Source organism: Halobacteriovoraceae bacterium (genome assembly GCA_020635115.1).
Taxonomy (GTDB): domain Bacteria; phylum Bdellovibrionota; class Bacteriovoracia; order Bacteriovoracales; family Bacteriovoracaceae; genus JACKAK01.
In genome coordinates, this window is sequence record JACKAK010000006.1 from 1 (window position 1) to 57,671 (window position 57,671).

General features: G+C 32.7%; 57 protein-coding genes and 1 pseudogene (1 of these 58 running past the window's edge). 28 read left to right on the forward strand and 30 right to left on the reverse strand.

Translation table 11 applies throughout. The features are described 5' to 3' along the window. The first annotated feature begins 64 nt into the window (after positions 1–64). A pseudogene (locus H6622_10115) lies at positions 65–1,084 on the forward strand (IS66 family transposase). A gap of 19 nt (positions 1,085–1,103) precedes the next feature. Further along, positions 1,104–1,337, forward strand: a complete 234-nt coding sequence (locus H6622_10120) for a hypothetical protein (protein MCB9061866.1) — start codon at positions 1,104–1,106, stop codon at positions 1,335–1,337. A gap of 1 nt (position 1,338) precedes the next feature. Here H6622_10120 and H6622_10125 read toward each other — a convergent pair whose 3' ends face one another. The 6 genes from H6622_10125 to H6622_10150 form a co-directional block, all read right to left on the reverse strand. After that, positions 1,339–3,225: a HAMP domain-containing histidine kinase gene (locus H6622_10125; GenBank protein ID MCB9061867.1), complete on the reverse strand. Its 1,887-nt coding sequence runs from the start codon at positions 3,223–3,225 to the stop codon at positions 1,339–1,341. 121 nt (positions 3,226–3,346) lie between these two features. After that, positions 3,347–4,762, reverse strand: a complete 1,416-nt coding sequence (locus H6622_10130) for a hypothetical protein (protein MCB9061868.1) — start codon at positions 4,760–4,762, stop codon at positions 3,347–3,349. A gap of 8 nt (positions 4,763–4,770) precedes the next feature. Continuing rightward, a complete protein-coding gene (locus H6622_10135) occupies positions 4,771–5,646 on the reverse strand; it encodes a radical SAM protein (GenBank protein MCB9061869.1) in 876 nt (291 codons plus the stop codon). After that, positions 5,639–5,887, reverse strand: coding sequence for a hypothetical protein (locus H6622_10140; protein MCB9061870.1), 249 nt, complete (start codon positions 5,885–5,887; stop codon positions 5,639–5,641). The genes H6622_10135 and H6622_10140 overlap by 8 nt, the downstream gene beginning before the upstream one ends. Next, positions 5,884–6,651: a GNAT family N-acetyltransferase gene (locus H6622_10145; GenBank protein ID MCB9061871.1), complete on the reverse strand. Its 768-nt coding sequence runs from the start codon at positions 6,649–6,651 to the stop codon at positions 5,884–5,886. Before H6622_10145 ends, H6622_10140 begins: the two co-directional genes overlap by 4 nt. Before the next feature lie 353 nt (positions 6,652–7,004). Next, the gene (locus H6622_10150) at positions 7,005–9,698 is read right to left on the reverse strand and encodes a hypothetical protein (GenBank protein MCB9061872.1); all 2,694 of its coding nucleotides are present in this window, start codon (positions 9,696–9,698) and stop codon (positions 7,005–7,007) included. A gap of 311 nt (positions 9,699–10,009) precedes the next feature. On the opposite strand from H6622_10150, the gene H6622_10155 reads away from it, so the two are divergent. From H6622_10155 to H6622_10165, 3 genes are all read left to right on the forward strand, one after another. Continuing rightward, positions 10,010–10,537 (forward strand): hypothetical protein, encoded by a 528-nt coding sequence (locus H6622_10155; GenBank protein MCB9061873.1) that lies wholly within the window; start codon positions 10,010–10,012, stop codon positions 10,535–10,537. Between the two features lie 276 nt (positions 10,538–10,813). Then, complete coding sequence (locus tag H6622_10160) at positions 10,814–11,809, forward strand: LysM peptidoglycan-binding domain-containing protein (protein ID MCB9061874.1); 996 nt, start codon at positions 10,814–10,816, stop codon at positions 11,807–11,809. Further along, positions 11,806–12,330 carry a hypothetical protein gene (locus H6622_10165; GenBank protein ID MCB9061875.1) on the forward strand — a complete coding sequence of 175 codons (525 nt, stop codon included), beginning with the start codon at positions 11,806–11,808 and terminating at the stop codon, positions 12,328–12,330. The genes H6622_10160 and H6622_10165 overlap by 4 nt, the downstream gene beginning before the upstream one ends. Before the next feature lie 5 nt (positions 12,331–12,335). Here the strand turns inward: H6622_10165 and H6622_10170 are convergent, their stop codons facing one another. The 7 genes from H6622_10170 to H6622_10200 all read right to left on the reverse strand — a co-directional run bounded on the left by H6622_10170 (position 12,336) and on the right by H6622_10200 (position 16,805). Beyond that, positions 12,336–12,515 (reverse strand): hypothetical protein, encoded by a 180-nt coding sequence (locus H6622_10170; protein MCB9061876.1) that lies wholly within the window; start codon positions 12,513–12,515, stop codon positions 12,336–12,338. Positions 12,516–12,709: 194 nt separating this feature from the next. Then, positions 12,710–13,651, reverse strand: coding sequence for a tyrosine-type recombinase/integrase (locus tag H6622_10175; GenBank protein MCB9061877.1), 942 nt, complete (start codon positions 13,649–13,651; stop codon positions 12,710–12,712). 111 nt (positions 13,652–13,762) lie between these two features. Continuing rightward, positions 13,763–14,296, reverse strand: a complete 534-nt coding sequence (locus H6622_10180; protein ID MCB9061878.1) for a hypothetical protein — start codon at positions 14,294–14,296, stop codon at positions 13,763–13,765. Next, positions 14,293–15,354 carry a hypothetical protein gene (locus H6622_10185; GenBank protein ID MCB9061879.1) on the reverse strand — a complete coding sequence of 354 codons (1,062 nt, stop codon included), beginning with the start codon at positions 15,352–15,354 and terminating at the stop codon, positions 14,293–14,295. The genes H6622_10180 and H6622_10185 overlap by 4 nt, the downstream gene beginning before the upstream one ends. Positions 15,355–15,615: 261 nt before the next feature. Further along, entirely contained in the window at positions 15,616–15,927 is a 312-nt protein-coding gene (locus tag H6622_10190) for a helix-turn-helix transcriptional regulator (GenBank protein MCB9061880.1), read from the reverse strand. Positions 15,928–15,930: 3 nt separating this feature from the next. Next, positions 15,931–16,236: a hypothetical protein gene (locus H6622_10195; GenBank protein ID MCB9061881.1), complete on the reverse strand. Its 306-nt coding sequence runs from the start codon at positions 16,234–16,236 to the stop codon at positions 15,931–15,933. A 215-nt stretch (positions 16,237–16,451) separates the two neighbouring features. After that, entirely contained in the window at positions 16,452–16,805 is a 354-nt protein-coding gene (locus tag H6622_10200) for a hypothetical protein (GenBank protein ID MCB9061882.1), read from the reverse strand. 126 nt (positions 16,806–16,931) lie between these two features. Here H6622_10200 and H6622_10205 point away from each other — a divergent pair, with 126 nt between their 5' ends. Continuing rightward, positions 16,932–17,105, forward strand: coding sequence for a hypothetical protein (locus H6622_10205; protein MCB9061883.1), 174 nt, complete (start codon positions 16,932–16,934; stop codon positions 17,103–17,105). 110 nt (positions 17,106–17,215) lie between these two features. On the opposite strand, the gene H6622_10210 is transcribed toward H6622_10205, so the two are convergent. The 4 genes from H6622_10210 to H6622_10225 form a co-directional block, all read right to left on the reverse strand. Further along, positions 17,216–17,635 carry a helix-turn-helix transcriptional regulator gene (locus H6622_10210; protein ID MCB9061884.1) on the reverse strand — a complete coding sequence of 140 codons (420 nt, stop codon included), beginning with the start codon at positions 17,633–17,635 and terminating at the stop codon, positions 17,216–17,218. After that, on the reverse strand, positions 17,632–17,979 hold the full coding sequence (locus H6622_10215) for a hypothetical protein (GenBank protein ID MCB9061885.1): 348 nt from the start codon (positions 17,977–17,979) through the stop codon (positions 17,632–17,634). Before H6622_10215 ends, H6622_10210 begins: the two co-directional genes overlap by 4 nt. A 220-nt stretch (positions 17,980–18,199) precedes the next feature. Continuing rightward, positions 18,200–18,610: a hypothetical protein gene (locus H6622_10220; GenBank protein MCB9061886.1), complete on the reverse strand. Its 411-nt coding sequence runs from the start codon at positions 18,608–18,610 to the stop codon at positions 18,200–18,202. 64 nt (positions 18,611–18,674) lie between these two features. Further along, positions 18,675–19,118 carry a hypothetical protein gene (locus tag H6622_10225; protein ID MCB9061887.1) on the reverse strand — a complete coding sequence of 148 codons (444 nt, stop codon included), beginning with the start codon at positions 19,116–19,118 and terminating at the stop codon, positions 18,675–18,677. A 1,088-nt stretch (positions 19,119–20,206) separates the two neighbouring features. Here H6622_10225 and H6622_10230 point away from each other — a divergent pair. The 6 genes from H6622_10230 (at position 20,207) to H6622_10255 (ending at position 23,776) form a co-directional block, all read left to right on the forward strand. Then, positions 20,207–20,665 carry a DUF1778 domain-containing protein gene (locus tag H6622_10230; GenBank protein MCB9061888.1) on the forward strand — a complete coding sequence of 153 codons (459 nt, stop codon included), beginning with the start codon at positions 20,207–20,209 and terminating at the stop codon, positions 20,663–20,665. After that, entirely contained in the window at positions 20,665–21,549 is an 885-nt protein-coding gene (locus H6622_10235) for a type IV secretion system DNA-binding domain-containing protein (protein ID MCB9061889.1), read from the forward strand. Before H6622_10230 ends, H6622_10235 begins: the two co-directional genes overlap by 1 nt. A 224-nt stretch (positions 21,550–21,773) precedes the next feature. Beyond that, complete coding sequence (locus tag H6622_10240) at positions 21,774–22,040, forward strand: transposase (protein MCB9061890.1); 267 nt, start codon at positions 21,774–21,776, stop codon at positions 22,038–22,040. Then, positions 22,037–22,894, forward strand: coding sequence for an IS3 family transposase (locus tag H6622_10245; protein MCB9061891.1), 858 nt, complete (start codon positions 22,037–22,039; stop codon positions 22,892–22,894). The genes H6622_10240 and H6622_10245 overlap by 4 nt, the downstream gene beginning before the upstream one ends. A 254-nt stretch (positions 22,895–23,148) precedes the next feature. Next, positions 23,149–23,391 carry a nucleotidyltransferase domain-containing protein gene (locus tag H6622_10250; GenBank protein ID MCB9061892.1) on the forward strand — a complete coding sequence of 81 codons (243 nt, stop codon included), beginning with the start codon at positions 23,149–23,151 and terminating at the stop codon, positions 23,389–23,391. Continuing rightward, positions 23,381–23,776: a nucleotidyltransferase substrate binding protein gene (locus H6622_10255; protein ID MCB9061893.1), complete on the forward strand. Its 396-nt coding sequence runs from the start codon at positions 23,381–23,383 to the stop codon at positions 23,774–23,776. Before H6622_10250 ends, H6622_10255 begins: the two co-directional genes overlap by 11 nt. Before the next feature lie 240 nt (positions 23,777–24,016). On the opposite strand, the gene H6622_10260 is transcribed toward H6622_10255, so the two are convergent. Next, positions 24,017–24,367 (reverse strand): transposase, encoded by a 351-nt coding sequence (locus H6622_10260; protein MCB9061894.1) that lies wholly within the window; start codon positions 24,365–24,367, stop codon positions 24,017–24,019. Positions 24,368–24,462: 95 nt separating this feature from the next. On the opposite strand from H6622_10260, the gene H6622_10265 reads away from it, so the two are divergent. The 3 genes from H6622_10265 to H6622_10275 all read left to right on the forward strand — a co-directional run bounded on the left by H6622_10265 (position 24,463) and on the right by H6622_10275 (position 27,469). Beyond that, positions 24,463–24,729, forward strand: a complete 267-nt coding sequence (locus tag H6622_10265; GenBank protein ID MCB9061895.1) for a transposase — start codon at positions 24,463–24,465, stop codon at positions 24,727–24,729. 29 nt (positions 24,730–24,758) lie between these two features. Next, positions 24,759–25,583, forward strand: a complete 825-nt coding sequence (locus H6622_10270; GenBank protein MCB9061896.1) for an IS3 family transposase — start codon at positions 24,759–24,761, stop codon at positions 25,581–25,583. Positions 25,584–25,681: 98 nt separating this feature from the next. After that, a complete protein-coding gene (locus tag H6622_10275; GenBank protein ID MCB9061897.1) occupies positions 25,682–27,469 on the forward strand; it encodes an AAA family ATPase in 1,788 nt (595 codons plus the stop codon). Here H6622_10275 and H6622_10280 read toward each other — a convergent pair. Next, on the reverse strand, positions 27,459–27,983 hold the full coding sequence (locus H6622_10280; protein ID MCB9061898.1) for a rhomboid family intramembrane serine protease: 525 nt from the start codon (positions 27,981–27,983) through the stop codon (positions 27,459–27,461). The genes H6622_10275 and H6622_10280 overlap by 11 nt on opposite strands. A gap of 55 nt (positions 27,984–28,038) precedes the next feature. Continuing rightward, positions 28,039–31,218 (reverse strand): efflux RND transporter permease subunit, encoded by a 3,180-nt coding sequence (locus H6622_10285; GenBank protein MCB9061899.1) that lies wholly within the window; start codon positions 31,216–31,218, stop codon positions 28,039–28,041. 180 nt (positions 31,219–31,398) lie between these two features. Here H6622_10285 and H6622_10290 point away from each other — a divergent pair, with 180 nt between their 5' ends. Further along, positions 31,399–31,971 carry a hypothetical protein gene (locus H6622_10290; GenBank protein ID MCB9061900.1) on the forward strand — a complete coding sequence of 191 codons (573 nt, stop codon included), beginning with the start codon at positions 31,399–31,401 and terminating at the stop codon, positions 31,969–31,971. 150 nt (positions 31,972–32,121) lie between these two features. Continuing rightward, positions 32,122–33,018, forward strand: a complete 897-nt coding sequence (locus tag H6622_10295; protein MCB9061901.1) for a LysR family transcriptional regulator — start codon at positions 32,122–32,124, stop codon at positions 33,016–33,018. A 38-nt stretch (positions 33,019–33,056) separates the two neighbouring features. Here the strand turns inward: H6622_10295 and H6622_10300 are convergent, their stop codons facing one another. The 7 genes from H6622_10300 to H6622_10330 form a co-directional block, all read right to left on the reverse strand. After that, positions 33,057–33,398, reverse strand: a complete 342-nt coding sequence (locus tag H6622_10300) for a TraR/DksA family transcriptional regulator (GenBank protein MCB9061902.1) — start codon at positions 33,396–33,398, stop codon at positions 33,057–33,059. After that, entirely contained in the window at positions 33,395–33,688 is a 294-nt protein-coding gene (locus tag H6622_10305; GenBank protein MCB9061903.1) for a hypothetical protein, read from the reverse strand. Before H6622_10305 ends, H6622_10300 begins: the two co-directional genes overlap by 4 nt. Positions 33,689–34,051: 363 nt before the next feature. After that, entirely contained in the window at positions 34,052–35,062 is a 1,011-nt protein-coding gene (locus tag H6622_10310) for a hypothetical protein (GenBank protein ID MCB9061904.1), read from the reverse strand. Between the two features lie 120 nt (positions 35,063–35,182). Next, the gene (locus H6622_10315) at positions 35,183–38,620 is read right to left on the reverse strand and encodes an Hpt domain-containing protein (protein ID MCB9061905.1); all 3,438 of its coding nucleotides are present in this window, start codon (positions 38,618–38,620) and stop codon (positions 35,183–35,185) included. Positions 38,621–38,773: 153 nt separating this feature from the next. After that, positions 38,774–39,940 (reverse strand): porin, encoded by a 1,167-nt coding sequence (locus H6622_10320; GenBank protein MCB9061906.1) that lies wholly within the window; start codon positions 39,938–39,940, stop codon positions 38,774–38,776. Between the two features lie 26 nt (positions 39,941–39,966). Further along, on the reverse strand, positions 39,967–40,713 hold the full coding sequence (locus tag H6622_10325; protein MCB9061907.1) for a transporter substrate-binding domain-containing protein: 747 nt from the start codon (positions 40,711–40,713) through the stop codon (positions 39,967–39,969). 40 nt (positions 40,714–40,753) lie between these two features. After that, positions 40,754–42,481 carry a carbohydrate ABC transporter substrate-binding protein gene (locus tag H6622_10330; GenBank protein MCB9061908.1) on the reverse strand — a complete coding sequence of 576 codons (1,728 nt, stop codon included), beginning with the start codon at positions 42,479–42,481 and terminating at the stop codon, positions 40,754–40,756. A gap of 194 nt (positions 42,482–42,675) precedes the next feature. On the opposite strand from H6622_10330, the gene H6622_10335 reads away from it, so the two are divergent. The 9 genes from H6622_10335 to H6622_10375 all read left to right on the forward strand — a co-directional run bounded on the left by H6622_10335 (position 42,676) and on the right by H6622_10375 (position 53,115). After that, positions 42,676–43,236 carry a hypothetical protein gene (locus H6622_10335; protein MCB9061909.1) on the forward strand — a complete coding sequence of 187 codons (561 nt, stop codon included), beginning with the start codon at positions 42,676–42,678 and terminating at the stop codon, positions 43,234–43,236. Positions 43,237–43,246: 10 nt separating this feature from the next. Further along, positions 43,247–43,612, forward strand: a complete 366-nt coding sequence (locus tag H6622_10340; protein MCB9061910.1) for a response regulator — start codon at positions 43,247–43,249, stop codon at positions 43,610–43,612. A gap of 170 nt (positions 43,613–43,782) precedes the next feature. Then, positions 43,783–45,222 carry a hypothetical protein gene (locus tag H6622_10345; GenBank protein MCB9061911.1) on the forward strand — a complete coding sequence of 480 codons (1,440 nt, stop codon included), beginning with the start codon at positions 43,783–43,785 and terminating at the stop codon, positions 45,220–45,222. Between the two features lie 140 nt (positions 45,223–45,362). Beyond that, positions 45,363–45,770: a hypothetical protein gene (locus H6622_10350; protein ID MCB9061912.1), complete on the forward strand. Its 408-nt coding sequence runs from the start codon at positions 45,363–45,365 to the stop codon at positions 45,768–45,770. A gap of 55 nt (positions 45,771–45,825) precedes the next feature. Further along, positions 45,826–47,058, forward strand: a complete 1,233-nt coding sequence (locus H6622_10355) for a TolC family protein (GenBank protein MCB9061913.1) — start codon at positions 45,826–45,828, stop codon at positions 47,056–47,058. Further along, positions 47,055–48,410: an efflux RND transporter periplasmic adaptor subunit gene (locus H6622_10360; GenBank protein ID MCB9061914.1), complete on the forward strand. Its 1,356-nt coding sequence runs from the start codon at positions 47,055–47,057 to the stop codon at positions 48,408–48,410. The genes H6622_10355 and H6622_10360 overlap by 4 nt, the downstream gene beginning before the upstream one ends. Next, positions 48,407–51,523 carry an efflux RND transporter permease subunit gene (locus H6622_10365; protein MCB9061915.1) on the forward strand — a complete coding sequence of 1,039 codons (3,117 nt, stop codon included), beginning with the start codon at positions 48,407–48,409 and terminating at the stop codon, positions 51,521–51,523. Before H6622_10360 ends, H6622_10365 begins: the two co-directional genes overlap by 4 nt. Then, the gene (locus H6622_10370) at positions 51,520–51,975 is read left to right on the forward strand and encodes a DUF3347 domain-containing protein (GenBank protein ID MCB9061916.1); all 456 of its coding nucleotides are present in this window, start codon (positions 51,520–51,522) and stop codon (positions 51,973–51,975) included. Before H6622_10365 ends, H6622_10370 begins: the two co-directional genes overlap by 4 nt. Positions 51,976–52,053: 78 nt before the next feature. Beyond that, complete coding sequence (locus H6622_10375; protein MCB9061917.1) at positions 52,054–53,115, forward strand: NAD-binding protein; 1,062 nt, start codon at positions 52,054–52,056, stop codon at positions 53,113–53,115. A 76-nt stretch (positions 53,116–53,191) separates the two neighbouring features. On the opposite strand, the gene H6622_10380 is transcribed toward H6622_10375, so the two are convergent. Genes H6622_10380 through H6622_10390 form a run of 3 tightly spaced genes read right to left on the reverse strand, consistent with a single transcriptional unit; the run spans position 53,192 to position 56,979 of the window. Next, positions 53,192–55,099, reverse strand: coding sequence for a M48 family metalloprotease (locus H6622_10380; protein MCB9061918.1), 1,908 nt, complete (start codon positions 55,097–55,099; stop codon positions 53,192–53,194). Positions 55,100–55,108: 9 nt separating this feature from the next. Continuing rightward, positions 55,109–55,717, reverse strand: a complete 609-nt coding sequence (locus H6622_10385) for a LemA family protein (protein MCB9061919.1) — start codon at positions 55,715–55,717, stop codon at positions 55,109–55,111. Positions 55,718–55,731: 14 nt separating this feature from the next. Next, positions 55,732–56,979 carry an AmpG family muropeptide MFS transporter gene (locus tag H6622_10390; GenBank protein ID MCB9061920.1) on the reverse strand — a complete coding sequence of 416 codons (1,248 nt, stop codon included), beginning with the start codon at positions 56,977–56,979 and terminating at the stop codon, positions 55,732–55,734. A gap of 157 nt (positions 56,980–57,136) precedes the next feature. On the opposite strand from H6622_10390, the gene H6622_10395 reads away from it, so the two are divergent. Together H6622_10395 and H6622_10400 are read left to right on the forward strand one after the other, a co-directional pair. Continuing rightward, positions 57,137–57,619, forward strand: coding sequence for a DUF3015 family protein (locus tag H6622_10395; GenBank protein MCB9061921.1), 483 nt, complete (start codon positions 57,137–57,139; stop codon positions 57,617–57,619). After that, on the forward strand, positions 57,601–57,671 hold the 5' end (the start) of the coding sequence (locus H6622_10400) for a DUF4105 domain-containing protein (protein MCB9061922.1). 1,729 nt of this gene lie beyond the right edge of the window; only the first 71 of its 1,800 coding nucleotides appear in the window; the start codon lies at positions 57,601–57,603; its stop codon lies beyond the right edge, outside the window. Before H6622_10395 ends, H6622_10400 begins: the two co-directional genes overlap by 19 nt.

A 57,671-nucleotide genomic window follows, 5' to 3' on the forward strand; every position in this document is an offset into this window, starting at 1 on the left:
CAACACAGACTCAGTGCAACTCATCTTTAGACTGGACTAGTCAATGGTTTAAGGTCAATGTGAACTTCTTCCTAAGACTATGGCATCAGCGAGTTTATTGTCTTATATTATTACGGGTAAATACTGTGATGCTCTCCCTCTTTACCGACAAGAAAAGATTTTTAAAAGAATTGATGCTGACTTAACCCGCCAAACCATGAGTCGATGGATTATCAAGGTGAGTCATCTGATAGTTCCTCTCTATAATTTTTTAGAAGAAACTTTACTGGATTCAAATTATTTGCAAATGGATGAAACCACAACTCTAGTTTTGAAAGAAGATGGCAAGAAGGCAACGAGTAAAAGTTATATGTGGGTGAGGTACAAACCTGGGGATCATCCGATCGTTTTATATGATTACGCACCCACAAGATCTGGACAGGTCCCCCTTGAACTTTTAAGAGGGTTTAAAGGCCATTTACAAGTTGATGGATACGATGGTTATTCTTTGGCGTGTGAGGAAGGTAATCTTACTCGTTTAGGATGTTGGGATCATTGTCGTCGTAAGTTTTTTGATGCGAGTAAAAGTTCTAATGGTAAGGGGATTGGGAAGAAAGGGATCGAAAGAATTAAAAAACTGTATAAGATAGAAGAAAAAATCCAGAATTTTTCAGATGAAGAAAGATTTAAAGTAAGACAAGAAAAATCGCTTCCGATACTGAAGGAATTTAAAGAATGGATTGATGAGCTTCGCCCTAAACTGACACCAAACTCACTGGCCGGAAAAGCAGTGAACTATACTTTTAATGAGTGGAAGTATTTGATCAATTTTTTAGAAGACGGAAAACTTAATATAAGCAATAGTGCCGTTGAAAATGCCATCCGCCCCTTTTGTCTTGGGAGAAAGAACTGGTTATTTTCTGATACAGTGGATGGAGCAAAAGCAAGTGCTATGTTTTACTCCCTGATAGAAACAGCAAAATACAATGAACTTGAACCCTTTAAATATCTCAATTATATGCTAGAGAAAATCCCAGCGGCCAAAACCGCCCCTAATTTTGAAAAACTACTGCCCTTGAAGATCAACGCTCAGTATCTAAATTAAGATATTGTAGAATAATAAATTGACCTCAAGTCAATATGTGGATTATGTACCGTTTACCGTTGTCATTATTGAGTCTCCGGTAAAAGTTTTTTTAACAATTATCGACACTCAGGAAGTGTTGCCTGTTGCTAAAAAAAGAGAGTTTTCACAAGATTACAAATGTTTAATTAGTTTCACAGACGAAAATAAGCTTAAGGCGTTAAGAAGATTTGTAAATATCGCAAAACAGCAAACAATGAAGGCGAAAAAATAAATTACCAGGGAGACCCTTTTCCTTGAATTTTGATTTGTTTAGGTAGATCAGAAAAGCGCTCCTTTTCATATCCAGTTGCAATGGATACTTTTTCATATCCACAAGTAACTAAGTCTCTAGCTATATCTTCACCTTTTACACCATCTCCGAGACAAGAATCAATGTAAATAGGTGAGTCTTTGGATATATTAGGTAGCTCGTTATAAAAATCATCTTCATTTGAAAAACACTTAAATTCGATCCCCTGTTCCTTTGCTCTTGTTTTCCACACCAACCTAACGAGTGGGTCATCATCAATTAGGATTGATAAATTTCTAATCTTAGAGTCTTCTTCTATAATGATAGGGATATATGGGATCATACTCTTATCTACGAGACCGATACCACTTTTCTCACATGTTTTTTGAATTTCTGAGTTTTCGTAATGGCTGGTGCACAGAATACTTTCTTTTGTTATTCCTAATTCAAGAATGGTTTCAAGCCCATTAGTGCTTTCTTTTTTAAATTCTTGATCAAAAATATAGATATATCCACTCTCATCGTTTTCGACTTTCCACTTTTTAAATGACTCCAGCGTAAAGAAAGACTTTATTTCTCTTTTAAATCTTGATTCCCATGCTTTATGGACTGAAGGATCGTCTTCTATTAGGACAATTTTGGAATCTCTTTTAAGACTAATTTGACTAACAAAGGACTCTGGTGGAACAATTTTTGGTATTCTGATAGTTATAGTGGTTCCCTTGCCAATTTCGCTTATTACATTAATTTTACCGCCAAAAGACTCTACTAAACTTTTTGCGTGAAAAAGACCTAGTCCATTGCCGTTTTCCTTGCCAATAGATTCACCTTGAATAAAAATTTTGTCTAGATATTCATTCGGTATTCCCTTGCCAGTATCACTTACTTCAATAGTTACATTTTCTTTATCAGAGCTAAGATTGATAAATATATCATTCTGTTTTTCATTTGAAGCTTCTACGGAATTATTGATTAGATTGGATATAATTCTAGAGAATTCTTTTTTACTAAAAACACAAAATGACTCATAACCTCCGTCAAGAATCGTAAATTCAATTTTTAAATTCATGTTTTTTGAATATTCGAGCCTTTTTTCAGATGTTATGAGATTTAAAAGTCTTGCAATGGAGATTTTTTCAATCTGTTTTTCTTGATCTCCAGGTTCTTTGTTCTTGCTAAGAAGATCATTTGCCAGGTCGTGAATTCTGTTAATTGCTGAATTAAATATGGTTCTTTCAAATTTGGTTTCATCAGGTATAGACTTAATAGCGATGTCAAGCGCGGCAAGGGGAGAGCGGATATCGTGAGCTACTTGTTTTGAAAGTTGGTATAACGCCTGACTACTTTTTGCGCTTTCGGCATTTGAAATTGCTTCGAGCCTATATAAAATAAACTTATTAATTTTTAGGTAGATATCTTTAATGTCATTATCTATTTTTTCATTTTGAACATCTATGTTTCTTGTGTTGTCTATATCTAGCAAAGTTAAGCAATTTAGTAATCTTTGAATATCAAAACTTTTTCTATACAAAATTATATATACTAGTAATAGAAGTATAAAGATCGTAATACTGACTATCCCTAAAAGTATATAATCTCTATTTTTAAAATTATATTTTATTCTTTTATACCTTAAAGTAATTTTACCAACATAAGTACCACCGTAATTTATATTAACTCGGATAAATTGATCTCCAGGACTTGTTGGTAATTCTGTTTTGTATATTATCTGATCGTCTTTGTTGTATACCGTAATTGAGATATCGTTCAGTATCTCTTTGAAAATATTAACGTTTTGATAAATAGTGCTTAAATCACCTAATTTTACATGTAATGCTGATAGTTTTGATAAATTTTTAGCAGAGTACATAAGAGAATTATGTCTTTCTGAGTTTATATAATTTTCTTGAAGGATATAATAAATTGTTGAGAATCCTATAGACAATAAGAATGTAATCATAACTAATAGTAATTTAGAGTACCTCAATAGTTTATTCATTAATAAATTTAATATCTCCAAAGTTTATATAAGTAGGTGAATATATACTGTTATTTTCAACAATGATATTTTTAGAATACACTATAAATTCTTCTGCTGAGAATAATGGTCTTAATAAATAATCATCAAGTATCTCTTTCGAAATTTCTTCGCCGATTTTATATTTTGCTATAAGATCTTTTGAGGTTTTAATTTTTTTATAGAGCATACTCAATCGTTTGTTATTCTTATTTCCGACAGGAAAATCTGGAGAATAATCAAAATAGCTTATCAATTCAGAGCCATGATCACTTTCTATATACATATAAAGGATGTCGATTTTTTCAGTTGCTAACATACTTGCGGCTACAGAAGAATCTATAATTTCTGTATTTACTATTTTGGCAATTTTAGCTAATTGCATGTTGATGTAATCTTTTACACATGATTCACTTCCTGTTCCCATTAATATTCCAACATTTAATTTATTTTTTAATATGTATTTGTTTTTTTGTGTATAAGACGGTAGTAAAATATTTGGCGAATATCCTAAGAAACCAAATGGGATAAAGTTATTTGATATTCTGTATCCTTGTTTATAACAAATCTGTAGTAAGTATTCTCTGTTAATAGATGAGAGTATTTGTTTTCTGTCAAAAAGGCTTTTAACCGTATTTGATATTACATGAAGATTAAAAGATTTAGTTGTAAGTGTATCTTTCCATTTAAAATATGTATCATTTTTATATTTTAAACTTAATCGTTTTGACATAAATAATGCAATATGCTTTTTTTTATTTATTAAAGATTTAAGCAGTTCTTCGTTACTGTCTTTTATATAGTGAATTTTAGTATCACCAGTAATACTTTCAAGGACAATTTCATCTTCATTTATATTTAATATTTTAAAATTTCCTAATCCAATCTTCGGGTAAGCAGGTTTAAAGATGGAAGTTCTTATATCTGCTAACTGATGAATAAACTTATGATTTTTGCATTTCATTTTTATTCTAAATCTATTATCATCTAATTTATATATTCCAGAATATGAATTATTCTCTGATCCTTGTATGCAGGAGAATCTACTAGTACCAACAACATTTTTTTTAAAAACTTGTTTCAAGCTAATGACAACGTCTTCGGATGTTAGTTTAGAGTTATCATGAAATTTAAAATCATTCAATTCGAAGGTGTATGTAGTTCCATCTATTGAAATATCAAAATTTTTTACTATATCTGGCACTGGAATATTATGTTTATCTATTCTAAAAAGAGACTTATGTATTTGAAAATTTAAATTTATGCTATAAACATCGTTTGCTTCATCTACCTGAAAATTTTTAGGTAGACTTGGAACAGGAACATATATTGCTTTTGAGAAGATATCCGTCGAGAAAAAAATGAATATAAAGAAAGAAATTGTTTTCATTCAATTTATTAACCCCTATGGATGTATTCGCATAAAGTGCATGGAGATGAATGCTTTGCCTCTAGGTTGTTAATGTCAATATTTTTAGACCTAAGAACATCTCCAAATGTTTGTTGTGACATAGTTTTAAAAAAATCAGATTTTAGGTAAGTATCTATATCACTGTTAGCATATTTTTGATTATCAATATTATTAAATATAAGATTTGAGCAACAATTTGTGTAACCTGTATTTGGTATATAGGAGATCATATCTAAGTTTGGACATTTTTTATCCAAAACAGAAGAGTCAAAATGAAAGTATTTGTATTGGGTATTTGTTGCTTTAGCTCGTCCAGAAGACTCCACTTTTTGAAATGTAATTGGTGAGTCAATATTCAAATTAAGTTGTTTAATAATAATTAATTGTGTTGGGTCTGAAATACTTACTGATACAGAAAATTTAATTTGATGTTCTTTACAGTATCTTTCCAGTTCGACGACTCTTTCTATCGATTTGTCAGAACCGTGAAAAATATCAAATGACAGTTGTATGTAAGATATTTTTTTTATCCTCTGAAGCGTTGATTTTGTTGATAGTTTATTCTTTGCATATAATCCGTTGGTTGTTATCGCAACAAATATATCATTTAAATATTTACATCTGTTTAAAATTTTATTTATGGTTGGTATGTACAGTGTAGGCTCTCCTCCAGTAAAAAGTAACTCTTTTATCGGATTTGAATTTATTAAATCTATTAATCTATCAATTTCATCATCAGTTAATGATGTAATTTCACCTGGACCACTTAAGTTAGCACAATGAGAACAACTTAAGTTACAGTTTTTCCCAGGCATGATATGTAATTTGTAAATGTTTGAATTTTTACCTGATATGTTACGCATCGATCTTAGTTTTATTTTTTGTTTTCTTTATATCAATTGCTTCAGTCGGAGTATCTGTGTTTATTCCACTAGTGATAACCGCAACCCTTATAGCAGGATAATTGGAATCTTTTTTCAGTACTTCGATTATATCCTCGATTTGATTATTTTTTAATGAGTTGGCAAAGTTTGTTGCATTTTCAATATTGTAAAGATTCGCAGCTACCAACATTGACACAAGTATTTCTTTTTTTAATTTCATTTTTCTTCCTTTTTTATTTGGTAAATTTTGTACGTTTCTATTACCTCAAATCCTAGCGAGATTGCAACTTTTGCGGATATTTGACTTGCAGCATCCCAATGTGGCGTTATTCCAAGCTCTAAACATTCTAAAATTAAGGCTGCTGCTACAATTTTTGCTAATCCTTGTCCTCTATTCTCTGTATTTACATCAACTTGTATTTCAATTTCGGCATTAGGTATTTTCGTTGATGCAGCTGAAGATGCTGCTGCAATAATTTGATTGTTTTTTATTAATACATAACCAATTCCGTTTTTGATAAATGATCTAGCGCTTCCGTATGGGTGTATATGTGCTTTTGATTGAAAAATCTCGGTGTTAAAGAGTTGATTTGCAATATCTAAATTCATTTTTTTTATACTTATATCTGTAGGTATATTTTTTATTATTTCTTTTAATTTATTTATTTTAAGGTTTTTTCCATCAAACTCACTTCTTTCTATACTTGATATTTCAATTTCACCCGAATTTTCTTTTTGTTCTAGCGCCTGTTTCCATTTGTCATTTATAATATACGCAGTATGTTGCCCGATCTTGGAAGTTGCCTTTTCGTAAACGATTTTAGAATAATTGCCACCTAGCCAAATTAACGAAGAGTATCTTACTCCTACTGAGCTTGGATTTTTTGGATTGTCGACAAATACATCATTACCAGAATGCTGAACAATATGTCTTGCTACAATTGACAGCCTATGATTTTCAAGCATTTTAACTACTTTATTCATAGTCTTTCCTCTTAATGTTGTTTTAAAAAATCTTGCAGATTGACCTGTAAAAAGTTCAAGGCATAAGATTGTGTTTATAAATGTTTTCTTGATGTACATCATATTATGTAAATATAATGGCCTTCATATTATTAATATATATATATTTATCTTAAGAAAATTATATATAAAAAACCACTCGATATATAAATATAATTTTATTATTCCAGGCCGTGTATATTTTAGTGATTTATTGTTAATCATATTTGAGTGAGATTTTTCACGATATAAGCAAAGGAAAATACACATTTTTTTTCATACTCAAAATATCTAAAGTGAATGGCATTATTTTTTAATGATATTTGGTAATATATTTAGTTGAAATCTAAGAGTATTTTTATTTCTGGTTTTGGTTTTATAATTCTAGAGTAGGCATTTTCACTTTCTATATAAAACCCTTCTTTATTTTTATTTTTCATAAATTCGGCAGGAGTCAAACGTTCGTCAGTAAGAAAGAAGTGATACTTCTCGGTTACATTATCTAGACCATACTTGACGACTGCTTTGATGATACGGTCGCTTTTTTCTAGTAATTTTTCATTAAAAGTTACGTTATTTTTCTTTGTAATGTCGTCATAATACGCATAGGTTTTAAAGTAGTACTCCAGTTCTCCAGGTCTAAATTCCATTTCTTCGCTCTCATTTTCACCTTTAGATGCAGATTTGCCGTCCTTATTGCCAGTGTTTTTCTCTTGTTCTGGTTTACCAACAAGTCTACTTTTAGAATCTTCTTTCTTTTCATCAATAGAAGCTATTTCTCTTTTTGGGGATTTGCTAGGTTCTTCCTTTGATTCTGTGCTTTCTTTTTTATCCTGCTCTGGAGCATAACCACTATATTCAGGATTATAACCAGCTGATCCACTTCCAGAGCTTCCGCCTGAGCTAAATCCTCCTCCAGAACTTGTGTTATAAGATCTACGAGATCTTGGTGTATATCCACTATTAGAAGGTGAACTGATTGCGGTCTGTCCGCGTCCATTAGTTTTCACTCTTGGTTTAATAGCAATTTCTTTAGGTTGGGGATCTCTTTCTGGTGGATAATCTTCTTCTGGTTCCCTTGGGACAATCTCATCTTCTACTTTAGTTTGTTCATGTGAAACTATTTTTTCTAGCTCTTTCTTTTTATTTTCAATTTTTTCTAATTCTTTTTCTAGTCTTTGAATATCAGGGTCGTTTTTGTAGGCAGCAATTCTCTCTTCTTGAGTAGCGTGTTCACCTAAAGAAGTATTTATCTCTTTTTGTTTAGCAATTATGGAATCTTGAAATCTTTGTTTTTGGATTTTTGATTTGAATGATTCTGTTGCAGCTTTCATGTATCCAGAGTTTTTTGAAGGCATCGCTACTTTTTTACGTACGCTAAACATTTCTTGAAAATTCATTTTTTTGGAAACAGAATTGGATATCTCTTTTGCCATTTCTAAAGCTTTTTCATCGCTAACCTTTACGCCATATGAGTTTGCTGCAAATCTAATGTCTGAAGCAACTGTTGCTAGTCTTTCATCATCGTCTTTTATGTTAGAATAATCTCTGAAGGCACTTGGGTCTTGTTTTTCACCATTGGGCAGGTCCCATCCGTTTTTAACGACATCTTTTAAGGTTGATTCAATTTTTGTTTTTTCACCATCTGTGGTATACATCGTCATAGTTGTCTTTTCCTCTGGGTTAAATTCAGCTCTTTCCGCTTGAAGTTGTGAGTGTTTAAAGTTCATGTCCTGCATGTCTTCATCGGTTACTTTAATATGGGCGGCATCTCTTGCTAGATCGTTACATTTCGAAACAGAGTCAAGGGTACACGTTTTCTTTACATCAAGCATTTTTCTTGCTGTTTCTAAATATGTTTTTAATTTATGTTCTTCCAAAATCATTTCTTCAGTTTTTTGGGTGTTTGACTTGATCTCACTGGTCTCTTGTTTTAATTTTTCTTCTAGGCAATGTACCTGATCCTCCATATCGTCAAACGCGACCTCATCTCCTGCAATACTGTTTCTGCGACTTTGAAGGGCATTAATGTAAAATGCTATATTCAATTCATTGCTAGATGTGTTATATTTTTCGATCACTAAGTCTTTATCTTCGTTTTGAAACTTGATTGCATTAATTGGTTGTATTAGGATTTCAGGTTCTGATTCTGACGAATATGCCTTTTGGGGGAAAATAAGATTAAGCATAAAAGCGCTGGTTTTTTTAAGTTTTAAAGCATCTTCTAAACGACGCTTTCTTTGAATGTAGTCCCTTCTGGTGAAAACACATTGATCTTTACTGAATGATTTCGCTTTGTGAATTGAAGGATTTTTAATTTCAGCGAGAACAACTGCCTCTGGAGGAGTCTGTTGCTTACCACATCTCTTATTTGGAGGTTTTGTTCCGTTGTAAGCAGCATTTTCAAACAGTTCAACATAAACAGCTAGGTTCATAAAGGAATCAGGTGAAAGATATTCATCATTTGGCATAAAATCCCACAACGAGAAGTATATTTCTTCAATTGGTCGCTTAGAATCAAGTACGTAATCATACAAGCTTCCTTCCTTTATTAAAAACCTTAGAAATTCTCTAAAATTATCACGAGTAAAGAGTTCATTTGTTTCGAATAACCGCTTATGGAGTACGATTTCTGTCCCATCTTCTCGGACAGCAATATAAACAGCTCTCTTTTTTCCATCTTCTAAAATTTGCGCCCCATATTTGAATTTTACTGTTGGAGAGCCTTTTTCTGCTAAAAAGTCCCTTAGTTCGGTCATGTCGTTTGATTTTGCAACTGGAGTTTTTATTGGACCTCTTTGCCTTTTTCCGCGTTTGTTAAATTCACAATTATAAGGTGTGTGTCCTGCGCCACATTTTCCAATATTCAAATTTCTTGCGTATCCAGAATTTTTAATATGTTTACTCATGAGATTATGATCTTGAGCAAACTGCAAAGCTTTAAGTTTTAGATTGTTAAAAAAATCGGCGTGAGCACTATTTTGCAAGCTAAATGATAAAAGCAGTAACGTAAGTGTTTTGATGACCATAAAATCTCGTTGATCATATTATTATGGTTTAAACTTATTAAAATTATTAGATATTTTTGAAATTTTACAGCAAGTTTTATAGATATTATGGTCTTATACATTTTCTTAAAACGTGATTAATTTGGGTTGGATGCCAATTTAAATTGCCTCTTTTAAATATTAGCAATGATGAATGTTTTAAGTTTACGCGTGTTTAAACTTTGGGCAGCAAAATTATAGTCAATTGAGTTTTCTGCGTCTATTTATAATGGCTTATGTATTTGGCATTTTGATTGCAAATAATTACCTCAAATATTATAAAGGAAAAAATTATGAAAAATCTTCTTGTTGTATTTACCTTGATAGCATCTTTGAACATTTTAAAAGCTCAAGAAAGTGAAAATAATTGCGACTTTTTAAAAGAACAAATTAAAAAATCAAAAGGTATAATTTCCGATGGGTTGGCAGCAATCAATATAGCGCTAGATTATACCAGGAATGACCATGAACGGATATCACTTGAACTTATAAGAACTAATATAACCATAATTGAATTCATTGTAGCATATTATGATCTTGAAGTAAGCAGTCTTGAGGAGTTTCATGATATTATAAAAGAGCAGCCGATTTCTTGTATGAAAGGTCAGAATAAGGAAGATGCTGATAAGATCATTTATTATTTCAATTATGTTACTGAAAAACTTAATATGATGAAGGAACGAGTTATAAAGTTTGATAAAGAGAGAGAACAACAAAAAAGAGATGGCTTAAGTCAGGTGGATTTTGAAAGATCGCCTGGAAAGAAAATCGAAGAAAATGAAGAAAACCATGAATCTCAGTCAGGTGTTATTATAGGTTAATATATAGGGGGGGCAGTTTTTGACACTCTAAGAACTGATGGATTAGTTAAAATCCTGGCTGCATAAGATAGTGTGAAATTAAAAATCTAAGCAATATTCAGTTCATTAAAATATTCTTAGACTAAATAAAAATAGCAATAAGATCATTATTAAGTTCAGATAACCAACTGATAGTTGATCCTTTACAAATTTCAAGTATGAAAAATTCTCAATATTCTCTCGATTAGATACTTAAATATGATATTAACGTTAAAAATATTCTAACTGGAGTGAAAAATGATCGAAGTGAGACCAAGTAGTTTTTATAAAATTTATGAGGTTCAGCCTGGAGATACCTTATCTCAAATTATCACAGATCACTTTTCGTATGATGACTTGCCTCATAGTCCTCATCTTAATTGGTCTGAAATAAATTATCTCATAGATATTGTGCTTCATAATAATCCTCATATAAAAGATCCTAATAGAATACAGCCATGGCAAATGATAGATCTTGCTACATATAAGAAAAAACACTCTGAAATTTATACCAGTGCTCATCACGCATTAATGAAGAGTATATTTAGACATATACCAATAGGAATGTCACATATTATGAACAGAAATCAGGGGGGTATAGATTGGCTTGCGCTCTTTATTTCTGGGTCGGTGTCAGCAACAGATGGCGTAGCAAAAGTATATATCAAAGCAATGGAAAGGTTTGCTCATTTTGTAAACCAAGGCGGTTATACATTTAAAGGTTCTAGCAATAATCTAGCAGCAATGCTTCAGGACGTTTGGGATAAGGGTCCAATTAAGAAAGAAATAAATGCGATGAATGACCTTCTTATCGCTCAAATCAAGGGACTAAATTATAAAGGGTATATTAATCCTTTGAAGAAGCACCTAGTTTTTCCTAATACATTTGCGCCCAGAAAAGCTGTAAGATATGCTGAAAATGCCGTAAAACATCTTGGGAAAGCTAGAAAGGTGGCATTTGGTACAAGTTATGTAGTTGAGCCGGTACTAGGTGCTTTTAGAGTTTATAGAGCAAAAGATGATGAGAAAGTTAAAGTTGCTTTTGAGCAGACAGGTGGAGTTGTTGTTGGAGCTTTGGCCGCTAGTTCAATATCATATGGCGTATGTTCACTTGTTCTTTTTTTGCCATCCGGTGGGTCAAGTATGTTTGCTTGTACGTTTGTAGTATCTTTTGCTGCTGGAGCGACTGGAAGTTATGTGGGGTCAGAGATTACAGGTGGAATTTATGATGGATTCGAAGGGGTTCTCTGGTGAGCGCAGTAGGTATATCACTAAGTATTTTTGGGTTAATAATGATATATTTTGCTTTAGTTGTTCCATTGTTTACATGGTTTTATTTGGATAAGAAATACGTAAGAATCAAGAATAGTATTATCTATAACACTTCTGGTTATATGTACGCAAGGTGCAAAGTTCTTCATAGGTTTTACGGGTATATCACTATTTTTGTTTTTAACGATCAATCTAATTATAAAAACAGAAATCGACTTTCACACTACCTAGAACCCCAAGTCAAAATTAAAGATATCGTTGAGATTGGAACTTGGGAGAAAATGATTGGATATTTTAATATATTAATTGTTTTAATTACAATGATTGATACACCTGTATCATATGTTTTATTAAAAGGTTGGCCCATAAATTATCTCTACGGTATTGAAAGAAGTCCCACAACATTGCAAATGTATCATCTTACTGGTCTTGCCGTTACATTAATTGGTTGCGTTATATACTATTCATATAAATTTATAAAAAAGAGAAAAGACAGGAAGTAAATTTTCTAGGGTCTATACACGCATCTAAAACCAACATCTGCGGCAGTATATGTTGACAGAGAGTTTGTTGATAGTCCGTAAATACCGGATTTATTTCCCCAAGAATAAGTTCCACCTCTAAAAGCTCCACCGCCTGACCCGCCTTGCCACTGTCCCATAGACTGAGAGTGTGACCATAAACCCAAAATTTAGTCCATTCTCAGAGTGAGTCTCACTGTGTTAAAAATAAAACAAGGAGACAATAAAATGAAAGGCAAAAAAATGAGGCCCTTGATAATTTCAATATCCAGCTCATTCGTGTTCCCATTGAAAACGTCGATGATGTCACTGAAGAATTTCTACAAAATACTTTTTCAGAAATTCTTAGAAGATAATTCTCCTAAGATTTCTTAAAATTCAGCGAGAGTAGGGGGTTATCTTCGATTTTTTCTTCTCGCACCAGATAACCCTTAGTGGTATTAATGTTCGAATGCCCAGAAACTTCAGCAACAGACTCAATTCTGTGTCCATTTTCCAAAAGATTTGAAATCACCCCTCTGCGAAACGAATGTAATGTCTTATCAATATCCATATCTAGGGCCAAGAGAGTCTTTTTAAGCATTTCGTGGACAGATTCACGTCTGATTGGGGAGTCCAGCCTTTTTTTGACGGCCGTAAAAATATAATCATCTTCAATTTTTTCTCGTCTTCTCATTAATTCTTTTAATGTACTCCAAAGCTTAGGGTGGAGCGGAATTTTTCTTATTTTTGAACCCTTGCCTTTAATAATGACTACTTTTATGTCATTTTCTGTTCGTATGTCACATACGCGCACATTAACGACTTCACTTATTCTGCATCCAGTGTAGGCCAAGAACGTAAGAATCGTTTTATTTTGTAAAGACTGCGTGGTTACACCATCATAAAATTCACAGATGCTTTCTAGCTCAGAATCACTTAGCCCAGTTTTTGGCCTAATTGATTTCGCCTTTGGCCTCTTAACCCCTAATGCCGGGTTTTCATCCATAAGCTTGGCATTTATGAGTTCTTTAAAAAGTGAAGATAGACTAGAGAGTTTTCTGTGGACAGTGTTTGGGGCATAATGATTAATAATTGAATCTCTATAGTCAATTACGTGGTCTTTCGTTATTTCATGTGGGCCATTTAACCGAATATTCCTAACTTCTAAAAAGGCCGCAAAATCGTAAAAATCTGTGGTGTAGGCACAACGTGTATTTTCAGAGAGAAAGTTTTTTAAAAAGGTAGATACTGTAGTGGCCATGTCCGTTTTTTGCTTTTTAACAACTGAATTTTCTGAATCCAAAATGATCAAATTATCCATGAACAGTACCGGTTGAAAGTTATAACTAATTTTAACATACAAATTTTTATAGGCCAATACCTAACATAATTGACTTTATGTTCCCTCTTTTTTAGAGAAAAATTTGATCTATTATTTTTTCTGACTGCCTTTAAAACGAGATATAAGCTTGTAAGTTAAGTACCCAATACCAATAATAATACCAACGCAGGCCAGACCTAACTTGTATCTCATAAGAGGACTAATTTCGACATCAATTCCGTATAGATAATTAAATGGTGGCCCACCAGAGACGATATAAAACACAAAAACACTACCTAGCCATAGGACATAAAAGAAAATATTAAGAACTCCAAATGTCTTTTCCCATTTACCTATTTGCACCAATTCTTTAAAATCTATACTAGGTTCAAGAAAATGAGAAAGGCGATTTCTATTTTTTTGTTTTGTTTGATCATTGAAAAGGAATATCGTTATATATCCTTGATAACGGTGGTGAACTTTACTAAATGCATACATTTTGGCACCAGTAGTATCATAAAGTATGCTTTTTTTGATTTTGGGATACTTTTTATCTAGATAGATCCAGCAAAAAAACGGAACTCCTAATGCATAATAAGCAGTACATATTCCGCCAATAATTAGTAAAATATTCTCAAGGCTCAATACAAATAACTCCTTGTAGTATCGTATATGAATTTACCACCGTCATATACTCCTCCACCTATTTTTTCCCCATAGTAGCTACCTCCTGCTCCTGCTAAACCAGCAACTACAAAACCACATACGATACCGCTTGTGCCAGCAGTCGGGAGGCTGAAAACCATATTACAAGTAACATACGCTGCAGTTTGAGCAGCGAGTCCTCCTAATACGATATTACCACCTTGTCCAAATGCCACTCTGATTTTGTTTTCCTTTTCAGTCCAAACTTTTCCAATTCCTAAAACTACTTCTACTCCCCAGCCTGCTAAAGGTTTGATGTACTTCGAGTTTCTAAGAACTTTAAATGAGCGCTCTAGGTATCCTGCGACCTTTTGTCCATTTAGATAATCAGGAATAACTACTGTTTTCCTTAGAGATTTCACTGAGTCCCAAATTCCTTCTCCTCTAACTCGACTTGTAATAAAATTACTTAATTTTGAGATTTCTTGTTTAACTTTCCCAGACTTAATCGCATTTTGCAGAGCCTTTTGAAAATTATTGCTGCCACCTTTATAAGTGTAATGCCCATTGTTTAATGCGTCTTGGATTTGCTTTATTCCATGTGAATACTGTTCATAAAAATTTTCTGTAGATGCGAGAGCTCCGGATAGTCCAAGACCTATCCAATCAATACCTTCGCTTTTTTTAGGCTCGGTGTTATTATTTAAAAAAGAAAAAAGATGAGAATTACTATTTAGATAATTCACCTCACTTTGGAGCGCATTCCGAATTTCATTCTTTACTAAAGTTCGCTCACCTTGAGAGAAGATTTCAAAATGACGTTTTTTATAGAGGGAAAGATCAATAATTTGCCAAGTAGATATTTTGTCAGGATCTTTGATTTCTGGATTATTGTGTTGAACAATTTCAATAATTTCCTTAATTCCTGCCCAGTCTAAACGTGGTCTATACTTTGGATTAAGATCTTTAAAGTGATCAACAATGATCTGAGACAGAGTTTCACCTGGTTGAACCTCGTGAATGGCGTAATAACCTAGTTTTTTCCCAAGAATACTCAATCGAAACTCCTCAATAAAAAATCTAATAGTTCTTAATAACACAACTGCACAGGAGAGCACAAAGTGAGATGAAGTTATTTCACAGATGAATTATATTCTACTAACTTTCGAAAGGTTAAGAAGAAGTCGTGAAAACAAAATACGTTTAAAACCCCAAACAATTCTACAAATCAAGGACTCCCCTTTTGCGTATTTTCTATAAGTCATAATAAATACTATATCTCATAGAGGCTATTTTTCTGGAACGCAATATAACTGTTTTTATATTGCGTCTTTTTGACGTAAAAATTTCTCCCGAGAACGCTCTATTTTTTTAATATCTTTACTCTTTTTAAAATCCCCATTAGGAAATAACAAGTCTTGCGGATGTGACCCAAGGGCCGCTGCAATTTTTGAGGCCGACTTTACCGTTAATTCAACACGGTCATTTTCAATGGCACTAAGATTATTCATTTTAATACCTGTTAGTTTTTCAAGGTCTTTTAAAGTCATGCCAAAACATTTTCTATAGGCCCTAACGATTTCACCTGACGTTGAATCTTCTGGCACAAGCAGATCTAAAATATCTTTCATTTTTTACTCCTTCCCATAATTATGGTCTGGGGTGATTCTCACAACTTCTACAATGATCTCATCATCGATAATTCTATAGATAATCCTGCCACTGCTACTAAAACAAGAAGACCTATACCCTTTCCACTGCTTGTCCAGTTTATGGTCATCATAGACAGGAATTTCTCTAATTTTTTCTGGCCCAAACTGTTCAATACGATTTCTCCAAACCTTAATTATCTTAATGTCTTCAATGGTGATATTCCCTCTTTTGAAGTCATTTTTGAGCTTATTTTCCACGTCCTTTGTAAATCGTACTTTCCATGACATTCCTTGTCCTTCATTAAGGTTATAATAAACCATAAGTTATTATATATTATAACTTATAATTAAATATAACTCAACACGTATATATTATGCAAATTGCTGAAAAGAGACGATATTTCACCTATACCAAGACTAGGACATGCCTCGAATGTGGCCATTTCAGCTAAATATGAGGTCCATTTTTTGATTCGCTTTTAGAATCTTGTAGAAATAACACTTTAATACTTTGACAACAACTCTGTAGACAGTACAAATACATTAATAGCCTCACAATATCTTTTTTCAGCGAAGAGAATTTGGGAAAAGAGAAATAGTTGGCCTATGTAACATTTTGCAGAAGTCGCACTTTTTTCTGAATATTCTAGTGCTCTCTGGATTGCCACATTGGCAAAATAGTATTCTTCGAGTGACAAAAATAGTTCTGCCATTTCTTCTAATATATTTGATTTCTGTTCTAATGAAATATCATCGAGAATCTTATTTTCAAGACATCTGAGTTTCTTGCGTGCAAATGACTCAGAAGAATAAATTTTCTTCTTCCCGCACTTCATAAAAGAGTGTATTGATTTCATAGCACTATTATAAGGTGTTTTTGTCCATTTTTCTAACTTCCTGGTGTTAGATTTGAACTCATTTCAATAGTGATATTTTGCAAATACCTAGTGGCAATTTTTTGTGTTTTCTGACAAAAAGAGTGAATGAGAAACAAAATAATTACTGATTATATCAAACACTTCGAAGTTCCTATAGAGCGGCAATACACTTTCTGTGATGAATGTCGTGTACGGTTTCACTTTTCTATGGGAGATATTATTGGAGAAAATATATACTGTTCAAAATGTTTAGATTTCATGTTTAAATTTAAAAGATAGGAAATAGAAATATTCATACTAAAAAAGTGAACACGCCCTCGCTGAACAACTCCAAGAAGGCCATGCCATTTTACAGTAACGCTGTATAACTGTTTTTGTCTTGTGACTTTTTAGGCCGATTGCGAGTGTTGCTTTGAGATGAAAATCCCTTTTAAGCGATTACTTGGAAGTATTTCCAGAATCTTTTCAAGTGTTTCAATTCCGGTATTCGCCATGGCCTTTTCAATGCTCTTGTATGTGCTTAATCCAATACCAAGAATTTCTGCAAATTCTTCTTGTGAATTTCCGGCCTTCGAGCGCTCAAGAACTAATGTAATTGCAAGTTTCTCTTTAAGAGAAAGTTTGAGATGATTCATCATGTAATTATAATTTTGATAAGCTCCATCAACTTCATATCCAATAATATCATCTGTACCTTTTTGAACAAATGCTAATATATCCTCATTTTCTGTTTCTCTTCCTCTGTTAGGGACACCAGTTTTAAAGTAAAAATAAAGTAAGTTTGTCTTTGAGTTAAAATCTATCTTCATAGTTTACCTCTTTTTTTAATGGGTGATTTGTAAAGCGTCTCACCTTTTTTTAATTTCTCTGTTTCATAAGCTGTTACCATGTTTCCTTCTCCAGGAGCTAATACTTCGACTACTACGCAGAAAAATACTCTAACTCCAAATTCATCAAAGTACTCAAAGGAGTAAAACAAGCACGCCTTACTACTATGCCTACTTGCACGCACCTCTAGGGGTTTCTGAAGTGCCTGCTCAATCTTTTCTGCAGTCACTTCTGGATGCCCTTCAAGGGCATGTTTTAAAGCTTGCACAGATACACGAACAGATAGCCCGCCAGGTGTCTTGAATCTTCCTATGATTTCGTCCATACTGCACAGTACCACATACTTTAACTATAGTCAATATATTAACCATCTCTTATATTTAGACTAAAAACCCGTCAATAGTTGATTTTTTCGCCTATACAAGGACTAGGGTAGGCCTCGAAAATGGCCATTTCAGCTAAATATGAGGTCCATTTTTTGGATCGTTTTTAGAATCTTGTAGAGATAACACCTGTTTTAAAGAGTTAGTCCTTATTCTTTTTGATTATTCGTCATCATCATAACAGGATATCAAAAAGGGAATATTTAAATTACCAATTCTTTTTATCAAATCAGGACTAAAATCAAAATTACATTGATCTTTCCAGAAGATACTTAAGCGTAACTCAATATCTGTTCCACCAGCATTTTTAAAACTATCCATATTGTTTTCAATTAAATCTAGAAATGAAGAAGGAATAAGTTCATCACCATCTTTCTCTTTAACAGGAAACTTCTTTTCTATATACAAACTCGCACCACCATAGGGAATCGGTTTCCCTTTGTATCTTCCTCTTTTTCCAATATCACCGACTTCATTTTTGTTATCAAATTTAAGATCTTCTGACTCTTTAATTTTAGAGGGAGAAAAGCTATCACCATATATACTTAATGAAATCTGGGTTAAAATTAACACTTTGTTCTCCTAATTACTTTTGTATGAATCGATAGGAATATCTGTTTCAAATTGTTTGTTTGACTTAGGATCTTTTAGATGTATTTTCTGAAGTGTAATAGACAAAATGTGGTAAAACATTATCACTTGGTTTTACCATTGCATCTGAATTTGTGAGTCTGTGGATGAAGTTTGTCTTATCAACGTCATTATTACCCATGACAAATATCTTGAGACCCTCAAGCTCCATCGAATCTAGAAGATCCTCCAGTTCCTGGAATTGAGAACTTTCCTTTTTTCTATTGAAATTCTTGTTTTGACTAGCGAGTCTCATCATTTCCAATCTCAACACTTCAAACTCATTGAGATCAAGATGTTGCTTTTCATTGTTTCTTGAAACAATTGATTTATAAAGTATTAACTTTGTATCCTTTTCGACAAAATTTTCTTCACAGGCCCTTGGCAGTTTTGCTGCAATTACAGGTGTAGATACTTTGAAAAACAATACAAAAAGAATGAAATACTTCATTAAAAATCTCCAAAAAAATAAGACCAAAAACCCTGTCTAAGGGTCAAATGACTTACCCTTTTAAAAGTTAATATTTTTAAACAATATCTATTAACCATAAATAACTCACTGGATCAAGCAAGACCACTTAGACATGTTCATTTTTACATGAATGTAAAAAATCAATTCAAAATCAAGTAATTGAATATGTTTTGACAACATTACTTCTCCCTATTCTATGGGTAAATTAGGATCTGGCCCACATAGTCTCCTTGTGATAGGAAGCCCTATGCGGGTCGCAAGTCTTATATTGTGTTATTCGCGTGAGGGTGGAGAGAAACTTGGTGGTGACTTCCATCCTCACTTTTTTTTGAAACCTAAAAATAATCCCAAGCTTTTTCAAGACTTCGCTTGAAATTTCAGTGAAATTTAATTTCAAAGAAATTTCAGGTGGCTTGGAAAAATCTATTTTTAGGTGGTTAGAAATTTCAACTGAAATTTTCGCAATGACACCTATATTACAGATTTGATATAAGTAAGCGACATTCTCCGCAACTATCTCTCAAATTTTACATACCCTCTTCTGTAAGTTTCCAAAATTAGGAGGAAAAAACGTGACTTTGGATTTTAGGTCGTGGAACCTTGTGGAGTTAATCTCTTACGTACTGATAAAAATTCAAAGATTTTTATAGGAAAACATCGAAGTTCCAACACGGAAGGTAGATTAATCAATAATAGTATCTCGATCACTGTTCATCACATGTGACATCCTATAAAATCTATTATTTATGTTCGCTTTTTTGAGGTAGAAAATTTGATCCATTATTTTTTCTTACGGCCTTTCAAACAAGATATAAGCTTATAAACTATGTACCCAATACCAATAATAATACCGAAGCAGGCCACACCCCACCCCCTCGTGGTGGGGCTGCTTTTCTAGAAAATCGTATGGCATTTTGCCGTACAAATATCTTGAAAGCTAATAATAGTAGTCCTTTGAGAGATTATAGAACGTATATACGCAAAAACGCCCACCGTATAGAAAAACGCTATACAAAACCCATATAAACCCAATGATTTCAAAGAGTCCGACAGCACAGGAGATTTACATGAAAAAGACGCAGATAAACATTAAGTTAACAGACGAAGAAAAAGAAATTTTAGAAGAAAATGCAAAAAAAAATAATCAGTCTCTTACACAATTTATAATCGATTCCGGTTTAAAAAATGGAAAAGAGGTAGCTCTTTTAGAACATATTTCAAAAATTTTTGAAACACAAAATGAAATATTAAATTCAATTTCAGAACTAAAAACTGAGCAAAAAGAGCAAAGAAAACTTTCATTAGAGATTCAAAATGATCAAAAAAAGCTGCTAGAAATGAGCGACTTTTTTCCTAAATATGTTTTTTCTAACAATTTTATTCTAAGCAAAATGTTTCGATTTTTGATTGAAAAATATGATCCAAATTCCGAGGGATACAGAAAATACATTCCCAAAGACGAGCACAAAAAGTATGTGGATGAAACATACAACCTGATGCACAAAGAAGATCAAGGACTACAGTAATGAGTAACTCAAACGCAAAGGCCTTCAAGGCATTTGAAACATTTTGGACTGACTTAAGAATGAAAATCAAAATGATCAGCTATCTTGCAGTTGTAATTGGTGTACTGCAAATTATGACTAACCTGATTCATTTTATTGGAATGGACGATCATATTGAAAATGCTAAGTCCATCTATCTAAAATGCCATATCGCAAAAATTATCGATACTATCCCCTACTTAAACGAAGAAAAGCACTTTGAAATTGGAAATTATTCCTTAACAGCAGGACAATTTTCTCATGCCTATAGAAAACTTTACGGCCACTACAATCTGGAGGTTTTGAAATTTTTCGTGAAGTCTTTTCTAATTTGGCTCATATTGCCATTTATCCTTTTTGTATTCAAAAGAAAATCTGCTAAGCAGATGGCCGACGTTCATCTTGGAGGAACCGAAGTCATCAGTGAGAAAAAGTTTTCCAAAAAAATTAAGAAATCAAAGCAAAATATTTCTCTTAACAAGCTAATAAGCATTCCATTTGAATGCGAAAACCGACACTTTTTTGTCATTGGAAAGCAAGGAGCTGGTAAGTCTCAGGTTTTCTCGAGAGCGATTGATAAAATAATTGAGCGAAAAGAAAAATCTATCATTTATGACTTTAAGGGTGATTATATTGCAAAGTTTTATAATCCAGAAACAGATTTGATATTTAATCGGCATTCAAAATTCTCCGTTTTAATACGAGGGTGGGAGGTCGTTAAGAAAACTTGCTTGTTTTCACATTTTTCGGCCATTATTGTGTATTCATTAAGTGATTCACTAATTTCTGAAAGTAATTGCAATTATTGCCTCTTAGAAATATCATGTGATTTCACATCACCACCCTCTTTCTGCCAATTATATTAACCAACAGCGTTTACAACTATCGCAGGGAGAGGGTACTTTAGTACTTCTCACCGGAATTTTCTAACCACCTGATTTAATAGGCAATAAAGCTAATTCTCACCTAAAACCTGACCGATTGATTATTTGAATCGAAAAAGGATTTTAAAATTGACCATAAACCCAAAATTTAGTCCATTCTCAGAGTGAGTCTCACTGTGTTAAAAATAAAACAAGGAGACAATAAAATGAAAGGCAAAAAATTTTCAGAAGAAGTGATTTTCAAAATTTTAAAGGAATATGAATCGGGAATTCCAGCAAAAGAACTTGGACGCAAATATGGAATGGCCGAGCAAACAGTTCATAAATGGAAAAAAAAATATCACGGGATGCAGGTATCTGATGCTAAAAAACTAAGAAGTCTTGAAGAGGAGAATCGACGTTTAAAACGACTCGTTGCTGATTTAAGTTTAGATAACCAAATGCTCAAGGAAGTTGCCAAGGGAAACTTTTGAGGCCCAAACAAAAGAAAAATGCAGCTAAAATGCTCATTGATAAGTTTGGGGTCAGTGAGCGGCATTCGTGCCAAGTTTTAGATTTTAACAGATCAAGTTATCGATATGAATTAACTTTGGTTAAGAATGACCAAATTGTTATTAACAGAATGCAACAAATTGTTCATAAACATCGAAGATATGGATATCCACGAGTTCATGTGATTCTAAATCGAGAAGGAATAGTTCGTAATCGCAAGAGAACCCAAAGAATTTATTTTGAGCAGGGATTTTCTTTAAAATTGAAACGAAAAAAGAAAAAACAATTTTTTCCACGGATAGTAAAACCTTCGGCATCGAAGGGGGGCGAAGTTTGGTCTATGGATTTTGTTTCAGACTCACTTGCAAACTCAAGAAAGATTAGAATATTGACAGTTATAGATCATTTCACAAGGTATTCCCCAGGTTTTTATATTAATCATTCAATCTCGGGAATAATTGTAACCAAAGAACTTGATCGAATGATAAAAGAACATGGAAAACCAAAAAGAATTCAAGTAGATAATGGGCCAGAATTTACATCTAAGGCCATGTTGGAGTGGAGTTACAGGAATAATATTGAAATAGATTTTACTCGTCCAGGAAAACCAACAGATAATGCTTATATTGAAAGTTTTAATGGTAGCTTTCGAGATGAATGTCTAAATCAAAATTGGTTTTCTACATTGGCAGAAGCACGAGTTGTAATTGAAAGCTGGAGAAAAGAATACAATGAAGAGAGAATACACAGTTCATTAAATTATTTAACACCTAAAGAATTTGTCAAAAAGGAACGAGAAGATGTACAACACAGACTCAGTGCAACTCATCTTTAGACTGGACTAGTCAATGGTTTAAGGTCAAACAATGGGGACAAACAGAATGGTCAAGTTTACTTTGACAATACATCCAACCTTGATAAGGGTTAATAGCAGTAATTTCTAGTTCAGGTAATGATAAATAATTTGCTAAACTATACCTTGATGCTTCATTCATTTCAGACTCCTTAAGAATTTTTTTGTGGTTATTAAAATTCTCTTAGAGTTTGTGGGATGAAGCATCATATAGAATTATTTACCCACCTTTAATCGTGAAGATCCTAAAAAAGATTATTCTATTTGGTTCCTTTGCTCGTGGTGATCAGAAAGAAAAATCTGACATTGATTTGGCGTTTGAATTTGACCAGAGACCGGAAAACTGGCCAGTATTTAAATCATGTGTGGATGACTATTTTCAAACTCTAAGAGAGCTTGACCTTGTCATTTTAGACGAAGCTGATGATTCCATTATAGAATCTATTCAAAAAGAGGAAATCATCTACTATGAACAATAAAATTAAAAATTCTATCGATAACTTTGAAAAGGCCTATAATAAGCTTGAAGAGTATCTTGCACACCCTATTCAAAATGATCGTGATCGCTCAGGAATTATTAGGGCCTTTGAATTTACGTTCGAACTGGCCTGGAAGACTTTTCAAAAAATTGCCACAGATGAAGGGTTTGAGGCCGGAGGGCCAAAATCGTCTCTCAAACAGGCATTCAAACTCAACCTTATTCAAGGTGAGAAAGAAGAAAAAGCTTGGCTTCAGATGCTCGATGATCGTAATCTTATGAGTCATACTTACAGAGATAAACTCTCACAAGAAGTGGTGAAGAGAATTCAAGATCAACACAGAACCCTACTCAAAGATACTCTGCAAAGACTTAAAAGCAGGTAATATTTTGAGACTCTACACACTTCATGGTGGAACACACCGCACTCAGCCTTTATGAGCAGGCATATAGAACTCTCAATCGATAATTGTAAAAGATCTTATGGCCATAGGCCCGCCTCTGGAGCTGCTTACAGACAGTATTGAACCCCCTAATTCCGGACAAAACTCTCGGCATTCAAGCTGACACCTGATAGCTTTGATAATTTCCTTTATTAGGGGCTGTCCAGAATTCCCGGCCTCGCATCAAAGTTTTAACCATATATAAGCACATGCCAAAGAAAGCATGGGTTTGTAATTTCTTTTGAGTTTATCAAACCTAGTTGCAATGGACCTGTAGTGCTTCAACCTAGCGAAAATATTTTCTACTTTATATCTTTCTCTGTAGGCCGTTTTGTCTAAATTAGTGTTTCCAATCTTCGAGTTTTCTTTCCTGGGGATTACTGGAATTGATTTTGTTCCTCTGATTACCCAACGAAGATATTCACCATCATACCCCTTATCAGCAATAGTATAAGTACTATGAGGAGTTCTTTCTATAAGTTCTGGTGCCATTTTTATATCATGAACTTGCCCCTCAGTAATTTCAAAATCAATTGGATTCGCGTGAGAATTGACACCATAAACCCAAAATTTAGTCCATTCTCAGAGTGAGTCTCACTGTGTTAAAAACTAAACAAGGAGACAATAAAATGAAAGGCAAAAAATTTTCAGAAGAATTGATTTTCAAAATTTTGAAGGAATATGAATCGGGAATACCAGCAAAAGAACTTGGACGCAAATATGGAATGGCCGAGCAAACAGTTCATAAGTGGAAGAAAAAATTTCACGGGATGCAGGTATCTGATGCTAAAAAACTAAGAAGTCTTGAAGAGGAAAATCGACGTTTAAAACGACTCGTTGCTGATTTAAGTTTAGATAACCAAATGCTCAAAGAAGTTGCCAAGGGAAACTTTTAAGGCCCAAACAAAAGAAAAATGCAGCTAAAATGCTCATTGATAAGTTTGGGGTCAGTGAGCGGCATTCGTGCCAAGTTTTAGATATTAACAGATCAAGCTATCGATATGAATTAACTTTGATTAAGAATGACCAAATTGTTATTAATCGAATGCAACAAATTGTTCATAAACATCGAAGGTATGGATATCCACGAGTTCATGTGATTCTAAACCGAGAAGGAATAGTTCAAAATCGCAAGAGAACCCAAAGAATTTATTTTGAGCAGGGATTTTCTTTAAAATTGAAACGAAAAAAGAAAAAACAATTTTTTCCACGGATAGTAAAACCTTCGGCATCTAAAGGGGGCGAAGTTTGGTCTATGGATTTTGTTTCAGACTCACTTGCAAATTCAAGAAAGATTAGAATATTGACAGTTATAGATCATTTCACAAGGTATTCTCCAGGTTTTTATATTGATCATTCAATCTCAGGAATAATTGTAACCAAAGAACTTGATCGAATGATCAATCAACATGGAAAACCAAAAAGAATTCAAGTAGACAATGGGCCTGAATTTACATCTAAGGCCATGTTGGAGTGGAGTTACAGGAATAATATTGAAATAGATTTTACTCGTCCAGGAAAACCAACTGATAATGCTTATATTGAAAGTTTTAATGGTAGTTTTCGAGATGAATGTCTGAATCAAAATTGGTTTTCGACTTTGGCTGAAGCTCGAGTTGTAATTGAAAGCTGGAGAAAAGAATACAATGAAGAGAGAATACACAGTTCATTAAAATATTTAACACCTAAAGAATTTGTCAAAAAGGAACGAGAAGATGTACAACACAGACTCAGTGCAACTCATCTTTAGACTGGACTAGTCAATGGTTTAAGGTCACTAATGTTAACGCAATAAATCATGGTCTTACAACTGCTCTTAAAATAGCCACGATTAGTGAAAATCTGCCAATGGTCGAATTACTTCTACAACAGAATGCAAAACCAAACCAAATTGATCTAGCAGGAATATCTCCCTTAATGTATGCAACGAAAATAAATAATTTGGATATTATCAAATTGCTTCTCAAATATGGTGGAGATCCTTATTTGAAAAGCAAAGATGGACTGAATTCATCATTTGATTTTGCAAGGTTGACTGGAAATGAAGTCATTATTCCAGTATTGGAAGACACTAAAAAAAATAGACAAGAAGAGATTCATATTAGTGACCTTATTGGACAAGAAACGGCCAAAAGACAACTTAATGAAATTATTTCACTTTCTAAATTGAACAGAGAAAGAATCAAAAAAAATATGAAAGAAGTTTCTGTAATTTTGCACTGTGTATATTTTGGAAACCCTGGTACAGGGAAAACTACGTTTGCAAGGTTTTTTGCTCAAGAAATTAAAAAAATTGGATTTCTTAAAAAAGCGCACCTCGTTGAGGTGAGTAGAAATGATCTTATTGCGAAATATAGTGGGCAAACCGCAGAAAAAACGACAAAAGTATTTAACCAGGCCATTGATGGTGTCCTGTTTATTGATGAGGCCTACTCTCTTAAAATTGATGAAAATGACCAATTTGGCCAGGAATGTATAAATACACTTATTAGTTTAATAGAGAATAATCGAAGTAGAATTATTATTATTCTTGCAGGTTACAAAGAAGAAATGCAAAACTTTCTGCATTTAAATCCTGGTTTAAAAACTGATGCCAGAAACATCGTTATGGCGATAAAAGAAATTTCAAAACTTAGAAAAGAAAGATCATTTGGAAATGCTAGAGAAGTGAGAAATGTCATTGATAGAGGAATTGTTCAACAAAGTGTCAGACTTACAAATGAAAATAAAACCGATTTCTCTAAGGATGAACTGTCCACATTAATTTTTTCTGACTTTACTTTTTCTCCACTTGACCAGGGAGATTTTGATGATTTTAATCAACAAAATAAGCAAGTTAATTCGCCAATGGAAAAATTAAATCGATTAATTGGAATTAATGAAATCAAATCTGAAATAAGTGAACTAGCGAACTTTGTTGAGGTTTCCAAACTAAGGTCTCCAAATGCATTACCTGAAATTGGACTTCATATGGTTTTCACCGGAAATCCAGGTACTGGTAAGACTACAGTTGCTAGAATCTTAGGAGAACTTTTTAAAAATTTAGACTTACTTTCAAGTGGTCATCTAGTAGAAGTCGATCGTTCCCAATTAGTTGCACCTTTTGTAGGACAAACTGCAATTAAAACAAAAGAAACCATAGAAAGAGCATTAGGAGGCATTTTATTTATTGATGAGGCCTATACTCTCTTTCGAAATGAACACAGCGACAATTTTGGATTGGAATGCATTGATACTCTATTAAAATATATGGAAGATTTTAGAAATAGATTGGTTATTATTTTTGCCGGTTATCCAGAACAAATGGATGTTTTTCTAAAATCAAACCCTGGATTAAACAGTCGAATTAACCGAACTCTAAATTTTCCGGATTTTACTGATGAGGAATTAATATTAATTGCTCAGTCTATGGCCAATGAAAAAAACTATGTCCTAGATGACAAAGCAAAAAACCAATTAGGACATTTGATCGCTCAACAAAGAAGTAAAATGCATTTTGGAAATGCTCGAACTACGAGGAATTTGCTCGAAAATTCCTATAAAAAGCATGCAAACAGAATGATTGATTTGAAGAAAACAAAAAATTTGTCAAAAGAAGAACTCAATACATTGATTGAGGAAGATTTTATTTTTTAAGATATTTTGCATAGATAATTCCTGCAATGAGTCCACCAAGATGTCCCTCCCAGGAAATACCTTTTTCTATAGGGAAAACTCCAAAAATCATATATCCATAAAATATAGAGATAAAGAATGATAAAGCGAAATATGAAAATTTTCGTTGAAAATAGGCCAAACTAATCAGAAAACCATATAGAGAAAAGATTAGACCTGATGCTCCGATATGTACTCCGCTCCCGCCAATCGTCCAAGTGATAAAACCAGATACGAGTATCAATATGCCTAATTTGGAAATGATTTGTTTGGTTTCTATAAACGAAAAAAGAGGAGTAAAAACAATCAGTGCAGTTGTATTTGATAAAATATGGTTTAGGTTTGCATGTAAAAATGGAGACAAAATTATTCCAATTAATCCCCGAAGAGTTCTTGGGATAATTCCAAAGTTATTAATTGGAATAATAAAACTCAAAAAAAATCCAATCCAAATGAGACCAATAAAATAAACTATCGAGATGACATTTTTTTTCAACTGATGATCTCCGCGATACCTCTATAAAAAGAAGAGGCGTAAAAATAGTAATTTCTTATTTTCTAAACTTCATAGTTAATTTATAAGAAATCGGAAAAAATAAAAGCACTAAAACTGAACTGATAAACAAACCTGTTATGATGGCCCAAGAGAGCCCTGACCAAACTGGATCAAACACAATAGTGGCCGCTCCAAGAATCGTCGTTAGCGTGGTTAAAAATATAGGTTTAAGCCTTCTTTTACAAGACATGACGAGTAAATCATCAAGTTCATAAATATCTTTATGTTGATTTATATATTCTAACAAAATAATCGAATTGTTTACAGCAATTCCGGCCAGGGCTATTACACCAATCATTGAAGTTGCAGTAAAATACTCTCCTATAAAAAGGCCAAGAAGAGCAAAACCAGGCATTATACCAATTAAAGACAGAGGAATTGTAAGTAAAATTAAAAACGAATCTAAAAATGATTTAAACTGTGCAATAAGAACAATATAAATAATTAAGAGTGCAAACATCATTGCAACACCAAGATCCCAAAATACATCGAGAGTAAGATCCCACTCTCCACCAAGTTTAAAAGTGATTAGTTCTCCATCTTTCGTTTTATACTTAACATGATAGAGATCCCATTCGATAACTTTTCCATCACCATTTTTAAGTTTGTAATCTAATAGTTTCATAAGTATGTCGACACTTGCGTAAGTAACAGATCGGCCTTCCATTTCAGATGTAAGATAAATGGTATTATTAAATGTCTCTCTTTGGAGATCTTCTTTTAAAGACCTTTCTTCTACTTTAATAAATTTCGACAGTGGAACATTTATTCTATGATCGTTTTGAATGGTGATTGTATCTAGATATTTAATATCTTTTCTTATATCTTGTTTTACTCTAACAGTTATAAACGTCTGATCACTTGCCCCTAACCCGATGACTTCACTAACAATATCTCCACTGTATAGTGTTTTGATCGTACCTATAATCTTTTCGCTAGAAACATTGGCCTGCACGGCCTTATATTTGTCTACTTCCAAAATATATTCCTTCACTTCCTTTTTTGTAACGGAAATATCATGATCAACAGTTCCTTCGACTTTTTTAAAAAATTCAAAAAATTCCTTGGACTCGTTCTTTGCAAGTTCATAGTTCTCAGATTGTATCTTCAAGTTTATTGTACTCATTACCGGAGGGCCTGGTGGATCTTCTACCACTTTGAAATCAAGATTTAATTCTTTTTTAAATTTAATTAGTTCCTTTCGTATTTTCGTTGCGATTTCTTCTGACATTAAGTCCCTGGTTGATTTTTCATCCAAATTTACTCTTAGAGTTGATTGGTGGGGTCCATTTCGATTTTCCACACCTTTGAATAACCCATTAAAATCTAAATATGGTGCGTGCCCAGTGAAGCTATCGATAGATTTTACATATTTAATATTCTCAATACGTTTTGAAATTCTTGTGACAACTGATTTTGTTTTATGAACAGAAGTATTTTTGTCTAGATCAATATAAACATATACTTGATCAACATCGGCCTTGGGTAACATTCTAAAACGTACAAATTTAAATGCTGGAAAAAGACTTACAAATCCAATAATAGCAATAATTCCCCAAAACAAGACTTTTTGATAGGCATTACTTTTAAGGATAGTTCTCAAATAGTTCAAATAAATTTTTAAAATTCCTTTTTCTTCGTCTTGTTCTTCTTCACTACCTTCTAAATTTTTTAATAAATAAGTAGATAACCAAGGAATAATCGAAATCGAAAGGATGAATGAAAATATTATGGCAACAGGTACAAAAAATGGTATTGGCGCCATATATGGGCCCATCATTCCAGAGATAAAATTCATCGGTATAAATGCAACAACAGTAGTTAAAGAGGCCATAAAGAGAGCGCCACCAACCTCGTTAGTTGCTCCAAGAATATTGTCGTGAAAGTTGTCATATTTTTTCCGTCGAACCCAAGAATAAATATTTTCCGCAACAACAGTAGTGGCATCAACAAGTAGGCCCATCGATAAAATAAGTGCGAATAATGTAATTCTATTGATTGTATGCCCGAAAAAGTTGGCCAGAATAAAAACACATAAGAGAGTAAGAGGAATAGTAACTCCTACAAGAATCGATGCTTTAAAATCAAGAAAAATAATCAATACAATTACGACAATCACGATAGAAGTGAGTAAGTTTGAAAGTAAAGTATTAATTTCTCTACTCGCGACAAACCCATCGTTTAAAACGACATTCACATCAATATCTTCCTTATTTTTAAGCTCTTTAACTATATCTTCAAACTCTTTAGTTACAGTTATAATATTAGTAGAAGGGTATTTCGCCATAGCTAAGTAAATTGTGTTTTTTCTCTCAGTATTGTCTTTTTTATTAAAATTAATAATATAAGATTTTCTTTGCTCTGCCGTATAATAAACTTGAGCAATATCTTTTAGATAAACATTTACATTATAATTTGTGTAAACAACTAAATTTTCTAACTTTTCTATACTATTGGCCTTATTGTCTACGAAAACTTTGAAATTAGTATCACTATTTTCTATGAGACCCGCAAAAGAATAATTGTTATTTTGAGTGATGATACTAGCAATGCGATCGAAAGGTACTTGAAATTTTTTGGCCTTTTCTAAATCAACCTCAACCCTTAACTCCTCTATACTCCCACCATAGAGAGACATTCTTGAAAGTCCTTCTACTTTATTAAATTTATCTTTCAGTTTTTGAACTTTTTTTCGGAGTTCGACTTCATCTAATTTATCTGAACTAAAGGACACAACAAAGATTGGAACTTCTTCAGGGTCAATTGTTCTAATTATAATATTATTAACACCAACAGGTGCTTTAAATATATCAGAAGTTAATCTATCACGAAGGGTTACTTTAGCATCTAGTAATTTTTCTCCAACATAAAATTTAACTAATGCATCAACTCTCCCCTCTTCCCTTATATTCATCAAAATATCTTCAACACCCTCAATGTCAAAAAGTACTCTCTCAAGTGGCTTCGCAATTAACTCCATCATATCTTTTTGAGGCCAGCCTTTCTTTTCAATTGAGACATAAAAGGCCGGAGCAACAATTGTTGGATTATATTTTTTTGGTGTTTGCTGATAAGAAAATAAACCCATAAGGAATATTGACAATACAAAAATTAAAGATATCTTAGAATTTTCTAAAAAATATTTTGTAAACTTACCAAAAACGCTCAAATTCATCTTCGCCTCTATTGCCAAAAATATTAATAATCTTTAGAAAATTATAATTCATTTTTATCTTTTTGCGTTGATTATAATCAAGTTTCAAAGTTACTCTTGAGTTTAATAAAATTAAGCTTTTACTGACGAAAAAGATCCGCTAAACTATGCATGAGTTAGGTTATATTCAAGTAGGTTTATATGAATTTGTACATTAAATTTATGCTCTTATTTGTGCTTCAATATGCTCAAATAGATAAGTCTTTTTCTAAAGACGTATTAGAGATTAACCCAAGAATGGAGAGTATTATCGTTTCACAGGTTCCCATTTTATGGCCATTAGGAAGAAAATCAGAAATTCTTGAATTTGTAAAAAAATCAAATCTCAAAAAAGTTTCTCTAAGTGAAATAAAGAAAATTGATCAGGAATGGATAAATGGGGGGCAAAAAGAGCTCAAACATTCTATTCAAAACAATCCAATCGCTACTTATTTCAAAAATATTGTACAAAAAAAGAAACATTTAATTTCAGAAATTTTTCTTTGTGATGCTAATGGCCCAGTAATAGCTTCATATCCAAGCACAAGTGATTACTGGCAAGGAGATGAAGATAAATTCATTGAAAGTTTTAACAAGGGTAAAGGAAGAGTTTATTTTGGTCCTTTAGAGTATGATGAAAGTACTAAAACCAATTCTATTCAAATTTCGATACCAGTTGCATGGCGCAATGAGACATATGGCGTTATTGTTGTCGGTTTAAAAAACATCAAATAAATAATATTCAAATTTCAAGTTATAAAACTTGTTACGTAGAAGATTTGTCTATATTTGTATCTTTTTTAATCTTTTTAAAGGTGACTCCTGTAAAGGTTATATATATATATTCTCTTAGTCTTCAGTTTAATCAAAACATGGAGTTGTCCTATGAAATGGATCAATTATCATCACCTGATTTACTTCAAAGAAATCGCTGCTAAAGGAAGCATCTCTAAAGCTAGTCAAAGCTTAAAGGTTGGACAGCCAGCACTTAGTTCACAACTCAAAAATTTAGAAGAATATTTAGGAGTACAATTATTTGAAAGAAAAAAGAGAAAACTTCATTTAACAGAGGCCGGCCAGGTTGCACTTGATTACGCATCAAAAATAAGTTCACTAGGTCAAGAACTCATAGAAGTCATAGATGACAAATCATTTACAAAAGAACTCCACCTAAGTGTTGGGGCCCTAGATAGTATTCCAAAACATTTAATTTGTGATATCGTAGATTTTGCCCACAAAAAAACTAATTCCTTCTTATCTATATATGAAGATACGGCCACGGGGTTATTGAATAAACTCTTAGGTCATAAACTTGATTTAGTCATTTCAGATCATGAAATCTCAAACTACTTGCATAAGGATATTTTTTCGAAGTGTATTCTCAAAAAACCAATTTATGCTTACGCTTCTCCAAAGTTTACTTATCTCGATGATGATTTTCCATTTTCGCTAAATAATACCCCCTGCATCGTACCAACACTTCATTCAAAAATCAGAAATGAAGTTGATCAATATTTTCATACTCAAAAAATTAAACCCAAATTGATCACTGAAACTCAAGACACTGCTATTCAAAAAATTTTAGCAACAAGAGGTGAAGGTGTTATTTTTCTTCCAGAATTCACAACCATTGATTTGTTACATGATGAATCCCTTGTCAAAATTGGAAAATTAGCTGATGTACATGTGGAATACTATTTAATTTACGGAAAACGAATGATTGAAAATCCGGCGATTAGACTTATTCTTAATCAGGATTTCGAAACATTGTTGCCAGGATAATAATTATTACCCTGGCAAATTTGAAAAGGATATCAGCTTTACGATGCCTCAGGAGTTTGACTCTTGATACTTATTCTTGTCCAAGGGACGGCCAGAAGTCGTCTTTCCTCGATAAATTCTCCAGTTATTTCACAAATTCCGAAAGTACCATTTTGAATTCTACCAAGGGCACTTATTATTTCAGGAAGGAGGTTGGCCATTCTCCTTCTATGTAATGATGAATCTTGCATTTGAATTTCACGAGTGGCCAGATCAATAACTTCTGCCTTTTCTTCAGGAAATGAAGAATTCATCGCGAGGGTATGTTCATAGCGCTCTCGAAGGTTCAACAACTTTTTCTCACATAAATTAACAATTTCTTTTCGATTATTGTGATTCATATCGCCTCCTTAAAATCAAATAAATATTTAGTTGATTTGTTGTGCTTTCTTTTAGATAAAATTCTAATTAGGTTACTAAAAATTTTACGTACTGCTGCCTCTGGTCCCAAACCTTTGTTAGATAAAACAATTGTTTTATTCTTTGTCTTTGCATGAATTTTCAAACAAAATAGACCCTCATTATTTAAATTATAACTAAGATCTATCTCTTCTAGATCAGGTCTCTTCCTTTTAACCTTTTTAGTTTCAAATTCCACTAATTCTTTAATTTTAGTTTCTTCAATCTTCAAAATAACCTCCTTAATGTTTCGATTGTTGATCCAATCGTTAATTATAAAGTGTTAAAATGCTTGGGCCCTATGGGCCTCCTTAAAAATTGGGCCCTCAGCTGATTTGAAATCTGTATATGTATGAACAAATATATAGTGACACAAAGGTAAAACACAAATTAGTACCATGAGAATTTTATTCATAAAGCACCTCTTAGTTTTATAGGTGTAATCTATATGAAATTTTTTAATTCTTATAATATATATTTTTCAATAATTTATTCGATAAAATCGATATATAGAAATATATAGTTTTTATGAAATTTAACTATTATTACCCTTAAGGGTAGAACTAACTGAAATTATAAATAAATTGCAAAAAGATTATGCCGCTTGAGAAGGTGTTTCACTCTCTGTGTCTAAATCTGAATTAGTCTGTTCAATATCGTTTGACTCAATGTCCTCATAAGATGGCCCTGCTTGAACAGTATTGTTTATTTCATCAAGATTGAAAGATAATAACTGTGAGTTAGCTGCGGCAGTTCCCAAAGATGCTGAGGCCTGGGTAATTTTATTAAGAACGTTTTCTACTTCTGAACTCGTTTGATTATACTCTGAAATTGTTTTAGTGATCGAACCTATTCTTTCTGAGAGTTCATAAATATTATCTACAACTTCTTTATAACTTTCTTGTGAACTTTGAATAAGCTCTACAGAGCTTCCTACTTTTTCGTGAACATGTTTTAACATCTCAGCTAGTTTTTTATTACTTCCTTTCAACTGTTCTTGAATATCAATGGAAACTTTTCCAATAATACCTGCCAGCTTACCCATTTCATCAGCGACAACTGCAAATGACTTTCCTGCATCGCCGGCCCTTGCGGCCTCAATATTAGCATTGAAAGTTAATATTCTCGATTGAAAAACTATTTCTTCAATACTAGACATTTTTTTTATCAATTGTTTTATATCATCAGAAAACGATAACAATATTGATTCAATTTCTGAAATGGAGCTAATTGAAGAGTTTAAGTCAGTCATATGTTTTTGACTTTCATCTGCGGCCTGTTTTGCATGATTGCTTGAAAGATTTGCTTCTCTGACTGAACTATCGACACTTTGAATGACTTCAAACATCTGTTTTTGATTTCTTCTTACATCCGACTGTATTTCAATTTGATCTTTTGATATTTTGATTAGATAGACTGCAGTCTTGTCAATATAACTAGAAAGTTTGGAGAACTCTTTTTCTAGGTTTTGGTTAAATTCTTTCTGTATAAGATCTTCTTCAACCTTTTCTTCTTCTTTAACGGGAAAAAGATAGGTCTCAACTATGTCTCTTGGAATATGTCCCTTTTTTACTAAAGAAAAGCATATCCACAAAAATGATCCCATAAGGGTATTTAAACATAACATTAGCCACAAATTAGTAAAATTCATTGATAGCACTACAGAAGTAATAATGTAGACCAAGCAGATTGAAAATAGTTTTATAATTTGTGATTTTGACATCTTTTATGCCGGGATTTTAAGAATAATAGATGTTCCTACACCTAGATTAGAAGCAATTTCTATTTTCCCTCCAATCTTTTCTACGTTTGTCTTAACAATATCCATCCCGACTCCACGACCAGAAAGATCACTAACTTCTGATTTAGATGAAAGATTTGGAATAAAAATAAGGTTTAATCTCTCTTCAGGGGTCATCTTCTTAGCATTTTCTTCTTTTATGAGACCTGACTCTATTGCCTTTTGACATACTCTCTCAGAATCAATACCTCGTCCATCATCTGAAATTTTTATCATGATATTTCCATTATCTTCACGTCCTATGATTTGTAATAGGCCGTGATCTTTTTTACCATGAGTTTTTCTTTCTTCAGCAGTTTCAAGTCCATGATCTAGTGAGTTTCTTATAATATGAACAACGGCGTCTTGAACCAAGAAAAATTTATCACGATTCATCGTTACATCTTCACCAGATATTTTAAAATCAACTTTTTTATCTAATCTTGATGAAATATCTTTTATCATATTACTGTACTTGCCTAATGATGACATGACTGGAATATCTGTGAGTTTTGAATATGCACTTTGAATTTTTTCAATACTTTTTCCACTTTTAATGAGCTCACCTAGTCTATTATAGTTTTCAGATACGACTTGCATTAAATGTGCTTTGTGAGCGATTTCTACATTTGTATCTTCTTTGCTATCTGCGCCTCTTAAAAGTTGAATAATATCGATATACTTAACAAATCGATAGCTATTATGCCCACCATTATCGGTAGAAAATAAGTCTTTTAAAGTAAGTGCGATTGGATCTTTCTGTTCTATTGCATTTTTTATATCTTCAGGAAGTTCATAAAAATTCTGAGTGTCCTTGAGATCTTTAAACATCATTTTAAGTTGAGAAGACCCACTTTTATCTTCGAATATAAAAGCTTCAATAAAAGATTGATGTTTATTAGTGAAATAATTTTCAATTGACTTAAAAAACTCATACGGATTTCCATCTTCATGCCATATTTTTTCTGCAGTCGACAAGATGAGAGATTTTCCTTCTGATTTTAAATATTTCTTTTTTTCAAAGAATGCTTTGAGTTTTTTAACATCCGATGGCAATTCTTTCAAAATTTTGAGATGATCAGCACGTCGATCATCACTCATATTTTCAATTAGTCTAGATACAAGTGCAAAATAATTCCAACATAAGCTTAAACGATTATTGATTTCTTTAGAAGATCGTTCTGTCTCAAAATTATCAGGGTATAAAAATTCTTCTAAATCTGAAACAATTGTTTCCAAATAATAAAGTTTTAAATTAGTAGCATCAGATTTAACTCTATCGATGATCTGTTTCATATTGAAAAGTGATTTTAAATTATTTTTGATAAGAATATCTTCTTGGAACATTTTAGTAAATTCATATAGACTTATGACAATCCCAATCCAAGTATCAACTTTCAATGAATAAGGATGGGAGTGACCAAGTCCTATATACATAGATTTAATTTCTTGTTTGATATCGTTAAGTTCTGGAATTATCTCTTTTTCGAATGTCTCAAATCTTTCATTTTCTAAATTTGCAAATTTAATCTCAAGTCTCAAAATTTTCTCTGACATTTCTTTTTTATTCAAACTTCTAAACTCACCTTTCAAACTATGAAGGGATCGATTTATTTTTTTCATCGTATCATTATCTGGTAAATTTTTAATCAATTTATTATAGAGTTCTTTTCTTTGATCAATTGATACGTTTTTATCGTAGAAAGATCTTTCATACTCTTCAATATGCTTACCAAATAGATTATCTAAATGGGTCATATGAGTTATTGCACCGTGAAGAATTTTTGCTTCAAATTCATTTTCAATTCTAAAAACTCTATTGGCCAAATCACTGTAGGCCTGAAGTTCAGCATTTATATTGTATAAGCGAACATTTAATTCAGTGATAAGATCTTCTTCAATTTCTTGATTAGATGAAATGAGATCTGTTCCTTTTTTAACTAAATTTTCTGCCCTATGAGTAGCATTAGATATTTCTCCAAAATTATAAGAACGTGAATTTCCTTTTAGTGTATGTAAGGTTCTAAAAAGGTCACCCAAATTCTCTTGAAGATTTTCACCTTCTCGCAATGATTTTGCAAGAATAAGTGAATCAGAAACCATTTGAGGAGCATCTTTGAGAAACACTTCAATATCTTCTATATCATTAGAAGCAATCTCTCTGATAATTTGGATTTTCTTTTCAGATACTCTTTTTTCTTCTTCCATTTCCATTTGTAAACGTTCTAATTCGGTTATATCTTCTACGACAAACATTAAATTAGTAAGGATTCCATTGCTATCAAACATTGGGTTATATGAAATTGAAAAAATTCGTTGTCCATCATTTTCGTCATCATTCTTACGGTAAACTAATTTATTTGTAAGATTTTCTTCAGATAACTCATACTGAAGATCATCTTCTCCAAAAATAGAAATGAGAGCTGTATTAAGCATAGAAAATTCTTCACTTTCTCTATCTAGGTCTTTAAATAACGTTTCATAAATATCTTTACCAACAGGATTCATTCCAAAGACAGTAGACGTGAAGGCCGAAACAGGAGAAACGACTTTTCGATTTGCATCGATTGAGAAAATGGCCTGTCTCATAGAATTTAAAAGATTTGAAACTTTTGCTTTTTCAACTTCAATTTCCTTTGTTCTCTCTTCAACTTTTTGCTCTAAGGTAGCTGCATATTCTTGTAATTGCTCATGTGATTTTTTGAGATTGCCCTTCATGTTATTAAAAGCACTAACAACTTTTCCAAGTTCATCTCTTACTGGTTTTCTATCCAATTCCAGATTATCATCTCCCAACTTATCTAAGTCTAAAGATTCAGCAAAATTTGCCATTCTCAACAAATGTTTAGAAACAAGACCTCTGAAGAATATTAAAATTATTATTGAAACAACAATTGATTGAAGAATCTGTGTTCCCAAAATAACTACAACCTGATTTTTAATTCGCTTTACAACGCCTTCTAACGAAGCCATTAAAACTAATTTTCCGACTGTCGATTTTTTTCCGTCTTCACCAGTCTTCATAATATCAATTTCTTTTAATACAAAACCTGATGTTAATTTCTGCCCCACTAAATATGCCGCTTTTTCCTCATCTGGTAATATCACTCCTGCATAGGCCATATCAGGTAATTTCCATATCCCTTCTAATTGGTTTTGTATTTGTTCTTCGTTCATGTCCCAAAGAGACTGAGACAATGAGCTTGAAACACTTTTTTCAATTTCATCAAGCTGATTCTTTACTGCTGAATTATAAGTATTGTAATCTCTATACAAGAGTCCTGCTGAGACCAAAATCGTCACAGAAACTCCAAATAAAACAATATAAAAGATAAATTTGGTTGCAAGAGATTGCTTTTTACCTAAATTACTTTTTGCTTGCATTTCAATTACCTCATTGAAAATATAAAATTCTATTAATACTTGATCGTCTAAAAAAAGATAAAACTTTACTCTTTAGTTAGGATTGATATCTGATTGATTTATAAATCATTGAAAGGTGGTAGAAAGAATCTACCACCCAAAAATTCTAAGTTCTTAAAAACTAAATGTTGCACCAAAGTTATAGCTTGAATAATCTGCTGTTTTTGTTTTACCAGTTTTATCTTCAAACTGGCCAAATTCAGTATTGAACTTTAGGTTCTCAGTTGCATGATAAGCAACTAAAACTTGAAGTCCTGTATTTTCTTTTCCTGTTACTCTAGATCTACCATGGCCTACACCAACTTCAAAGCTACCAATTCCTTGAACTGCTTGAACATGATAACCGCTACTTGAAGTTTCTTTACCTGAAGTGTTTAAAACATCAGATCCACCTAAATTTCCACTCATACCAAGTGCCTGGCCTGAATAACCTGATGCTCCAACTCTGAATTGATCCATTGCAAAGATAAATCCAGCAGAAAGCCCTTTTGAAGTAACACTGTTTCCAACAGACTTAGTACCGTAGGCAGTAGAAACTTCAGCTTTTTGATAAAGTCCACTTAAATAAACCTTTAATGATGTTGCACCTGAAAAACTCATGTTATACACAGATTCAAATTCAATTCTTGGAGCTTTTAAAGTAGCTGCAACTGCAGTTCCGCTACCGTTTTGTCCAATATCTGCTGGATCGTATAAACCTAAAGCTAGAGAGAACCCTCCCATGTCAGGAGTCATATAAGTTACACCAGCATTAAAATCAGTATATTGGTAACCATATCCAATCATACCAGCTGTGGTACTATTTCCTGCTCCACTTTCACTAGTAGCACCAACACCTAAGCCACTTTGATCAAAAATGATTTGTTGTCTTTGAAAAATGCTTAAAGTTCTTCCTAAAAGAAAGCTACCAGTGTCTCCTGAAATTTTAAAGAAAGATTCTCTTAATTGTAAGGCCGGTTCTCCAGATTTTGCATTATCACTTTGAATCGAAGGATAGAAAGCAATTCTAGACATAATTTTTTTGCCATTCCAATCTGGTGCCATTACATTGAAACCAATTTGAGATGGATTAAAACCAGATCTGATTCTAAAAGCATCTTCTTTTCCTGCACCACTTGGAGTGTTGTACATCATGTAAGCATTAACAGCACCAGTAAGATCAGCTTTCCAGCCATCTTTTTCTGCTACAGTGATTGCTCCGTGAACATTTGAAAAACTTAACATTAGGGCAGAGACCGACAACAATGCTTTGTTTTTCGATAGCAATTTTTTCAAATTCATTTTATACCTCGTCTTTTTTTAAAAACCTAGTTTAAAAACTGGGCAGTATCTTCAATATTAAGTGTTTTAGTGTATTTGCTAAAGATTTTTTTAATTGAACCATCTTTATACATAGAATCCAAAGAATTTTCCAAAGATTGAAAATCTTTATCAGCGATGTCTAAATTACAGGCCAGTGTTCTCATAGCAGATCTAAAGACAATCTTACTTTCAATTTCAACACCTTCTTTTTTAGCATAGTAAGGTCCTACAATTGAATCTGCTGCCCATACATCAATTCTTCCACCATTAAGTTTCTTTGCATTAGCATCATCAGTTGTCACTTCTTGAATATTTCCACCAAAACCTGTTAAATATTCTGCTTCATCACTTCCTCTGATTGCACCAATATTAAGTTTTAAAACTTCCTTTAAAACTGATATTGGACGAGTATCGCCTTTTTTAACAAAAATAGCTGATTGAGTCACAAGCAATGGACTCACCCACCTGTAATTGTACTCACGGTCTTGAGAACGACTAACTGGCATGGCACAAGTATTTTTCTTTTTTTGAGTTGTCGTTAACGCTCTAATAAGTGGATTGAATTCGATTTTATAATCAATCTTACTTCTTTTAAAAACTTCTTTAACAATATCAACGGCAATCCCCTCGGCCTTATCACCATTTTTAATAACAAAGGGAGGCTGTTCATTTGTGAGAATAGTATAACTTGCTTGTAAAACACCACTAACTGCAAAGAACACAGCGGCGAATACAACTTTTAAATTTTTCATATTTTGCTCCTTATAATCATAGCTTATCAATAATCACTTATTATTCATAAGTTTTTATAGCAGTATCGTAGCTGTAAGTTTTGCCTTTTGGCTTTTCGTTTTCTAGTTTTGCCTTAGGTGATCCCGGTTTCTTTAACCAATTTTCAGCAGAAGTCTTTTTATTAAGTTTAGGAGGACATTTTAGACCCTTAACTTTAGAAAGTCTTTCTAGCTCTCTATCAAGATATGCGGCTAGCTCATCCATAGACTGTTGTGCATTTAAACCTTCTGAAACAACTTTAGGCACTGTTCTCCACCAAGCTGGAGACATAGATGGATAATCTGGAACATTTGTACCAGTTGGAGTCCAGAGTTCTCTTGCTTTTGATTGATAGAACTCAACTAGTCCACCAAGCTTTCCTTTCATTCCTGTGAATTGAGAAGACATAATATCGGAGTTTCTAATTGGAGTTAAACCGACAATTGTCTTTTTAAGAGAAACAGTTTTAGAAGTAACAAACTGTGCATATAACCAAGCTGCATTTCTTCTTTTCTCAGGAGTTGTTTTTAGGAAAGTCCAAGAACCTGCATCTTGATAACCCAGTTTCATACCTTTTTCCCAGTAAGCACCGTGTGGAGATGGTGCCATCCTCCATTTTGGAGTACCATCTGCGTTCACAACAGGAATCCCTTCTTTTGTTAGAGCAGCAGTAAATGCTGTATACCAAAAAATTTGCTGCGCTATATTTCCTTTACCTGGAAGTCCACCAGCTTCAGAAAAATTCATTTTCTCAGCACCTGGAGGAGCGTATTTTTTTAACCATGTATCAAATTTCTTAAGGGCATAAACAGCGCCAGGCGAATTTGCGGCCCCACCTCTTTCAACAGATGCACCAACAGGATTACATCCATCTACTCTAATGCCCCATTCATCAACAGGAAGACCATTTGGTAGACCTTTATCTCCTACACCGGCCATAGAGAGCCACGCATCAGAAAATCTCCAACCAATGGATGGATCTTTTTTCCCATAATCAGAATGTCCATAAACTTTTACGCCATCAATTTCTTTAACATGCACCGTAAAGAACTCTGCAATATCTTCATAGGCAGACCAGTTTTCTGGAATATCTAATTCATATCCATATATTTCTTTAAATTTTTTCTTAAGATCTGGTCTCGCAAACCAGTCTGCTCTGTACCAGTATAGATTTGCAAATTGCTGATCAGGAAGCTGATAAATGACTTTATCTGGACCTGTTGTAAATTTAATCCCAATAAAGTCTTTTATATCCAAAGTAGGAAGAGTAACTTTATCACCGGCCTTTAAAAAATCTGAAATTGGATAAATTGCGTTTGATCTAAAATGTGTACCAATCAAGTCACTATCATTGATATATCCATCGTATAATTTAATACCTTTTGTCATCTGAGTCTGAATTTTCTTTACAACATCATCTTCTCCAGTAATTTCATGAATAAGTTTGATACCTGTAATTTCAGAAAATGCTTTGGCCAAAACAGAGGCCTCATACCAATGTGTATCAACTCTTTCAGATACAACTCGAATTGTCATACCTTGATACGGTTTAGCAGCGTTAACAAACCACTCTAATTCCTTCATTTGTTGGTCTTTTGATAATGTTGATTTATCAAACTCTCCTAACCACTTTTTTGCTTCTTCTACTCCAGCATAAGCATTACTGGCCAATAACCCTACAATTACAAATGAACCAAATTTTTTGGCCAGATTTGCAAAAGTCAGATTAGACAGTTCTAACTTTGACATAGACTCTCCTTCTAAAATTCTAAATTCTAAATTCTAAATTCTAAATTAATTCCTTAAAATTAATTCTATTAAATAATAAAAATTCTGCTAATATAATTTGAACAGGACTTTGGAAATTTTTCAAGTTAATATTTTTAATATAATTTGAATTATACTAATCAATTTTGGTCAGGTATTTATTTTAAGGAGCATAAGTGATAACTAAAGATCAATTAGCAGACGACATATTAAAACTATCGGCAGAAAAGCTCCTTTTTATGTTTGAGTATTTTTCTAAACTTAAAAATACCAAACTCAACTTTATTGGGGCAGATGAAGTTTCAAAGAATGTTGAACACCGTTCTGAAATCATTATTTATGGTACGGATATCACCCTCAGAGTTCAAAATTTTTATCGAAAACAGGATTGTATCCACTTTCTAGAAAATCTATATACTGATGTTACAGATAAAAGGATTTTCGATTTTTTTAATGAGCTTTGCAATTTAACTTGTGGAAAATTAAAAGAAGTCCTTGTTGAACAAGGAATTGTTGCAGCTCTAAGTTTGCCTATTGATATTAATACAAGCCCAAGAAAAATTTTAGTATCTCAAGAGGTACTGCCCTATTTCAAGTACGGCAAGGTTGAAGATGAAAACGGTCAACCTTTATTAAAATTTAAATTGTCTGTTGAAATACATCAGCTAGATCCTTTTAAAGATTTTGATGTAAATTTTAAAAAAGAAGACGATGATGATGATGTAGAGTTTTTTTAAGGAGATAAATATGGCAAAAATTCTTGTTGTTGATGACAGTGAGTCAATTAGAACACAGTTAAAAAGTTTATTGACAGAAAAGGGACACTCAGTTGTTGAAGCAGCAGACGGTGAAGATGGTCTATCGACTCTAAATGGTAATAAAGATGTAAATCTAATCATTTGTGATGTTAACATGCCAAAGATGGATGGAATTACAATGTGTACAAAAGTATCTGAGGATGCATCAGTTAATTCTATTCCTATTTTTATGCTAACTACTGAATCAAATGCTGATCTTAAAGAAAAAGGGAAAAAGGCAGGAGTAAGAGCTTGGATCACAAAACCTTATAGCGATGATAAACTACTTTCTGCAATTCAAAAAGTTTGTGGATAATTTATTGCATTCTTTATGAATACACAAAAAAGTTCATAAAGAATGTATTTTCATATAGTTAAAATTATAATGTATCATAATTTCCATTTTGAATTGTTATCTATTTAAAAGACTAAATTATAATTTAAAACAATCCGAATATGAATCATATCAATTTTTGTGGAAGTTGTATGATTTTTTTAAAAAACAAGAATTTAACATTTAGTAAAAAACTGATTTTTTCTTCAAATGTACCTGTTTTGGTTACTTTGATCCTCTTTGGAGCTTTCTTCCTTTATAGAAGCACAACTCAAGCTATGAGTGCTCAAGAAAAAGCACTTAACAATCTCACTGAAACAGTCGCTTCAACAGTATCTGGAATGATTTGGGACTTAGATACTGTTGGACTTAAGACGGTATATGATCAACTCAAAAAAAATCAACATATCGATCATGTGGATTTCCTAGATGAATCTAAAAAACCCATGCTTAAAGAATTTGATGGTTTGGATAGGGATAAGCTAGAAAACTCTATTTTACTAGAATCCAAAAAATCTGATGGAACAAAAGTAGGATATGTAAAATTATTTTATAATAACAGTGATATTAAAAAATCAGTATATACTAGTATTTTATATATTTCACTGTTTGTCTTAGTGAGTATTTTTATCACTTCGTATGGCCTCTATCATATTATTTCAAATAATGTAAATAAAGTTCTAAGTAGTATTGACGAACTCTTTGAAATTTCTCAAGAAACAAATAAATCTTCAGAAACACTTAATTTAGTTTCAAGGGATGTTTCAGATAGAGCAGTAGATCAAGCAGCTGCCATTCAACAAACAGTTACGACCATAGAAGAACTTACAAGTATGACCAAATCTACATCGGACTATGCTAGTACATCATTAATTAAGGCACAAGAGTCATATCAACAAACTAAGAACGGAAAAGAAAATGTTCAAAAAATCGTGAATGCTGTTAGTTTAATTTCTCAAGCAAACGAAAGAATAACCAAACAAATGGATGAAAATGCAAATGAGATGAATGAAATTATCGAACTCATTAATGAAATTAATAACAAAACTCATGTGATCAATGACATCGTTTTCCAAACAAAACTACTTTCATTCAATGCATCCGTTGAAGCAGCTAGAGCTGGGGAGGCCGGAAAAGGTTTTGCTGTTGTCGCTGAAGAAGTTGGGAATTTGGCGCAAATGTCAGGTAAGGCAGCTCTTGAAATTTCAGAACTACTTAATTCAAGTTTAGAAAATGTTGAAGTTATTGCAAAAAACTCAAAAACCAGAACTTCTGATATTATTCAAAATAATGAAAAGATAACAAATTCAATTAAAGAAGAAGTGGAAAAAACAAGCCTAACATTTGATAAGGTTGTTGATAATGTCAATGAAGTTAAACAAATGATGAATGAAATTGCCAATTCTGTAAAAGAACAAGCTATTGGGATAGATAATATTTCTCAAGCGATGAGGGATTTAGATGCTACAGTTCACAAAAACTCGATCTCTTCAAAAGAGGCACTCAATTACTCTAACATACTTAATAAACAGTCTTCCTTATTAGAAAACTCGGCAGATACTCTTTCAAGAATTTTCAAAAAATCTGCATAAAATAAATACCCAATACACTGTTATTACTCATTTTGAATGTAAATTTTTTGTCATTTCTTTTGTTTTTAAGGATCCTCTCATACATACCGATACTTTATATGTTTACATACCGATACTTTATATGTTAGAATGGTAGGCGTATGTACAAAATTTATTATTGGTTATGTATTCTTTTTTTTTCATCCACTCATTTATGGGCACAACCCTGTCATTTAAATTGCTCACGTGTTGAGAACTTTAAAACAAAAGCACATCAATGCTGTAAAGATAAGAAAGATACTCATCAAAAAGATCAACAAAAAATTAATTGTTGTTCAAAATCCCTTTTGAATATCTGTGACAATCAAATTGAAATGAATTTCGAAAGCTCTCGGATGGACAATCTTTTCTCGTTGCATTATATATTTTCAACTCAAGAATATTTAAATGATAAATTCAATATTCCACCCCCTAAAGAATTAGTTTCCCTAAATTATTATCAAAATCAAATTCATCTTAAGAATATCCCTCACATTATCTACATTTTTCAAGAGAAGCTTCTCATTTAGAATTCCCTTTATTATTCTTTATCTATCTAAATATTTATGTTCCAAAAGGGATTTTATGAAATTTTTTTGGTTTATTTTTGTCACATGGATAATTATTCAGAAGTTTACCTATGCAATAAGTTTTGAGGAAACTCTTAATATAATAGAAACAAATGATTTGGTCCAATCAAGTATTGAAAAAGGAAAAATGCTTTCAGAAGAATCTATCTCACTAAGTAGTTGGGGAGATCCAAAATTTTCAGTAGCTGCTATTAATTATCCAAAAGATTCATTGGATAGCAATAAATCGATGATGACTGGTATTAAATTTTCTCTCGCTCAAACAATTCCTCTGAGCAATAAGAATACAGACATTTTTAGAGCAGCACAAGAAAAATCATCTTCTCAAAAAGCACAGGCAAAACAACTAATCAGAAAATACGCCAAAGAAATTTGGTCTCTTGCTATTGAGAAACAAAAATATATTAAAATAGAAAAAATTCTTAAAGAAAATCTTAGTTGGATTTCTGATAATCTCAAAATAACAAACAGACTTTACTCAACCGGAAAAGTACCACAAAGTGCTGTTCTCAATATGCAAATGAGAAAGAGTGAACTTAATTCAAAAATAAATAATAATCAGTTTTCACAGAACTCCTTAGATCTAGAATTGACGACAATTCTTAATTCCAAATCAACCGTAAAACTGGATCTAAAATCTATTCCCTGGGATTATTTAGATTCATGGATGAATTCTAAGAGTGAATTTGATTTCAATGAAATTGTGCTTAAACATGAATTAGAAAGTAGCAGATTGAAACTACACTCCAAAAACAAAAATTTAATTCCAGATATTACATTAGGAGTCGCGTACATAAAAAGAAATGACCTCGATAAAAACGGTGATTTTGTAGAGGCAGGCATAACGATTCCTCTACCTATTAGCTCAACAAGGTATGCAAATAAAAGAAGTGCGATTCATGAAAACATTGCTCAAGAAAAAATATACAAAAACTATACTCAAACTCGACCTTTAATTCTTAGTAAAATTAAAAATGATATTTTGGATTTAGAAGATCAAATATCAATACTGCACCAACAGACTCTGCAATACGCAAAGAGTGCAAGAGATATAATTGCTAAATCTTATGCAAGAGGAGGAGATGATTTTTCAGAACTTCTAAGATCTGAACTTCAATATCAAAATCTACTGATGAATGAAGTTAATTTAATTACAAATATTCAACAGAAAAAAATTAATTATTTATTTATCAATGGTGATCACTTAACTCTAAGAGGATTAAAATGAAATTACTTTTAACATTAATATTGATATCTTCAAGTTTTTACTCATGCAATCAAAATAAAAATGAACATTTAGATTTCCATAAGCAACATCAAACAAAATCTGAAACATATTATACATGTTCAATGCATCCTCAAATAAAAGAAAAAGGCCCTGGGAAATGTCCTATATGCGGAATGAATCTCAGTAAGATAGAGATTGAAAAAGAAGTTAAAAAAACTGATATTAAAAGATCTGAAAAAGAAGATAGTCTATATTATTGTGAAGCAAATCCAGAAATAACTAGTTTGGCACCTGGGGTTTGTCCTATAGATGGAACTCAATTAATAAAGAAAAACAAATCTTTAGAAGTTGTAGCGAAAGTTAAGTTAAGAAAATCACAGGTTCGTCATTTTAAGGCAGATATTTTTCCGGTAACATCAATGAAAATGCAAAAAAAAATATTACTGCTTGGTACTCTTCTTAAATCAGAAGAACATGAATCGAGCATTACTGCCAGGGTCCCTGGTAGGGTCGAAAAAGTTCTTATAGAATCTACTGGACAATTCATAAAAAAAGGTGACCCTGTACTAAAACTATATGGGCCAAAACTTTTAACAGGTGCAGAAGAATATCTTCTGGCCAGAAAGAATTATTTTAATGATAAATCAAATAATGTTTTCAAAGAACTCTATGAGCAAAGTATTGAACGATTAACACTTTGGGGTGTTCATCAAAAGCAGTTAGACTCCTGGGCGAAAAATAATAAGATCCCTCGCGAAATTATCATCTATTCACCAGTAACAGGAATAGTAGAAGAAAAAAATGCTGTTGAAGGAAAATACTTTAAAGAAGGTCAAAGTTTTTTTAAACTTGTTGATTTATCAAAAACATGGGTAGAGATGGATGTATATGAACACGATTCCGCCTTGGTCAAAATTGGTGAACCAGTTGAGTTGAAATTTAGTGCCTATCCTGGTGAAACTTGGAGCGGAGTAATTGATTTTATTAATCCTGTTCTTGATCCTAAAACAAGAACTCTAAAAGTAAGAACTACCTTAGACAATAGTAATGGAAAATTAAGACCAGGAATGGTTGGAGAAGCAACTCTTATTGTAAAACTACCTTCAACTCCACTTGTCGTACCACGTACGGCCATCATTGATACAGGAAAAAGAAAAGTTATCTGGCTTGATACTGGAAACCATACATATACTGCAAAAAAAATTGTCACAGGATTTGAATCCGAAGGATATGTAGAAGTTAAGCATGGTCTTAAAGAAAATGATTTGGTTGTTATCGAGGGAAATTTTCTATTAGATGCTCAAGCTCAACTTACTGGAGGTTATGAAGATCCAACGGGAGAGACTTTATGATCCAAAAAATAATTGAATTATCTATTAAAAACCGTATCTTTATAGTTATCATTTTTGTTATTATAGCAATACTTTCACTTTTTTCCATCCAGCATGCAAAGATTGATGCAATTCCAGATATCGGAGAAAATCAACAAGTTGTTTTTACACAATGGCCAGGTAGATCTCCTAAAGATATTGAAGAACAAATTACTTATCCTTTATCTACTCTACTGCAAGGAATTCCTGGAATTGATAGAGTAAGAGGGACAAGTGCTTTTGGATTTTCTACTGTCTATATTATCTTCAAAGAGAAAGTTGATTTTTATTGGTCAAGAAGTCGAGTATTAGAAAAGCTCTCAACTGCAGGAAGTTACTTGCCTAAGAATGTTATTCCTACACTTGGCCCTGATGCAACGGGATTGGGCCAAATTTTTTGGTATACAATCGAAAACACAGAAAATAACCCCCATCCTAAATCTCTACAAGAGTTAAGATCAATTCAAGATTTCTATTTAAAATTTAGACTACAATCTGTTGAGGGCGTTTCAGAAGTAGCTAGTATTGGTGGATTTATAAAAGAATACCAAGTAGATGTAGATCCTAAAAAAATCATTGCCTTCAATGTCCACCTTCCTGAAATTATCAAATCAATCAAAAACTCAAATATTGATATCGGAGCAGAAGTCATCGAAGAAGGTGATCGCGAAATGATCATTAGAGGTATTGGATTTTTTAAAAGCATATCTGATATCGAAGAGGTTGTAGTTAAGGTAAGAAACACTACCCCTATCAGAGTGAAAGACTTGGCAACCGTACAGCAAGGTCCGGCCTTCAGAAGAGGGGCATTAGACAAAAATGGTACTGAATCAGTCGGTGGGATTGTAACGATGAGATATGGAGAAAATCCTAAGAAAGTAATAGATAAAGTGAAATTGAGAATTAAAGAAATTGAAAAAGGACTTCCAAAGGGTGTTGTATTAAAACCATTCTATGATCGTTCTGAATTAGTAAAAATTACGATGAATACAGTGAGTAGTGCACTTATTCAAGAAATAATCATAACAGGAATTGTAATTCTTTTTTTCCTACTGCATTTCAAATCATCTATCCTTGTTGGTCTTACATTACCTTTTGGAGTGGGAATCAGTTTTATTTTGATGTATTTGTTAAAAATTGAATCTAATATAATGAGCTTATCTGGACTAGTAATTGCAATCGGTACAATGGTTGACATGGGAATTATTATGACTGAAAACATATATTCTCATCTAGCAGATAATCCTAGGGCCGTGAAAAAAGAACGTATAGATATTATCATGAATTCAGCTAAAGAAATTGGGCCTGCTATATTAACTGCAGTCATGACTACAATTGTCACCTTCCTTCCTGTTTTTGCCTTAGAAGGAGCAGAGGGAAAATTATTCATCCCTCTAGCATGGGCAAAAACACTTGCAATGTTGGGTTCAGTCTTTGTAGCAGTAGTATTAATTCCTGTTTTATCCATTTTTATGCTTAAAGGAGAACTCAAACCTATTGAGAAAAATACTGTCAGCAGTAGTATTGTCACTACTTATAAATATTTTCTAAATTTAATACTGGCCCATAGACATTTGTTTTTGTTAATTCCATTACTTATTTGCATAGGTGGAGTTTTTGCTTATAAACATTTAGGTAAAGAATTTATGCCCTCCCTCAATGAAGGTGAAATTCTTTATATGCCTGTCACAACACCTGATGTAAGCATGACAAAGGCAAAAGATTTGCTTGCCTATACTGATCGTTTAATAAAAGAACATCCTCTTGTTAAAGATGTTATTGGAAAACTAGGAAGGGCCGATACAGCTCTTGATCCTGCACCAGTTGCAATGCTTGAAACATTAATAAAACTAGAGGATGAAGACACGTGGCCAGAAGGTACGAGTATATACGACATCATGCACGAATTAGATTCACAAATCCAAATTCCAGGTCTTATCAATGCATGGTTGTTTCCGATTGAAAACCGCATTGGCATGATCTCAACTGGAATTAAAACTCAAGTCGCAGTTAAAATTTTTGGGCCAGACTTAAAAGTACTGGAGAATCTTAGTATTAAGGTAGCAGATGTCATCAAAGATGTTAAAGGGGCCTATGGTATTTATGCCGAAAAAATAAATGGTAAACCATATATAGAATTTGTTATCAACCGAATTGCGGCCAGTAGATACGGAGTCAATACGGGAGATATTAATGCTATTATCCAGTCTGCAGTTGGAGGGATGACAATTGATCAAATGTATGAAGGAAGAGAGCGATATCCAATCAGAGTTAGATATAAAAAAGAATTGCGTGACAGACTAGATGAACTTAAAAGAGTGCTTGTGGCCACACCTAATGGCCAACACATACCAATTACTCAATTAGCTGACATACAAGTTGTTATTGGGCCTTCAATGATTCAATCAGAAAATGGACTTTTAAGATCTACAGTTCAGCTAAATGTAAGGGATCGAGATTTGATTGGTTTTGTGGAAGAGGCCAAGCAAAAGGTTTCTAGCAAAATAGATTTACCTTCAGGTTATTCATTACAGTGGGCAGGCCAGTTCGAAAACCAAGTACGTGCAAACAAAAGACTAATGTTTCTAGTTCCGATTTCATTGCTTATTAATTTGCTTATTATTTATTTTGGTTTTAGGTCTCTTACTCAAAGTTTGATCGTTTTAACCGTTATACCTGTGGCAGCATCTGGAGGATTATTACTTCTTTGGCTCGGTGGGTTCAATACATCTGTTGCCGTTTGGGTTGGTTTTATTGCCTTATTTGGTGTGGCCGTTGATGACGGAGTTGTCATGATGACTTTTTTAAAAGAAGCTTTCTTAAAACATCAACCTAAAAATATAAAAGAACTTCATGAAACAATCTCTGAAGCAGGTTGTAGGAGAATAAGGCCACTTATAATGACAACGGCAACAACAATCATTGCTTTGCTTCCAGTCATGTGGTCAACTGGACATGGGAGTGAAGTTATGCGTCCGATGGCCATACCAACCTTAGGAGGGATGTCTATTGAATTGATTTCCCTTTTTATTGTTCCTGTTATTTTCAGTTATATCTATGAAAAGAAAGTATTAAATAAAGGAGTTCTTGTATGAAATTTATAATCATTTTTTTATTTTCGTTTTTTACTTCTTTTGGCCTCTTGGCACAAGAGAGTCCGTTTAATGAAGTTTTGAAAAATTACGAAGAACTTAACAAAGCATTTTTCAACAATGACAATATAAATGTTAAAAAAAATTCTGAAATAATTTTAAAGTCAATTGAAAATATTCAGAATGAAAAGATCAAGAAAGCACTAAATTTTTCAATAACTAAACTCAATGAAATGAGTAAGAGTGATGATATAAAACAAAATCAGGAATCTTTTAATATTGTTTCACAGGCATTTTTGTATGTTATAAAATCCTATTCACCAAACAAAAACTATGTCCCCTACTACTGTCCTATGGTAAAAAAATATTGGATTCAAAATATTTCAAAATCTGATGTCGTCATGAATCCATATGCTTCAAAAACAATGCCACATTGTGGAGAAATGAAGAAATAAATGTTTTGAAGACAAAAAACAACTACACTTTTTCCTTTGCTTATGATTTATTAGAGACTCATAGGCAAAGGAAAAATCATGTACAATTTAGATAAAATCAGAACGTTAAATGAAAAAAGATACCCAAATTCTGATCGTCCATTCTTACAAGAATACAATCAGTATTGTATAGATAGAAAACCCTATAAAGGTTTAAAGATACTACACAATACGCCTTTGACTTTTGAGACGCTAGCGAAATTAGAAGGTCTATTACTGTCAGAAGCTGAAATCACAGTAAGTGCTGTGACGATTATGCCTCACAATGAAAATGCAGCACAGCTATTAGTTGAGGCCGGTGTAAAAGTTCAAATTAATCATGATTTCAAAGATGAATATGACTTGCATCTCGACTGTTGCGCTGAACTATACAATCATAGGTCTCCTAGAATAGGTGCTGTTGAACTCACAAGAACAGGGGCCATAAGATATATTGAAAATGAAGTCAATTATCCAGTCATAAATGTAGATGGTTGTATTGTCAAAGACCTAGAAACTATTTTGGGGACCGGTGAAGGATTCTATAGAGCCTTCAAAGAGCTCACACAGATTAATATGGTAAATAAAAATATTATATTATTTGGATTTGGAAAAGTTGGATATGGGATTTATAAAACTCTAGCAAATGAAAATGCAAACATAACGATTTGTGATGTTTCTGAAGAAAAAATTCAAAGCGCACAAAATCTAAAATTAAAAACTATTAATGGGAAAAATGGCAACGAAGTAAATGAAGCTTTAAAAAACTCTGACATTATTATAACGGCAACAGGTAGAGATGAGTTCATGTCTGATCAATATGATGTGTCTTTACTGGAAGGAAAAATTTTGGCCAACATGGGAGCAGGTGATGAGTTTGGAAAAAAAGTCCCAGAGAGTTGGGCCCTGGCCAACAAGGCCCCTATAAATTTTGTACTTGACCGTCCAACATTAATGAAATACATCGATCCCATTTTTTACTTACATAATCTTAGTGCTGATCTATTAATATCTACAAAGATGAAGGCCGGAGTAATAAATTATCCAGATTACCATGCAAGAGAAGTCTTAAACAAATGGCAATCTTTTCATAATGAGAGTTTGCCTAATATTGGAAATTAAATTTCTTAAATTCAATATTACATGTTCAAATCTAAAAAAGCTTCAGGCCAAAAAGAGTAAATGAGATCTAAATATTTTATGCCAACAATGGCATCGGAATAGTAAGTGATGAACAGAGCAATGCTAAGGCCTCTTGCTCTCTATAACTAATTACATTATCTTGATTTATTATACGAACATACTCCGTCACTAACTTCTCTTTGCTCCTCATCGTAAGTGAATCGAGTACATTTAGATTTTTAGCAATCATTGACGATGTCAATTCTTTCAGTGAATAAAATTTAGCATCTTTTATTTTTAAAATATCAATACTCATTTTAAAATTATCTTTTGATTTCTCCAACTCTCCATTATTTGAAATCAAGCTTACAAAAGATATGGCCACACTGGCCTCTTTACCAAGAGATGTGATCCTTTTTTTAATTTTGTGATTTTTTTTCTCGCTTATCGCACAAAGCATTGTATAGACAAGCATTTCAAAAATTTTAACTTTGCCATCGATATTTATTAATTTTTCTACAAGTTCTATTAAATTATTAAAGGAATCTTTTGGAGCTTTTTTAAACTTAGAGACAGCAATTTCTAGCAATGGCAGTCTAGCATTTTTTGAAATTAGTTGAATTTTAAAGAATGTTTTATAAACTTCTTTTGCCAATTCAAGTTCAACATTTTCTAAAAGTTTAAATTGTTTATCCCGAATTTCTTCTTCAACAGATATAAGATACGAGACGATTATGATCTTTGCACCAAACATATTTGCAGAAAGTTCTTTAATATCACTAGGGATTAATTCTAGTAGTGAATTAGCCCTATTAACCTCTTTAAGATTTATGGAACCAATTGAACCTACTATTTTCTCATTTTTAATTTCAATTGTTTTTTCTGAAGACAAATTTGATATCACCTCAGCTCTTGCATTATAATCATTTAAAGAAATCTCTCTGCTATAATATTGATCTAATTTAAGTCCTAAATCATAAAACTCTTCTTTCTCGAACTTATCAAAATTAAAGGTTTTATCAATTCTTTTGATTCTCTCTTCTGTAGGAGGATGAGTACTAAACCATGAATTGAAAGATTTAGCAAAGCACATATGTGATACTTCTTCTAAACTTTTATCACTAAAAAACTGATCATCAGACATTGCAAGTATTTTTTTTAGTACGCTACTCATTGCAGGTGCGTTTCGAGTGTATTGAACGGCCGAAGCATCTGCAAGAAATTCTCTTTGTCTTGAAATTGCAGATTTGATGATTCTGGTTATAAGCATACCAACGTATCCCATTACGAGAAGAACAAGCCCTATATATAGGATAGGATTTACACCTTTTTTATTGTTTCGACTTGAAGATCTATGTGAATCTTTAAATATATCTAATACAATTCGCCCTAGTAGATATAAAAAAGTAATTCCATAAACCCATGAAATAAGCCTAATATTTATGCGCATGTCTCCATTAAAGATATGACCGAATTCATGAGCTATAACGGCCTGCAATTCATCTCGAGTCAAACAACGTATCGCACCTCTGGTTACGCAAACTGCAGCATTCTTTATGTTATCACCAGCGGCGAACGCATTTATTGATTTTTCTTCCAAAATATATATTTCAGGAATTGGTACTCCTGAAGCAATTGACATCTCTTCAACGATATTGAACAGCTTTTTTTCATCAAGATCCTTAGTAAAAGAATCTATTTGAAGGCCTCCCATGGCATAGCATATTTTTCCTCCTCCTCCACTTAAACTAAATGATTTAAAAATTTTGGCAAAAAAAACAATAAGAGGAACAATCATGGACGTGTAAAGTAGATAAGACCAATCGTATTTTAGTCGATCAGTATTTGGGTCAACGTCTAAGCTGAGTACAAACCATATGCCAATATTTGTTAAAAAGATTATACTCAAAATCGCTAAAATAAAAAGAAACGCAAGATAGGCCGTATTTTTTTTTGATTTTCGTTGATGCTCAAAAAAATTCATCATTAAGCCTTAAAAGCTGACTTTAATATTTTCTCTTTCTTTTTGCTCTGAAATTTCCCAAAGAACAGCAGGAATAAAATTAAAAACTCCAGCAATTAGAGATCCTGGAAAAACCTCTCTTGAGTTATTGTACTCAGTCACTGTGTCATTATAAAATTGTCTCGCAAAACCAATTTTATTCTCAGTAGAAGAAAGCTCTTCCATGAGTCCTTTCATATTTTCATTAGCTTTAAGGTCAGGATAATCTTCTTGAATGACCATTAATTTTCCTAATGCTCCAGTGAGGGAAGATTCGCTTGCGAGTAAACTTTTCATGGCATCTGAATTTGAAGGATCTTGTGCGGCCATTTTCGCCGCTCCAAAAGCTTGATTTCTGGCCGAAATCACTCCTTCTAAAGTTTCACTTTCATGTTTCATATATCCTTTACAAGTTTCTACTAAGTTTGGAATAAGGTCATATCTTCTTTTGAGTTGGACATCAATTTGGGAAAATGCATTTTTATACTCATTTCTTTTTTTAATCAATCCGTTGTAAATTGAAATACCCCAAAAAATAAGTATAATAAAAAAAAATAAAATAATTCCTAATATACCTACTAATAAATTAATTCCAATCATTGCTCTTCCTTTTTTTAAAAATCAGTTGAAACTCTTTTTACTTTTAATAATAATAACATTCCAGGTATCGCCAAAATGGAACCTATTATAAAAAAACTGAAGTATCCTGAATATACTACCAAATGACCTGACCAACCCGCAACAAATGTTCGTCCAAATGAGGCCAAGGATGCGAATAATGCATATTGAGTTGCGGTAAATCTTTTATTTGTAAGAGAGGCCATAAAGGCAACCTGAGCAGCTGTCCCCATACCACTACTAAAATCTTCAAAGGAGACAACAAGTGCAAGCATTCCAAGTGTTTTACTAAAAGTCAAAATACTAAAAAGTGATGTTGATATGGCCTGCAAAAAACCAAAAAACCAAAGGGATCTCAAAATACCAATTTTATAGATGGTCCAACCTCCAACAAAAAGACCGGCCATACTTGAAATAAATCCTACACCTTTAGTTATTTCAGCAATATCTTTATTTGAAAAACCCATATCAACATAAAAAGGGCCAGTCATTGCACCTGCAACAGAATCACCCATTTTGTAAAATATGATAAACAACAAAATCCATATTGAATATTCTCGGACAAAAAATTCTTTAAAAGGGTTAATAATTGCATGTATAAATGAGTCAGGTCTATCACCCTCAACATTAGGTTCATCTGCTATTAAAGTTGTTACTACTCCAATAAGCATTAGGGCCGCCATCAATTGAAACATCTGATTAAATGAAAATCCGAAGGTTTCCGTATCAACAATCCATAGTCCAAATCCTGAGGCCATTAGCATTCCGATTCTATATCCATAGACCCCAATACTGGCACCAATTCCAAGTTCATCATCAGGTAAAATTTCACGTCGGTAAGCATCTACTGCAATGTCTTGAGTTGCACTAAAAAAACAAAGAATAAAGGCCATAAATGCCAAATAAGAGATTGATTCCGTCGGGTTTCCTAAACTTAAAAGTAATAGGGATGCAATTAGCCCAAATTGAGTTAAGATCAACCAGCTTTTTCTTCGTCCAAGATTGAAAAGAACGTACCGGTCTAAGAGAAAAGACCAAACAAAATTGAAGGTATAGGGCAAAGTGATCCATGAAAAATAACCAACAGTTGAAAGATCTACCCCCTCTCTTCTCATCCAGATTTTTATTGTAGAATAAAGGAGCATTATGGGTAGACCACTACTAAAACCCAAAAATAAAACAATCAACATTCTCTTTGAAGCAAGAGCTTTCATGAGGTCTATAAAACTATGATTTTTAGTCATCCTCTTTCCTTTACATTTAAAGCGAATATATTATCATTCAATTTGAATTTTAAAGGATTATTATAATTATGCATAGAAAAGAAATTCTTTGCTCCTCAGATCAATTATTACTCTATATAATCAAGTTAACACCCATAGAAATTCCAAGGAGGAAATCATGAAATTAATTTTACTTTTGGCCTTACTTTCACCAATAAGTCTTCTCGCGGCAGATGGTAGTTCTGGTTGTGGGCCAGGATGGTATATATTTAAGGACAATTCAATCCTCTCATCAATGTTACGAGCGACCACAAATGGTTTACTTTTTCCTGTAACAACTTTGGGGATGACATTAGGTACTTCCAATTGTAGCAAACATAAACTTGTTATGAGAGAAAAAGAAAGTCTACATTTTGCCATAAACAATTATTTTGAACTTAAAAAAGAAATTGCTTCAGGTGAAGGCCAGTACATTTCAGCTTTTACTGAAACGTTAGGATGTAGAGAGAGTATTTCAGATCAATTAGGTAACAAGCTTAAAGAAAACTATAGATCTATTTTCAAATCTAGTGAAATAAATCCTGAGGAGCTTTTGAGAGAAACATATAAAATTATTCTGACAGATAAAAACATTGCAAAATCTTGTTCAGATTTAGTTTAATTACTCTATTCTTTCTCAATTTTAGTGCCTTAGGTTCAATTTCAGATAATGA

Coding starts and splice junctions, on each gene's coding strand:
- H6622_10125 (MCB9061867.1), bottom strand. CDS start 3,225: ATGTACTCTGCTAAAAATTTATCAAAACTATCAGCATTACATGTAAAA.
- H6622_10130 (MCB9061868.1), bottom strand. CDS start 4,762: ATGAAAACAATTTCTTTCTTTATATTCATTTTTTTCTCGACGGATATC.
- H6622_10135 (MCB9061869.1), bottom strand. CDS start 5,646: ATGCGTAACATATCAGGTAAAAATTCAAACATTTACAAATTACATATC.
- H6622_10140 (MCB9061870.1), bottom strand. CDS start 5,887: ATGAAATTAAAAAAAGAAATACTTGTGTCAATGTTGGTAGCTGCGAAT.
- H6622_10145 (MCB9061871.1), bottom strand. CDS start 6,651: ATGAATAAAGTAGTTAAAATGCTTGAAAATCATAGGCTGTCAATTGTA.
- H6622_10150 (MCB9061872.1), bottom strand. CDS start 9,698: ATGGTCATCAAAACACTTACGTTACTGCTTTTATCATTTAGCTTGCAA.
- H6622_10155 (MCB9061873.1), top strand. CDS start 10,010: ATGAAAAATCTTCTTGTTGTATTTACCTTGATAGCATCTTTGAACATT.
- H6622_10160 (MCB9061874.1), top strand. CDS start 10,814: ATGATCGAAGTGAGACCAAGTAGTTTTTATAAAATTTATGAGGTTCAG.
- H6622_10175 (MCB9061877.1), bottom strand. CDS start 13,651: ATGGATAATTTGATCATTTTGGATTCAGAAAATTCAGTTGTTAAAAAG.
- H6622_10190 (MCB9061880.1), bottom strand. CDS start 15,927: ATGAAAGATATTTTAGATCTGCTTGTGCCAGAAGATTCAACGTCAGGT.
- H6622_10195 (MCB9061881.1), bottom strand. CDS start 16,236: ATGTCATGGAAAGTACGATTTACAAAGGACGTGGAAAATAAGCTCAAA.
- H6622_10200 (MCB9061882.1), bottom strand. CDS start 16,805: ATGAAATCAATACACTCTTTTATGAAGTGCGGGAAGAAGAAAATTTAT.
- H6622_10205 (MCB9061883.1), top strand. CDS start 16,932: ATGAGAAACAAAATAATTACTGATTATATCAAACACTTCGAAGTTCCT.
- H6622_10210 (MCB9061884.1), bottom strand. CDS start 17,635: ATGAAGATAGATTTTAACTCAAAGACAAACTTACTTTATTTTTACTTT.
- H6622_10215 (MCB9061885.1), bottom strand. CDS start 17,979: ATGGACGAAATCATAGGAAGATTCAAGACACCTGGCGGGCTATCTGTT.
- H6622_10225 (MCB9061887.1), bottom strand. CDS start 19,118: ATGAAGTATTTCATTCTTTTTGTATTGTTTTTCAAAGTATCTACACCT.
- H6622_10230 (MCB9061888.1), top strand. CDS start 20,207: ATGAAAAAGACGCAGATAAACATTAAGTTAACAGACGAAGAAAAAGAA.
- H6622_10235 (MCB9061889.1), top strand. CDS start 20,665: ATGAGTAACTCAAACGCAAAGGCCTTCAAGGCATTTGAAACATTTTGG.
- H6622_10240 (MCB9061890.1), top strand. CDS start 21,774: ATGAAAGGCAAAAAATTTTCAGAAGAAGTGATTTTCAAAATTTTAAAG.
- H6622_10255 (MCB9061893.1), top strand. CDS start 23,381: ATGAACAATAAAATTAAAAATTCTATCGATAACTTTGAAAAGGCCTAT.
- H6622_10265 (MCB9061895.1), top strand. CDS start 24,463: ATGAAAGGCAAAAAATTTTCAGAAGAATTGATTTTCAAAATTTTGAAG.
- H6622_10270 (MCB9061896.1), top strand. CDS start 24,759: ATGCTCATTGATAAGTTTGGGGTCAGTGAGCGGCATTCGTGCCAAGTT.
- H6622_10275 (MCB9061897.1), top strand. CDS start 25,682: ATGGTCGAATTACTTCTACAACAGAATGCAAAACCAAACCAAATTGAT.
- H6622_10285 (MCB9061899.1), bottom strand. CDS start 31,218: ATGAATTTGAGCGTTTTTGGTAAGTTTACAAAATATTTTTTAGAAAAT.
- H6622_10290 (MCB9061900.1), top strand. CDS start 31,399: ATGAATTTGTACATTAAATTTATGCTCTTATTTGTGCTTCAATATGCT.
- H6622_10295 (MCB9061901.1), top strand. CDS start 32,122: ATGAAATGGATCAATTATCATCACCTGATTTACTTCAAAGAAATCGCT.
- H6622_10300 (MCB9061902.1), bottom strand. CDS start 33,398: ATGAATCACAATAATCGAAAAGAAATTGTTAATTTATGTGAGAAAAAG.
- H6622_10310 (MCB9061904.1), bottom strand. CDS start 35,062: ATGGGATCATTTTTGTGGATATGCTTTTCTTTAGTAAAAAAGGGACAT.
- H6622_10315 (MCB9061905.1), bottom strand. CDS start 38,620: ATGCAAGCAAAAAGTAATTTAGGTAAAAAGCAATCTCTTGCAACCAAA.
- H6622_10320 (MCB9061906.1), bottom strand. CDS start 39,940: ATGAATTTGAAAAAATTGCTATCGAAAAACAAAGCATTGTTGTCGGTC.
- H6622_10325 (MCB9061907.1), bottom strand. CDS start 40,713: ATGAAAAATTTAAAAGTTGTATTCGCCGCTGTGTTCTTTGCAGTTAGT.
- H6622_10330 (MCB9061908.1), bottom strand. CDS start 42,481: ATGTCAAAGTTAGAACTGTCTAATCTGACTTTTGCAAATCTGGCCAAA.
- H6622_10340 (MCB9061910.1), top strand. CDS start 43,247: ATGGCAAAAATTCTTGTTGTTGATGACAGTGAGTCAATTAGAACACAG.
- H6622_10345 (MCB9061911.1), top strand. CDS start 43,783: ATGATTTTTTTAAAAAACAAGAATTTAACATTTAGTAAAAAACTGATT.
- H6622_10350 (MCB9061912.1), top strand. CDS start 45,363: ATGTACAAAATTTATTATTGGTTATGTATTCTTTTTTTTTCATCCACT.
- H6622_10355 (MCB9061913.1), top strand. CDS start 45,826: ATGAAATTTTTTTGGTTTATTTTTGTCACATGGATAATTATTCAGAAG.
- H6622_10360 (MCB9061914.1), top strand. CDS start 47,055: ATGAAATTACTTTTAACATTAATATTGATATCTTCAAGTTTTTACTCA.
- H6622_10365 (MCB9061915.1), top strand. CDS start 48,407: ATGATCCAAAAAATAATTGAATTATCTATTAAAAACCGTATCTTTATA.
- H6622_10370 (MCB9061916.1), top strand. CDS start 51,520: ATGAAATTTATAATCATTTTTTTATTTTCGTTTTTTACTTCTTTTGGC.
- H6622_10375 (MCB9061917.1), top strand. CDS start 52,054: ATGTACAATTTAGATAAAATCAGAACGTTAAATGAAAAAAGATACCCA.
- H6622_10380 (MCB9061918.1), bottom strand. CDS start 55,099: ATGAATTTTTTTGAGCATCAACGAAAATCAAAAAAAAATACGGCCTAT.
- H6622_10385 (MCB9061919.1), bottom strand. CDS start 55,717: ATGATTGGAATTAATTTATTAGTAGGTATATTAGGAATTATTTTATTT.
- H6622_10390 (MCB9061920.1), bottom strand. CDS start 56,979: ATGACTAAAAATCATAGTTTTATAGACCTCATGAAAGCTCTTGCTTCA.
- H6622_10395 (MCB9061921.1), top strand. CDS start 57,137: ATGAAATTAATTTTACTTTTGGCCTTACTTTCACCAATAAGTCTTCTC.